This window comes from Neobacillus vireti, from assembly GCF_036962465.1.
Lineage (GTDB): Bacteria > Bacillota > Bacilli > Bacillales > Cytobacillaceae > Neobacillus > Neobacillus vireti_B.
Genome location: NZ_JBALNF010000031.1, coordinates 47,306 through 90,461, shown reverse-complemented (window position 1 = coordinate 90,461; position 43,156 = coordinate 47,306). Strand labels below are relative to the sequence as shown.

The 43,156-nt window shown below is 40.2% G+C and carries 36 protein-coding genes; 11 read left to right on the top strand and 25 right to left on the bottom strand.

Going from position 1 to position 43,156, the window contains the following annotated elements; genetic code table 11:
• Positions 1 to 317: 317 nt before the first annotated feature.
• Complete coding sequence (ybaK, locus tag V7077_RS14190; protein WP_335502702.1) at positions 318 to 794, bottom strand: Cys-tRNA(Pro) deacylase; 477 nt, start codon at positions 792 to 794, stop codon at positions 318 to 320.
• 288 nt (positions 795 to 1,082) lie between these two features.
• On the opposite strand from ybaK, the gene V7077_RS14185 reads away from it, so the two are divergent.
• Entirely contained in the window at positions 1,083 to 2,891 is a 1,809-nt protein-coding gene (locus V7077_RS14185) for a TIGR04190 family B12-binding domain/radical SAM domain protein (protein ID WP_335502699.1), read from the top strand.
• Between the two features lie 50 nt (positions 2,892 to 2,941).
• On the opposite strand, the gene V7077_RS14180 is transcribed toward V7077_RS14185, so the two are convergent.
• The 11 genes from V7077_RS14180 to V7077_RS14130 form a co-directional block, all read right to left on the bottom strand.
• The gene (locus V7077_RS14180; RefSeq protein ID WP_335502695.1) at positions 2,942 to 3,649 is read right to left on the bottom strand and encodes an ABC transporter ATP-binding protein; all 708 of its coding nucleotides are present in this window, start codon (positions 3,647 to 3,649) and stop codon (positions 2,942 to 2,944) included.
• Positions 3,649 to 4,428 carry an ABC transporter ATP-binding protein gene (locus V7077_RS14175; RefSeq protein WP_335502691.1) on the bottom strand — a complete coding sequence of 260 codons (780 nt, stop codon included), beginning with the start codon at positions 4,426 to 4,428 and terminating at the stop codon, positions 3,649 to 3,651. The genes V7077_RS14180 and V7077_RS14175 overlap by 1 nt, the downstream gene beginning before the upstream one ends.
• Entirely contained in the window at positions 4,403 to 5,377 is a 975-nt protein-coding gene (locus V7077_RS14170; RefSeq protein ID WP_335502688.1) for a branched-chain amino acid ABC transporter permease, read from the bottom strand. Before V7077_RS14170 ends, V7077_RS14175 begins: the two co-directional genes overlap by 26 nt.
• 15 nt (positions 5,378 to 5,392) lie before the next feature.
• Positions 5,393 to 6,271, bottom strand: coding sequence for a branched-chain amino acid ABC transporter permease (locus tag V7077_RS14165; RefSeq protein ID WP_335502685.1), 879 nt, complete (start codon positions 6,269 to 6,271; stop codon positions 5,393 to 5,395).
• 225 nt (positions 6,272 to 6,496) lie between these two features.
• On the bottom strand, positions 6,497 to 7,669 hold the full coding sequence (locus V7077_RS14160) for an ABC transporter substrate-binding protein (protein ID WP_335502683.1): 1,173 nt from the start codon (positions 7,667 to 7,669) through the stop codon (positions 6,497 to 6,499).
• A gap of 317 nt (positions 7,670 to 7,986) precedes the next feature.
• Positions 7,987 to 9,192: an MFS transporter gene (locus tag V7077_RS14155; RefSeq protein WP_335502680.1), complete on the bottom strand. Its 1,206-nt coding sequence runs from the start codon at positions 9,190 to 9,192 to the stop codon at positions 7,987 to 7,989.
• A gap of 184 nt (positions 9,193 to 9,376) precedes the next feature.
• Positions 9,377 to 11,224 carry an ABC transporter ATP-binding protein gene (locus V7077_RS14150; RefSeq protein WP_335502676.1) on the bottom strand — a complete coding sequence of 616 codons (1,848 nt, stop codon included), beginning with the start codon at positions 11,222 to 11,224 and terminating at the stop codon, positions 9,377 to 9,379.
• A complete protein-coding gene (locus V7077_RS14145; RefSeq protein WP_335502673.1) occupies positions 11,225 to 12,958 on the bottom strand; it encodes an ABC transporter ATP-binding protein in 1,734 nt (577 codons plus the stop codon).
• A gap of 129 nt (positions 12,959 to 13,087) precedes the next feature.
• Positions 13,088 to 13,438 carry an ASCH domain-containing protein gene (locus V7077_RS14140; protein ID WP_335502670.1) on the bottom strand — a complete coding sequence of 117 codons (351 nt, stop codon included), beginning with the start codon at positions 13,436 to 13,438 and terminating at the stop codon, positions 13,088 to 13,090.
• 71 nt (positions 13,439 to 13,509) lie between these two features.
• Positions 13,510 to 15,225: a GMC family oxidoreductase gene (locus V7077_RS14135; RefSeq protein WP_335502667.1), complete on the bottom strand. Its 1,716-nt coding sequence runs from the start codon at positions 15,223 to 15,225 to the stop codon at positions 13,510 to 13,512.
• A 46-nt stretch (positions 15,226 to 15,271) separates the two neighbouring features.
• The gene (locus V7077_RS14130; protein ID WP_335502664.1) at positions 15,272 to 16,018 is read right to left on the bottom strand and encodes a gluconate 2-dehydrogenase subunit 3 family protein; all 747 of its coding nucleotides are present in this window, start codon (positions 16,016 to 16,018) and stop codon (positions 15,272 to 15,274) included.
• A 142-nt stretch (positions 16,019 to 16,160) separates the two neighbouring features.
• Here V7077_RS14130 and V7077_RS14125 point away from each other — a divergent pair, with 142 nt between their 5' ends.
• Positions 16,161 to 16,856 (top strand): hypothetical protein, encoded by a 696-nt coding sequence (locus V7077_RS14125; RefSeq protein ID WP_335502661.1) that lies wholly within the window; start codon positions 16,161 to 16,163, stop codon positions 16,854 to 16,856.
• A gap of 73 nt (positions 16,857 to 16,929) precedes the next feature.
• Here V7077_RS14125 and V7077_RS14120 read toward each other — a convergent pair whose 3' ends face one another.
• The 4 genes from V7077_RS14120 to V7077_RS14105 are packed head-to-tail and all read right to left on the bottom strand — an operon-like array spanning position 16,930 to position 20,065.
• Entirely contained in the window at positions 16,930 to 17,727 is a 798-nt protein-coding gene (locus V7077_RS14120) for an ABC transporter permease subunit (protein WP_335502657.1), read from the bottom strand.
• Between the two features lie 12 nt (positions 17,728 to 17,739).
• Positions 17,740 to 18,537, bottom strand: a complete 798-nt coding sequence (locus V7077_RS14115; protein ID WP_335502655.1) for an ABC transporter permease subunit — start codon at positions 18,535 to 18,537, stop codon at positions 17,740 to 17,742.
• A 4-nt stretch (positions 18,538 to 18,541) separates the two neighbouring features.
• The gene (locus tag V7077_RS14110) at positions 18,542 to 19,426 is read right to left on the bottom strand and encodes an ABC transporter ATP-binding protein (protein WP_335502651.1); all 885 of its coding nucleotides are present in this window, start codon (positions 19,424 to 19,426) and stop codon (positions 18,542 to 18,544) included.
• Between the two features lie 15 nt (positions 19,427 to 19,441).
• Positions 19,442 to 20,065: a TetR/AcrR family transcriptional regulator gene (locus V7077_RS14105; protein WP_335502648.1), complete on the bottom strand. Its 624-nt coding sequence runs from the start codon at positions 20,063 to 20,065 to the stop codon at positions 19,442 to 19,444.
• A gap of 271 nt (positions 20,066 to 20,336) precedes the next feature.
• On the opposite strand from V7077_RS14105, the gene pepT reads away from it, so the two are divergent.
• Complete coding sequence (gene pepT, locus V7077_RS14100) at positions 20,337 to 21,569, top strand: peptidase T (protein WP_335502645.1); 1,233 nt, start codon at positions 20,337 to 20,339, stop codon at positions 21,567 to 21,569.
• Between the two features lie 27 nt (positions 21,570 to 21,596).
• Here the strand turns inward: pepT and V7077_RS14095 are convergent, their stop codons facing one another.
• Positions 21,597 to 22,541 (bottom strand): phosphotransferase family protein, encoded by a 945-nt coding sequence (locus V7077_RS14095; RefSeq protein ID WP_335502642.1) that lies wholly within the window; start codon positions 22,539 to 22,541, stop codon positions 21,597 to 21,599.
• A gap of 228 nt (positions 22,542 to 22,769) precedes the next feature.
• Between V7077_RS14095 and V7077_RS14090 the strand changes: the two genes are divergently transcribed.
• Positions 22,770 to 22,895, top strand: a complete 126-nt coding sequence (locus V7077_RS14090; RefSeq protein WP_335502641.1) for a DUF4023 domain-containing protein — start codon at positions 22,770 to 22,772, stop codon at positions 22,893 to 22,895.
• 68 nt (positions 22,896 to 22,963) lie between these two features.
• Here the strand turns inward: V7077_RS14090 and V7077_RS14085 are convergent, their stop codons facing one another.
• The 4 genes from V7077_RS14085 to V7077_RS14070 form a co-directional block, all read right to left on the bottom strand.
• Positions 22,964 to 23,569, bottom strand: coding sequence for a hypothetical protein (locus V7077_RS14085; RefSeq protein ID WP_335502638.1), 606 nt, complete (start codon positions 23,567 to 23,569; stop codon positions 22,964 to 22,966).
• A gap of 8 nt (positions 23,570 to 23,577) precedes the next feature.
• On the bottom strand, positions 23,578 to 24,735 hold the full coding sequence (locus V7077_RS14080; RefSeq protein ID WP_215045394.1) for a ParM/StbA family protein: 1,158 nt from the start codon (positions 24,733 to 24,735) through the stop codon (positions 23,578 to 23,580).
• A 407-nt stretch (positions 24,736 to 25,142) separates the two neighbouring features.
• Entirely contained in the window at positions 25,143 to 26,720 is a 1,578-nt protein-coding gene (locus V7077_RS14075) for a L,D-transpeptidase family protein (RefSeq protein ID WP_335502631.1), read from the bottom strand.
• 128 nt (positions 26,721 to 26,848) lie between these two features.
• Complete coding sequence (locus V7077_RS14070) at positions 26,849 to 28,750, bottom strand: APC family permease (RefSeq protein ID WP_335502628.1); 1,902 nt, start codon at positions 28,748 to 28,750, stop codon at positions 26,849 to 26,851.
• A gap of 260 nt (positions 28,751 to 29,010) precedes the next feature.
• Between V7077_RS14070 and rluF the strand changes: the two genes are divergently transcribed.
• Positions 29,011 to 29,718 carry a 23S rRNA pseudouridine(2604) synthase RluF gene (rluF, locus tag V7077_RS14065; protein ID WP_420489651.1) on the top strand — a complete coding sequence of 236 codons (708 nt, stop codon included), beginning with the start codon at positions 29,011 to 29,013 and terminating at the stop codon, positions 29,716 to 29,718.
• 30 nt (positions 29,719 to 29,748) lie between these two features.
• On the opposite strand, the gene V7077_RS14060 is transcribed toward rluF, so the two are convergent.
• From V7077_RS14060 to V7077_RS14045, 4 genes are all read right to left on the bottom strand, one after another.
• Entirely contained in the window at positions 29,749 to 31,158 is a 1,410-nt protein-coding gene (locus V7077_RS14060) for a sigma-54 interaction domain-containing protein (protein ID WP_335502625.1), read from the bottom strand.
• A gap of 144 nt (positions 31,159 to 31,302) precedes the next feature.
• Complete coding sequence (locus tag V7077_RS14055) at positions 31,303 to 32,268, bottom strand: DUF561 domain-containing protein (protein WP_335502624.1); 966 nt, start codon at positions 32,266 to 32,268, stop codon at positions 31,303 to 31,305.
• Between the two features lie 35 nt (positions 32,269 to 32,303).
• Positions 32,304 to 33,539, bottom strand: coding sequence for an L-lactate MFS transporter (locus V7077_RS14050; RefSeq protein WP_335502621.1), 1,236 nt, complete (start codon positions 33,537 to 33,539; stop codon positions 32,304 to 32,306).
• A gap of 75 nt (positions 33,540 to 33,614) precedes the next feature.
• Positions 33,615 to 35,216 carry an acyl CoA:acetate/3-ketoacid CoA transferase gene (locus V7077_RS14045; RefSeq protein ID WP_335502618.1) on the bottom strand — a complete coding sequence of 534 codons (1,602 nt, stop codon included), beginning with the start codon at positions 35,214 to 35,216 and terminating at the stop codon, positions 33,615 to 33,617.
• A gap of 829 nt (positions 35,217 to 36,045) precedes the next feature.
• Between V7077_RS14045 and V7077_RS14040 the strand changes: the two genes are divergently transcribed.
• The 6 genes from V7077_RS14040 to nspC all read left to right on the top strand — a co-directional run bounded on the left by V7077_RS14040 (position 36,046) and on the right by nspC (position 43,120).
• Positions 36,046 to 37,389 carry an amino acid permease gene (locus tag V7077_RS14040; RefSeq protein ID WP_335502615.1) on the top strand — a complete coding sequence of 448 codons (1,344 nt, stop codon included), beginning with the start codon at positions 36,046 to 36,048 and terminating at the stop codon, positions 37,387 to 37,389.
• A 136-nt stretch (positions 37,390 to 37,525) separates the two neighbouring features.
• The gene (locus V7077_RS14035; RefSeq protein ID WP_335502612.1) at positions 37,526 to 38,539 is read left to right on the top strand and encodes an SIS domain-containing protein; all 1,014 of its coding nucleotides are present in this window, start codon (positions 37,526 to 37,528) and stop codon (positions 38,537 to 38,539) included.
• A 68-nt stretch (positions 38,540 to 38,607) separates the two neighbouring features.
• Entirely contained in the window at positions 38,608 to 39,390 is a 783-nt protein-coding gene (frlD, locus tag V7077_RS14030; protein ID WP_335502609.1) for a fructoselysine 6-kinase, read from the top strand.
• A gap of 66 nt (positions 39,391 to 39,456) precedes the next feature.
• Positions 39,457 to 40,185 carry a GntR family transcriptional regulator gene (locus V7077_RS14025; RefSeq protein WP_335502607.1) on the top strand — a complete coding sequence of 243 codons (729 nt, stop codon included), beginning with the start codon at positions 39,457 to 39,459 and terminating at the stop codon, positions 40,183 to 40,185.
• Positions 40,186 to 40,752: 567 nt separating this feature from the next.
• Positions 40,753 to 41,991, top strand: a complete 1,239-nt coding sequence (locus tag V7077_RS14020; RefSeq protein ID WP_335502604.1) for a saccharopine dehydrogenase family protein — start codon at positions 40,753 to 40,755, stop codon at positions 41,989 to 41,991.
• 1 nt (position 41,992) lies between these two features.
• Entirely contained in the window at positions 41,993 to 43,120 is a 1,128-nt protein-coding gene (nspC, locus tag V7077_RS14015; RefSeq protein ID WP_335502601.1) for a carboxynorspermidine decarboxylase, read from the top strand.
• The last annotated feature ends 36 nt before the right edge of the window (positions 43,121 to 43,156 follow it).

Sequence of the window (43,156 nt, the reverse complement as noted above, 5' to 3'; positions counted from 1 at the left end):
GAGCCTCCTCGGCGCACTTGCGCCTGTGGGGTCTCCCCTGGCCCATACTCCCGCAGGACCTTGAATTTGCATCCTCGAATCCGCCCACGCACGAAGGAAATGCGATAGCATTTTCGAGAAGTCTTCGCCGCCTTCCGCTCCAATCAACTTGCTAAAAATCATCATTAGCCTTTAACACAGCCATAAGTAAAGTCTCATTCACCCCATTTTCAGGTGATTCACTTTCACGTTATCTTATGCTTTTGTTGTTTTTTAGGTGAGTGCCTATGAAAAATTTATCTTACATCCATTTACCTATCAGATTGTCAGTCCTGCTGTTATTTTGTTACTGGGACCCATTCACCCCTTGTTACTTCTTGTAATTTAATGGGGGAGACCACAATCTGAACACCTATTTTTCCTGCGCTGACGACCATTTTTTCCAGTTGTCTGCTGCTTTCATCGAGGAACGTCCTATATTCCTTTTTCATTCCAATCGGAGAACAGCCGCCGCGGATATAGCCTGTCCATTTTTGAATGTCCTTCATTGGCAGCATCTCAATTGCTTTTTCTCCTGCAGCCTTGGCTGCCTTTTTTAAATCCAGTTCCTCCGCAACAGGAATAACAAACACAAGAATATTTTTACTGGCGCCTTGGGCAACTAACGTCTTATAAACGCTCTTAGGATCTTTGCCAATCTTCTCCGCTACCGATATCCCGTCAATTTTTCCATCTTTATTATCGTATGTAAGCACGTCATACTCGACCTTCTTTGCATCAAGTATCCGCATCGCGTTTGTTTTTGTTTGTGCCATCACCATCATCCTTTAAACGATTTATAGTAGGATTATATCATCTGCCATTTTGATTTGAAAAACCTTGATATACACAAAATCACCCACAATCTGTCACCCGATTGTCACTCTATTAAACCATTATTATAGTAAACTAAATTTAGATTCTAACAAAACTACACTGGGAAAGGGCAGATCGCCAGCTAACCAGTCATACAACTTTGTGAAAACCCTCACATATCCGACTGCCTTCACACAAACTACTTTTATAGAAAAGTATTCCCCATAAATTGACCTGAGGTGAAAATAATGAAATACGATTTAGTTTTATTACACGCACCAAGCGTATATGACTTTAGAAAAAACTCGTTACTTGCCGGTCCAATCAGTGACGTAGTCCCATCATCACCTGTGTTTGAAATGTACCCGATTGGGCTGACAAGTATTGCTGATTATCTAGAGCGGTACGGCCTTAGGGTAAAAATTATTAATATTGCTAACCGGATGCTGATGAGTGATAAATTTGATGTGGAAGCAAAGCTCCGAAAAATTAAGACGAAGGCATTCGGGATCGACCTTCATTGGCTGCCACACGCCCACGGAAGTATTGAACTCGCTAAAATTGTTAAAAGCCTTCACCCTGAGACCCCGATTATCTTTGGTGGATTATCCGCTACTTACTATCATAAGGAGCTAATTGAATATCCTTACATTGATTTTGTTATGCGCGGTGACTCAACTGAAAAACTGATGCTTTTACTTATGAATAAAATTGAAGCAGGCAATACCCATTATGCTGATATTCCTAACCTTACCTGGAAAAAAGGAACGGAGTACGGTTACAATCCTATTACCTACGTTCCAAAAGATCTCGATGATATTGACGTTCCAGGCTATCGTTATACCATCCGCTCCGTGTTTAAATACCGGAACTTCCTGGACCCGCTTCCCTACAACGGCTGGCTCCAATATCCAAACACAGCTTTGTTAACAGCAAGAGGGTGTACCCAAAACTGCTTGATTTGCGGCGGATCGAGAGAAGCTTATGACCAAAATTGCAATCGGAACTCTTTAGCTTTACGCTCCCCGAAGAAGTTAGTAGAGGATATCCAATTTATTTCCCGCTTTAGCCGGGCACCTATTTTTATCTTGCATGACTTGCGTCAAGGGGGACGTGAATATGTACAGGAATTTTTCAGCCGTTTAAAAGAACTTCATTTAAAAAATGAAATCGTGTTTGAATTGTTCCAATATGCGGATGAGGAATTCTTTAAAATGATGAATGACAGCGTTCCAAAATACAGTATTGAAATCACGCTTGAGACACATGATGAAAAGATTAGACGCTATAATGGCAAATTCAGCTGTACCAACCAAAAGGTGATCGATACGCTTAATTTTGCGTTAAAAAATGGCTGTAAAAAGATTGACCTGTTCTTTATGGTAGGCATTCCAGGACAGACATACGTGAGTGCGGTTGAAAATATTGATTTCTGTGAAACCATTCATCTGGCCTGTAACAAAGACCCTAGAATCTTTTACTTTGTCGCACCACTGGCACCATTCTTAGACCCTGCCAGCCCGGCCTTTGAACATCCGGATATTCATGGCTATAAGAAGTATTGTCACACACTTGAGGATCACCGTAAGGCCATCACGCAGCCTTCCTGGAAGCATATGCTAAGCTATGAAACAAAGGATATGACACGTGATGACATTGTCAATTCCACCTATGAAGCAGCCGAACGCCTTAATGACTTTAAATTAGAGTACCAGCTGATTAGTAAAGAGGATTACTTTGATATCAAAGAGAAGATTGAGAAATCAAAGGAATATATTAAAATGATTGACCATGTACTTTCTCTTCCCATCGAGGAGCAGGCCATTGAATTAGCTAAGATTCAAGAAGAAATACAGGAGTTAAATAAGTATAGTATCTGCGGGAAAAATGAATTGAAGTGGGAAGTACCGAAGAATTATGCCAATTTCTTTTCACTCGCCTTAGTCGGTATGGAACAATTATATGAAGATTATGTAAACAAACTAAGACATCTCCTAAGTCCGAAACGCCGCCAGCAATTTAAACTTGATCCGGAATATCGGAAAATAAAAGGCTAAAATAGTAAAAGGTATCGGATTCTCTTCCGATACCTTTTTTATTTCTTCAATTAATGCCCACCTAGATAAGCTGCTCTGATTTGATCGCTTTGGCTGAGTTCTTCAGCTGTTCCGGAAGCGACTATTTTTCCTGTTTCAATAACATAGGCACGATCGGCGATGGATAGAGCCATATTGGCGTTTTGTTCAACAAGAAGGATCGTGGTCCCAGTTTGGTTAATTTCTTCAATAATACGAAAGATGGTTTTAACCAAAAGTGGCGCAAGACCCATAGAAGGCTCGTCTAACAGTAATAGGCGCGGTCTGGCCATTAAGGCCCGGCCCATCGCAAGCATTTGCTGCTCTCCTCCTGAAAGCGTACCGGACAGCTGTTTGCGGCGCTCTTCCAGGCGGGGGAATAACTGATAAATTTTATCAAAATCTTCCTTGATTCCTTTTTTATCTTTTCGTAAGTAAGCACCTAATTCCAGATTTTCCTCCACCGACATGTTAGCGAAGACACGGCGTCCTTCCGGAACATGTGAAATCCCTCTCTTTACGATGGACTGGGCTACCTTACCGGCTACATGCTCATTTTCAAATACTATTTCCCCGCTTTTTGGTTTAAGTAAGCCGGAAATCGTTTTTAACAATGTACTTTTCCCCGCTCCATTGGCTCCGATTAAGGTCACAATTTCACCCTGATTAATCTCGAGGGAAACTCCCTTCAATGCTTGAATATTACCATAATAAACGTTCATATCATTAATTTTAAGCATTAAGAGACCTCCTCGCCAAGATACGCTTCGATGACTTTTGGATTATTTTTGATTTGCTCTGGTGTACCTTCGGCAATTAATTGACCATGGTCGAGTACATAAATCCGCTCACATACGCCCATTACTAGAAGCATATCATGTTCAATTAATAGAATGGTAAGATCAAATTTTTCTCGAATCAACGCTATTAAATTCATTAATTCCTCAGTTTCCTGTGGATTCATCCCTGCTGCTGGTTCATCGAGCAGCAATAACTTAGGATTAGCCGCTAATGCCCGGGCAATCTCTAAGCGGCGCTGCTGACCGTACGGCAAATTTTTCGCCTGTTCATGCAGGACATTATCAAGCTTAAAGATTTTCAAAAACTCTATCGCTTTTTCTTCCATTTCCTTTTCACCCGCAAAGTGAGAAGGAAGACGGAAGATTGAGCTTAAAATTGAATGCTTCGCAAGTGCATGATAGGCTACCTTAACATTGTCAAGTACGGATAGCTCATTGAATAGCCGGATATTCTGAAATGTCCTGCTGATTCCTTTTTTCGTTATTTTAAAAGGGGCTAACCCGTTAAGTTTTTCTCCATCGAGCGAAATACTTCCTTCTGTTGGAACATAAACTCCCGTTAATAGGTTGAAAAAGGTCGTTTTACCGGCACCATTTGGACCGATTAAGCCAATAAGTTCGCCCTTCCTTAATTCCAAATTCACATCAGAAACAGCCTTTAAGCCGCCAAATCGGATACCGGCATTTTCTACTTTAAGCAACTGTGTTTTTGCTGTCATGCTGTATTCCTCCTTTAGGCGATTTACCAACTTTAAAGAATGAGGTAATTTCCTTTGTCCCCAATAACCCTTGTGGACGATAAAGCATCATTATAATCAGTACTAAGCTATAGATCACCATCCGCAGCTCTGGATAGCTTTGCAGGTAGGTGGAAATTATCGTTAATAGGATGGCTGCAATAACAGCGCCAGACAAACTGCCTAAACCACCAAGCACCACATAAATTAAGATATCAAATGATTTCAAAAAGCCAAAGTTGGTTGGTTGAATAATATAAAAGTTGTGGGCATATAATGCACCGGCAATACCGGCAAAAAAAGCACCAAGTGTAAAGGCGGCGACTTTATAATAAGTCGTGTTAATCCCCATCGCATCAGCGGCTATTTCATTTTCCCGAATCGAAATACAAGCTCTGCCATGAGTTGAATTTGTAAAGTTCACAATAACGAGAACGGTTAATAATACGCAGCCGATCAGCCAAGGCCATGTCGTTAAATGAGAGACCGTCATACCGCTTGCTCCGCCAACGTAATCAATGTTTAAAAATACAATTCTAACAATTTCTCCAAAACCAAGTGTCGCAATCGCAAGATAGTCCCCTCTAAGCCGTAATGTAGGGATCCCAATAATAAGACCTGCCACTGCTGCTGCTAATCCGCCGACTAGTAAACCTACTGGAAAAGGCAGGCTTAATTTCATGGTCATAATCGCGGAGGCATAGGCACCAACTGCAAGGAAACCAGCATGTCCAATCGAAAACTGTCCGGTAATTCCAATAATTAAATGCAGGCTGACTGCAAGGATAATATTAATACCCATAAAGAACAAGGTATTTACATAGAATTGATTTAATGTTCCACCGGTAATTAAAAATTGCATAACGACTGCAAAAATAACGGCTAAAACGATTGATGTCCAGAAAAACTTTGCTTGTTTTAAAATATTCATCGTAGAAGCCTCCCCCTAAACCTTTTCTCTGACATTTTTGCCAAATAGTCCTGCTGGACGGAAAATTAGAATTAAAATAAGAACAATAAACGCAACGCCATCACGCCATAAAGAGTATCCTGCCGCACTAACAAGTGCTTCAATAACACCCAATAATAATCCGCCGGTCATCGCACCCGGAATAATTCCAATTCCACCTAAAACGGCAGCAACGAAGGCTTTTAGGCCCGGGATAATTCCCATCAACGGTTCAATCTTTGTATAATACATCCCGAAGATTACACCTGCTGCACCCGCTAAAGCAGAACCAATTGCAAAGGTTGCAGAGATCGTGTTATTCACGTTAATTCCCATTAATCGAGCCGCATCCATATCATGTGAGACGGCACGCATTGCTTTTCCAATTTTTGTTTTATGGACAATAAATTGTAAAAGAATCATTAAAACAATCGATGTTAACAAAATTAAAATGGACTGGCCACTGATTTTTACACCTAAGATATCCATGTCTTTTAAAGGCACTAAATTACTTGGGTATGCCTCAGGCTGTGCCCCGCGGGCATAAATCGTCCCATATTCGATAAACAGGGATACCCCAATAGCTGTAATAAGTGCTGCAATTCTAGTGGCATTCCTTAACGGCTTATAAGCAATCCGCTCAATTAACACTCCAAAAATCGCACATACGACCATTGCAATAAGCAGGGATGGGAAAAACCCTAAATGAAGAATAGTAATTGAATAAAAACCAATAAATGCACCTACCATGAAGACATCTCCATGGGCAAAATTAATTAATTTAACAATACCGTAGACCATTGTATATCCCAGTGCAATTAATGCATAAATACTGCCTAAGGATATTCCATTCACGAGCTGCTGTATTAACTCCATATGTTTACACTCCTTCTGATGAACTCCTGCATTTCTTTTTCTAAATACTAGTTTTTAAATTTAGCACGCTAGTTACCTTATTATTCTTTTATAAACTAGAATAGGGAGACATCAGCGCTCCCTATTCCTTGGCAAACTATGAGATTTGTCAAATGTAGCACATGTTCAAAGCTTCCACTTTTCTAATTGTCTAGCTCCAGCGCCTAGGCGCTTCAGCTTTTCGAATTACGGGTTAACCTTTGTCTTATATTGTTGTTGGCCGTTTACGTACTCTAGAATAACTGCGGCTTTAATTGGATCATGATGGTCGTCAAGTTTCACTTTTCCTGATACAAGCTGTAGACCATCTGTTTCTTCCAGTGCCTTCTGAATCTTCTTTGGATCACTGCTTCCAGCACGTTTAATGGCATCTGCAAGGAAGTAGACCGTATCATAACCTAGTGCTCCAAAAGCATCCGGGGATTTACCGCCATACTTTGCTTTGAAGGCTGAAACAAACTCTTGAACCTTCTTGTCACTATCACCTGAAGAATAGTGGTTCGTAATATATGTGTTCTTAAGCGGATCCGCACCAGCAATATCCACTAGTTTAGGAGAATCCCAGCCGTCGCCGCCCATAAATGGAACAGTAAGACCAACTTCACGAGCTTGTTTTACAATCAAACCGACTTCTTCATAGAAACCAGGAAGGAAGACATAATCTGGTTTTGCGGCTTTGATTCTTGTTAGGGTAGCATGGAAATCTGTATCTTTTGCCACGTATGCTTCTTCAGCGACAATCTTTCCACCATTAGCCTTAAAGGCCTTTTTAAAGGCATCTGCAAGACCTTTAGAGTAATCGCTTGAGCTGTCAATTAAAACAGCTGCATTTTTCACTTTTAAGTCATTGGTAGCAAAGTTTGCTGCCACTGTGCCCTGGAAGGGGTCAATGAAGCAGGTACGGAAGACAAAGTCATTTAATTTTCCATCTTTATAGGTAATGGTTGCGTTTGTGGCAGTTGGTGTAATTAATGGAATTTTATTATCCTGGGCAATTTGTACTTGGGCTAGGGTGTTTGTACTAGTTGCTGCACCAATCATTGCTGCCACTTTATCTTGTGTAGCCAGTTTAAGGGCTCCGCTTGTAGCTTCTGCTGCATCAGACTTATTATCGACCGTTACTAATTCGAGTTTTTTACCGTCAATGCCTTTTTTATTAATCTCCTCAATCGCTAATTCAATACCTTCCTTAGCAGATTGGCCATAGGAGGCTACTCCGCCTGAGAGTTCTAAGTTGGCACCAATTTTGATTGTGCCGCCTTTTTCTCCATCACTACTTGCACTTGAATTACATCCTGCCATTACTCCTGCTGCTACCATAAAGGACATACAAATTCCAGCTAATTTCCTCTTTCTCATCCAACTACCCCCTATTTTTTAAAAAATGCCCAAGACCTTTGTCCTACTGCTTCAAAAAATCTATAATATTCTGAAAACATTGTACATTACTATTTAGGGGTTCGTCTAGTCCTATTATACAGTTATTTTAAAATAATTAAAAGAATAAGAAAATTAAAACGTTTTCTCAGTATAAAACGCTTTATTGCAATAAAGTAATGCTGAATAACTTTTTTAACCAAAAAACAATCTATTTTTAATATTTTGGTTAAATATAATCAAGTGTTCGTTACAAAGAAAAAGGGATTCTTTTTTCCAGAACCCCTTCTCAATAATTATTATACTAATTCTTTATTTTTCGTTTCTTTTCCTAAAATAAAGACTGCTAATGCACCAATTAGAATCGAAATACAGAAGATCATAAAGATTGTTGAAATCGCTACATGCTGAGCAACCAGATTTCCTACTAATAACGGACCCAATACTCCGCCAATCCGCCCTATAGCGGCCGCAAAGCCTGTTCCTGTTCCGCGAATAATAGTTGGATACTGCTCTGGCGAATAAGCATACAAACCGCCCCAGGCCCCGAGGTTAAAGAATGATAACAGAATTCCAGAGGTCATTAACATGGCTGTAGTGTCTGCGTTGCCAAAGAAATAGGCGCTGATTGCAGTCCCAATTAAGTAAACCACTAAAACAAATTTCCTGCCAATTTTTTCAATAAACCAGGCTGCTGTAAAATAACCCGGAAGCTGGGCTATGGTCATAATCAGTACATATTGAAAGCTCTTAATGAGACTGAATCCTTTCATGACCATGACACTAGGCAGCCATAAAAACATTCCATAGTAGGAAAAAACGACACAAAACCAAACAATCCAAAGCATTGCCGTCTGCCGTCCATATTCCTTCGAGAATAATTTCTGCAAACTTTGACCCAATGTTGTCTTCTGCTTATCTATTACTGCCGTAAACCGAGGTGAATCTGGAAGCCCCATTCGCAGGTATAGGGCATATAGGGCTGGAATTGCACTAATAAGCAGGGCAACCTGCCAGCCAAACTTCGGGATAATAAAATACGAAATGACCGCAGCCACTAACCAGCCGCCTGCCCAAAAACTTTCGAGCTGCACAACGATCCTGCCGCGCTTTTCAGCAGAGACGCTTTCTGAGACCAAAGTAGAGGCAACGGGAAGCTCACCGCCCAAACCTGCCCCAATAAAGAATCTTAAGACGAGAAAGGCCGCTAGTGAGGTCGTAAATGCAGACACGCCGCTCCCTACTGAAAATAGTAGTAAGGTAATGATAAAAACATTTTTCCGGCCGATTCGATCAGCCATTAATCCAAAAATAAGGGCTCCTACTGCCATCCCAATAGAATTGATACTGCCAATCCAGCCCATTTCTCCTGGTGTTAAATCCCATTCTACTTTCAAGGCTGCAATGATGAAGCTAAGCATCCCTACATCCAGGGCATCAAACATCCAGCCCATGCCGGCAATTCCGAGCAGTCTCCGGGTGGATATTTCCTTCTTATTTTTCATGATAATCCCCCTATATAACAAGTAATTACATTATTCCCCAAAATCCTCTAATCTAAGTAAAACAATAGTGGACATAAGGTATTCTACCAGTTGTCTTGACATCTGTCATTATCTTGCGCAAAAAAAGAGAATGCACAACTGCCAGCGCATTCCCTTTACCTTAGATCAACCAAATTCACTTTTCCTAATCAAGTGCTCCTTCGACATTTTTAAATTGGTTAAAAAACATCTGACCATACCGGCCTTTAGCTTCCATTAATTCCTGATGGCTGCCTTTTTCAATAATTTGACCATTGTCGATCACCATAATCATATCAGCATCACGAATCGTATTTAAACGGTGAGCAATGATAAAGCTAGTCCGGTCCTCCATTAATTTAAGCAATGCCTCCTGAATATGAAGCTCTGTTCTTGTATCAATACTGCTGGTAGCCTCATCTAAAATGAGCAAGGCAGGTCTTGCCAGTATCACCCTGGCAATCGCTAACAGTTGTCGCTGGCCCTGGCTAAGATTTCCGCCATTCTCAGATAAAACTGTTTCATATTTATTTGGCAGGCGTCTGATAAAAACATCTGCATTCGCCATTCGGGCTGCCTGTTCCACCTCTTCATCCGTGGCATCAGGTTTACCATATTTAATGTTCTCTTTAATCGTTCCAGAAAATAGATACGTATCTTGCAGGACAAACCCAAAACATCTCCGCAAACTATCCCTTGTGTAATCACGGATATCACGGCCGTCCAGCAGAATTCTGCCCTCTGTAACATCGTAGAATCTTGTCAGCAGGTTTACGATGGTTGTTTTTCCAGCACCTGTAGGACCAACAAGGGCCGTGCTGCTGCCGACCCGGGCCTCAAAGCTGACGTTCTTAATAATCGGGACGTCAGGGCGGTAGCCGAAACTAACATTTTCAAAGACGACATGGCCTTTTGGATTCATTAGTTCCACTGCATGGGGTGGATCAACTACTTCCTCGGGCTCATCAATGATCTCAAAAACTCTTTCTGCCCCTGCCACACCTGACTGGAGGATATTGAAAATATTGGCAAGGTCATTTAGCGGCCGGACAAATTGACGTGAATAGGTGATAAAGCTTGCAATGGCCCCAACCGTAACCAGACTTTTCACTGCCAAAATCCCACCAATAACGGCGACAATCGCAAAGCCAAGATTATTAATGACATTCATAATCGGCATTAAAAAACCCGACCAGATTTGCGCCTTAAGGCCGACATCACGAAGCTTTGTGTTTACCAATTCAAACTCTTTAATCACTTGATCTTCATGATTAAATGCCTTGACGACTTCAATCCCTGAGATGGATTCTTCAATATGACCATTTAATTTACCGAGCTCTACCTGTTGATTCTTAAATAAGACACTCGTTCGCTTCGCAATGGTCTTGGTCAATAAAAAAACAAGCGGCACTGTAATTAAGCTGGCTATGGTTAATAATGGGCTTAGGATAATCATCATGATTAAGGAGCCGGTAATCACAATCAGGCCAGACATAAGTTGTGTCGTGGATTGGGAGATGGTGTTACTGACATTATCCACATCATTTGATAACCGGCTCATTAGTTCCCCGTGCGTCCGGGTATCAAAAAAGGAGATAGGCAGCTTTTGCAGCTTCCGAAAGATCGCCTCGCGGAGCCGCTTCACTACCCTTTGTGCCACCCCCGCCATCAGCCAGCCTTGTAAAAAAGTCAGGGCAGCATCTGCTATGTATGAACAGGTCAGCACAATAATCATGATCTCTAATAGATTGAAATCAACCTTACCCTGTTTAAGGCTCATCGCATCAACTGCTCTTCCGATTAAATAGGGAGCAAGGAGCATCAGAACGGCATCCATGATAATAAAGAAAAAGATTAAACTCAGCATTTTTCGCTCGTTGCCAAAATATTGCCATAGTCGTTTTAACGTTCCCTTTAAATTCTTTGGTTTGACAACAGGGCCGCGAAGGCGCTGGGCACCGCCCGGTCTTAGCGGAGGAGGTGTATGGACAGTCTGTTCATTTCCTTTTGACATTTACAAAGCCTCCTTGCCCATCTGCGATTGATAGATTTCTTGGTAAACTTGGCAATTCGAAAGCAACTCGCGGTGGGTCCCGACTCCAACAAGTTCACCATGATCCAAAACGACAATTTTATCCGCATCGATAATCGAGGTAATCCGCTGGGCAATCAAAATACAGGTAAGTCCTTTAGCGTACTTTTTCAAGGCCGCCTTAATTTTCGCTTCAGTAGCAACGTCAACTGCACTCGTACTATCATCCAATATTAATATGTTCGGTTTTTTCACTAGGGCCCGCGCAATAGAAATCCGCTGTTTCTGCCCGCCGGAGAAGTTAACACCGCCCTGGCCGATTTTCGTTTCATATCCCTCCGGCGAGGCGGCAATAAAGTCATCGGCACCGGCAATCACGGCCGCCATCCTTACTTCTTCATCGGTGGCTTCTTCTTTTCCCCAGCGGATATTATCTGTAATCGTGCCGGTAAATAAGATATTTTTTTGTGGTACAATCGCGATTTGATCCCTTAGCAGCTGCGGATTAAGCTGTGAAATATCTTGGCCATCCACCTTAATTGTACCGCTTGTCACATCATAAAAACGGGGAATTAACCCAACGAGGCTACTTTTTCCTGAACCAGTTGAGCCAATTATGCCTACCGTTTCTCCTGGAAGGATGGTTAAATCAATATGTTTTAAGATTGGCTCACCACTAGTTCCTTCATAAGAAAAAGTGACATCTTCAAAGTCAATTCTGCCTGTTTCCTGACCATGATGCGGCAATGCAGTCTGCTTTTCTTCTATGGTACCATTCTCTTGTAAAAACACTTCATTGATTCTGCCCGCAGATGCCTTAGCCCTGACAAACATATTAAAGACCATCGAAATCATCATCAGGGAGAAAAGAATTTGTGTCATATAGTTAGTAAAAGCAATGATATGGCCTACTTGAATGTTGCCTGATTCCACTCCTAGTCCGCCCATCCAAAGGACGGCGACAATGCCAAGATTCACCGTCAGCATGATGGCCGGGCTGAAAGTGGCCATCAGTCGCCCTGCGGCGATGGATTGATCCTTAAATTGGTCATTTGCGGTGGAAAATTTATCAATTTCAACATCAAAGCGGTTAAAGGCCTTGACGACACGAACCCCTGATAAGTATTCTCTCATCACTGAATTCACACGGTCTAAGGCCTGCTGAACCTTAGAAAAAAGCGGAAAACCGAGGCGCAGGTTCAGGACAATTAATAAGGCAACAATCGGAACAACCACGGCCAAGACAATAGATAAGTGCAAGTTTAGCCGTGTGGCCATCACAAGGCCCCCGATTGCAAGCAGAGGAGACTTAACAAAGATCCTCATCAGTCCATTCACAAACACCTGCACTTGTGTGACGTCATTTGTTAAACGGGTAATCAACGAGGCGCGGTTAAACCGGTCAAGATTTGTAAACGAAAGCGTTTGAACTTTTTTAAATAAATCGGAGCGCAATTCGGTGCCAAAGTTTTGCGAGACAATGCTGGCAATTACGCTGCGTGAAGAGGCACTGATGGCACCGAGGGCCGTAATCAACAGCATCACACTGCCCATCTTTAACACATAATGAATGTCTCTGTTCACTACACCTTCATCGATGATTTTTGCCATAATCGTTGGCTGCATCAAATCACTTATCGCCTCAAAGGTGAGAAATAGGACGGCGATGCTAAAAGACTTCCAATATTTCTTTATGTATTTTGATAAAAATTTCATCCTCTCACCTAACCCTTTGGCGACATTAATATAGCTATTATAATTTCGTTTACCGGAATAAAACAATTTTTAAGCATTGAAAAATAAAATAGCCCATTCCAGAGAATGGACTATTTCTGTTTAACATGATTAATCTTGAACCGGGCTGAATTCATGGACCCAGACACGCATCTGTGGCAGCCACGGCATACCTGGATGATAGGCAAGGATTGACTGTTTATATTCCTCAACCGTGCTGAAGCCCTCGCGGCGGGCATCATCATCCGTCAACTCGCCCAAGCTCTGTGAATAGACCTTATCGACGACGAACTGTCGGCCTTCAAGTGTCATGATTTCGCCTGGGTCGGCATAGCGGCCATTCCGGCGTGTAGCTGTTTTTTCACCTGCCAAAACCTTCTCGACATCGGCTTTTACGGTAATTAATTTTTCAACGGAACAGGTTTTTGGTGGCAGTGCAGCGTTTTCATTTTGGTTTGTCATTTGATTCTCTCCCTTTGTTTTATTTATTCATATTAACACTTTATCTATAGTTAAATCCATTAAGAGCTCGGTTAGACTACCTGTCCGCCTTTATCACGGTATTTCAAAATTCCTTCAGCTGCCCGGTAAGCTAAGGCTCCGACGGTATCGGTCGGATTATAGCCGGAATTATGCGGGAATGCCGATGCACCAATAACAAATAGGTTATCTACGTCCCACATTTGCAAATAATTATTTACAGCAGAGGTTGCCGGGTCCGCCCCCATGATGACACCACCCGTATTATGGGTGGATTGATAGGTTGTTATATCATATGGGCCCAAATCTTTCATTGCATCAATATGATCCGCACCCATCTCCTTTAAGATTGCTTCACATTTACCTGCAAGGAATTTGGACATTTGGCGGTCTTGTTCTTCAAAGTCAAAGGTAATGCGAATAAGCGGATCGCCGTAAGCATCCTTATAGGTTGGGTCAAGGTCAAGATAGTGACGCTTAAATGGCATTGAAGAACCTTGAGAGGCGACGGATAAAAAGCGATTTGCATATTTGACCGAGTTTGCCTTAAATTCTTTCCCCCAGGTTGGTTTTCCACCTGGAACAGGATTGTTTTGAATGGGTCTTAAACCTGTTTGTGCAAGTGAAATCATTCCGCCATGAATGAAATTAACATTACTATGGTCAAAATTGTCACCATTATAATCATCGACCACCATTCCCAGCGACCCTGCACCGGCAAAGGTATTAAATTCTTTATTATCAAAAAATCCAATCGCATTTCCTTTTATGACTTGGTAGGCATAATTTTTCCCAATCACGCCTGTTCCGGTATTAGGATCATATGGTTTCCCAACCCCAGACATTAAGAGAAGACGAATATTATTAAAAACATAGCTAGTCAGCACGACAATATCCGCCGGCTGCTCAATTTCCTCACCTGTGGTCACGTCTGTATATAAAACACCTGTTACATTGTTGCCCGTTTTTAATATTCTTCTCACATTGGAATGGGTTCTGATTTCAAAATTACCTGTTTTGTTAGCAACGGGGATGACCGTTACTACAGGATCTGCTTTTGCACCGTATTCACAGCCAAAACGCTCACAATAACCGCAATATTGACAAGCCGCCCTCTGGATCCCATCTGGATTTTTATAGGATTCCGACAGGTTCGCCGATGGCATCATATATGGATGTAATTTCATATTTTTCACTGCCTTCTCGAACATCTGAATGGCAGGTGTCTTTTTCATTGGCGGGGTCGGATACTTATCGGACCTTTTCCCAGCGAGTGGATTTTCCTCTCCGGAGATGCCTGCTGTTTTCTCAAAACGATCGTAATACGGCTCCAATTGATCGTATGTAATTCCCCAATCCTGGAGATTCATGTCGGCCGGAATTTTCTTTTTCCCATACCGTTCAACTGTTTTACTATAGATTTCAAAATCATAAGGCAAAAACCGGAATGTTTGCCCATTCCAATGGACTCCAGAACCGCCTAATCCATCACCAAGTAAAAACGAACCATATTGACGCATCGGAAGGGCTCGTATCTTTTCATTTCCTCTGAATGTAATGGTTTCTCTAGATAGGTCCTGCATAAGCTCATAGCGAAGGGCGTAGCGTAATTCATCATGGACCATAAAGTAATCTTCAGTTTTTCGCTCTTTTCCTCTTTCCAATCCAACAACTTTTAATCCTTTTTTGGTTAGTTCTGATGCAATAATCCCACCTGCCCAACCAACACCGACAATTACTACATCTACTTTTGGCAGTTTTCTCGCCATACTTCCACCTTCTTTTTTATAAAAATACTTTCATCTCTGCATTTATTTAGTGATTCATATGGCTCTTCAAGCTTTGCGGTGCTATCTTCTTAAAATCTTTATCAATAATATCTGAGTAAGCCATTTGACTGCCTGGGTAATTCTTCATCTTCCAGCCATCCATATTTAAATTTCCTCCGTATAATGGATCGCTATAGGCTCCTTCTAAGGTGACACTTCTCAGCATTTGAAAGAAACCGCTCGGAGAGATGGTTGTGATATTCACTTTATCTCCTTCAAAATCTTTAAGGATGGAATCTTGCTCATCTTCTTTAAGTTCAGTGAAATCCTTCTTATAGACAGCCATACTGTGGTTTTGCATTTCGCGAATCGCTATGTCGAAAATTTCCCTGCGCTTTAACCGGCCTTGAAATCCCTGTACTTTCTCACCTGGGTAAAAAGGCGCCTGCATATATTCACGACCATTAAAGCCCCAGCTTCCGGCTAATTGATGGTCGATAAAATAGGCAACCCCGAGGGACTTTGCACCTGGTCCATGCTCATCCTCTGGAAAAATCCGCTCTGTTGCTGCATTAATGACCTGGAATTGTTCAGGCGTAAAATACATAAGTGCTTGATTAAAGTCTTCCGTTTTTGTCTTCGTCCCTTTTGTATCCGTTTGATTCTTATCGTTTCTGGGAATCAGACTGCCGATAATCCCACCAACAGCTAATCCACCCACTGTAAAACCGGCGTTTCGGAGAAAATTCCTCCTCGATACCGACTCTGGATTTTCTTTGTTTTCTTCCACCATGTTGTGCACCTCCAGATTATTCTTTTGATATCAATCCAAAAATTACATCAATATCCTTGCTTTGACATTATTATGTTCCAAAATAAACCATTCATACTTATAAAAGGAAGGGAGAAAATGATAAAAAAAGGAGGGCAAAAACATGAAAAGAATTTGGAATATTTGCGGTGGACCAATGATGGTTGTTTTTCTCCTGCTTGCTGGATGCTCTGCACAGCAAGGGGAACATCAGGTGGATGCAGCAAATCTACATGACAAATCATTAAACACGAAAGGAAATGGCCATGTTCATGGGTCAACTAACAATCCAAATGTGATTCCCAGTGTAGATCGAGCAAAGAAAAGAACGACAAATGCGAATCGTCAAACGACGAATGGACTGGGGACAAACGTGTATAGCCTAATTGGCAGTTCCAGCCTGCATGATGGAGGTATTTCCTCACACCTTGAATCAAGACTTTCTGGGGCAGGTATCCCAGGAATAAAAGTATTCGTTCTTGACGACACCGTTATCCTGGCAAGAGCAGCGGCACAAACAACTTCGACACGCTATGACGAAATGCAGCAAAAAGTGTTAACCAACACTTCTGGTTCATCTGGAAAAGGGAACCTCGATGGAGTCGACCTATCAAAACAAAATACAGATGATAACTTGGATCAGGCCAAAGAGCTAATGACCAAGGCCTTCGACGGTCATGTACAAATTTTAACGGTTACCAATGCCAAAGCCATGCCATTAATTGATGGAATAAAAGCAAATATTAAAGCAGACAAGACAAACTATACAAAGCTGGCAAGTGATATAAACACACTGATTAAAATGGCCCGTGAAAAATAAAAAAGCATTCCCTCCACAGACTGGAACTGGGCTCAACTTAATGTAGAAAAGACCGGTGGAAATCCTCCGGTCTTTAACTATTTAAATCTCTTTTTTTATAAAAAATATAGGTTACACTTGTAAAGACCGCGATTAAAAAGAGGGAAATAACAACATAGAGGGGATCCAACCCGCCTCCGTACATCACATTTTTCGCCTCAAAATATTTAAACGGGCTCAAGTACTTAAGATTTTTCATACTTTCATTTAAATCAATTGCAACAGATAAAAGGAAAGTCAGTACCAGTACACCTGCCGATAGGGAAGCTGCCTTCTTCGATTTCCTTTTTACAGATGAAATTGCACTGCCCATCACTATAAATAACAGCTGCAAGATGAACATCCCCGCCATCAAGAGGATTATATCCCGATTTACATTTTCACCCTTACTGTATTTAGCCATCAGGGCAATCGAGGAAGCCAGTGTTACTAAATTAAAAACAATTAGATTGAACAGGGCTGCCAGCAATTTTGCCGTAATAACCCTTGGTCTGGAAACGGGCTTCACGAATAGGAACTCGGATGTTTTGTCCCGTTCCTCTTTCGCAATGATCCCGGCGCCAAGCATGGCTGCATGTATCGTTGCCATCAATAGCAAATAAATAAACAGCATGCCATAATAACCGCTCGCCTTTGATAAATCTAAGCTTCCAGCTCCCATTACCACCTGCAGCGATTTAGGCATATCTTTCATTACGTCATTCATTGACTGCTGTGATGAATACAAATTAGCATACTTATTCATGCCGGATAACACCATCAAAAACACACCAATACTCCAAAAGAGGAGTGATTTACGATGAGATTTTAATTCTTTTAAAAATATATTCATCTTCGGATCCCCCTAAACGGCATGAATATCCTTTTTAGTATAGATTAAATAACTTGCCGCGATGGCTGTAATGACAATCACTGCGCCTGCAACAAGAAAAGATCCTTCGAAGCCAGCGTGTTTGATAATATAGGTGTGATCAAAGTATTTAAATGGCGAGATGTATCGTTTCACATCATCACCGGAAGTCTCACTAAAGACGCCGAGAAAGTAAAACGTAAAGACCGTTGCTAATGAGACCGTAAGGACCGACTTAATTTTTGGAACGATGACCGAGAGGAAGATGCCTATCGCTAGGAAGATTATTTGAATAAACAACATCGTCAAAGACAGCAATACGAACTTTTTAACACTGAAATCTTCCGTTTTAACCTGCAATGCAATCAAATTGGCCGCAATTAGATAGACAACATTGGTAATCAATAGGGATGTGAATGCCGCCAATAGTTTACTAGTTAGAATCTGGGGGCGGGTAACCGGCTTGGTTAACAGGAAATCAGCCGTTTTTTCGCGAACTTCTTTGCTGATAATTCCGGTACCAAGATTCATTGCCTGAATGGCCGCACAAAGAGTTGTGAACGTCAAAGCATAGCTGTAGAATCCCAAAATCGTAAATATATTTTCCAAATTGAGTCCGATCGCCTTCCTCATCGCCAAAGGGTAGCCAGCTAATAATTTTTTGAACTCATCCGCATCTTTCGCAAATGAGGGAAACATCGACAGGAATAGCAATGCCACCATGATTAACGAAAAGGTCCATATCATCGTGGATTTCCGGTACGCCTTTAACTCATGAAAAAATATATTCATAGACTTAGGCCTCCTTTTCGTAATAATGCATAAAGATCTCCTCAAGATCTGGCTCTTCAATCCATAAATTGTTGATCTCAATTTCGGCAATCTTCCTCAGCACCGAATTGATATTTCCCTTAAATAAAAAGCTCGTCATATTCCCTTTTACATCCAAATTATTAACCCCATCCATAATGAAATAATTTGGATCTAAGGCCGTTTGAGTCTCCACTTTAAACTTTTTATAATTATTTTCCTGCAAGGTACTTATCTTTTCTACCGTAACAATTTTGCCCTCTTTAATGATTGCCACTCGATTGCATAGTCTTTGAACCTCACTCAAAATGTGTGACGAAAAAAGAATCGTAGCACCCTTTTGATTTTCCTCCTCCAGCAATTCAAAGAATTTTTGCTGCATTAAGGGATCCAGCCCGCTTGTCGGTTCATCGAGAATAATCAGCTTTGGTTCATGCAGCAGGCCCTGTACAATGCCAACCTTCTTTTTATTTCCCAGAGAGAGATCATCAATCTTTTTATTTAAATCAAGATCCATCCATTCCGCTAACTCTATGATTCTCTTACTGCAGTCCTTCTTATAGAAGCTGGCGGAGTATTTTAAAAGATCCTTCACTTTCATATTGTCATAGTAAAAAACTTCCGAAGGCAGATAACCAATTTCCTTCTTAATTTCCGGTGCAAACTGAATGCAGTCTTTTCCAAAGATTTTGGCGCTGCCGCTCGTTGGATAAATGAGGGAAAGGAGTGTCCGGATGGTCGTCGATTTACCGGCTCCGTTTGGTCCAATGAATCCAAAAATCTCACCTTGTTCAACATCGAAGCTGATATCGGTAATCCCTCTGGACTTGCCGTACGTCTTTGTCAGGTTGTTAATTTCGATTACATTCATGGTTTCTGCCCCCTTTTACTTATAAAAAACTCTAGTTAATACTTCGAAGTATTGCTCTGCTTCAAGCTGAATGGCTGAGTAGTCAAGTTCGTGATTTGATGTTAATTTTGCTTTGTTAAGTTCTTCTTCACTCAATTTTTCAAACGTCCACGTGATAATCTTTAAGATTTTTCCGATGTCGATATCGTCTCGAAACTTTGATAGGTCAATGCCCTCGTAGATCTTCCCGAAGTTAATCTGATTTAAGGCTTTAACCTTTTTACTAATTTCCGTTCTAATGTCGGCCGCATCGTCCATATAGGCTTCTTCAATAAATTTAAAGATATCTGGATATTTGGCGAGGAGGTCCATTTTTATTAAGACTGCATTCCGGATTCGTTTGAAAAAATCAGTCTCTGTAAAGTCGACTTTTTTGTAGAAGTCATCGGTAATAATTTGGATGCAATGGTCAAATAAGAATAAGAACAACTGCTTCTTGTTTTTAAAATAATGAAAAAGTAATCCCTTTGAGATTTCAGCTTCTTTAACGATTTCGTTGGTTGAGGCTTTATCGTATCCTTTCTGGGCAAATTCCTTTACGGCAGCATTTATGATTCGGTCTTGTTTTTCCGTTTCTAAGTTGAAAAATTTTGAGAACACTGGTGCAGACCTCCTGTTTTTAGCGTTGACCACATCAGTCAATGGAGTCATTATAATCCCGTTGACTACCTTGGTCAATAGGTGGATGAGCTAATTTTTACAAAAATATGAAACCTTGTACAAGTTGGAGTGCTTTATCCGCAAGTTCCCGGTAATCTATCCCCAACCTGCCCCACCTCTTGCCATTAACTTTTTTCAAAACGTGTAACCGCTCACTCAAAGTGATATGATATTCATGATTAAAAACTCAAAAAAAGGGAGTGCAGCAAAGTTGAAAAACGAACTAATTGAAAGATTTACTTCCTATGTAAAAGTAGATACACAATCAAATGAAAACAACGAAACATGTCCATCCACAGAAGGGCAGTGGACCTTGCTCCACATGCTGGAGGATGAACTAAAACAGATTGGCATGGAAGAAGTCACACTTGATGAAAACGGCTACCTCATGGCAACCCTGCCAGCCAACACCGACAAAGACGTCCCAACCATCGGCTTCCTCGCCCACGTTGACACCGCCACCGACTTCACTGGCAAAAATGTCAACCCGCAACTCGTCGAAAACTACGACGGCGGCGAGATCATATTAAACGAAGCCCTAAATGTCATCCTGTCACCGAAGGACTTTCCAAGTCTGCCAGAATACAAAGGACACACCTTAATCACCACAGACGGCACCACCCTGCTAGGCGCGGACAACAAGGCTGGTGTTACGGAAATCATGACCGCAATGGCTTACCTTATTCAGCACCCTGAAATCAAACACGGCAAGGTCCGCATTGCATTCACGCCGGATGAAGAAATTGGCAGAGGTCCACATAAGTTCGACGTTGCGGCCTTCAATGCAAAATATGCTTACACCGTTGATGGCGGTCCGCTCGGTGAGTTGGAATACGAAAGCTTTAACGCCGCAGGAGCGAAAATTACGATTAAAGGCAGCAACATCCATCCAGGGTCAGCCAAAAACAAAATGGTCAACTCTATCAAAATTGGCATGGAATTACATAGCAAGCTCCCGGCACAAGAAGCACCAGAACATACCGAAGGATACGAAGGCTTCTACCATTTGCTAGCCTTCAACGGTGATGTGGAGCAAACCAATCTTCACTACATTATCCGTGACCATGACCGAGAAAAGTTTAATGACCGCAAGGCCGCCTTACAAGCCATCGTTAGCGAGCTCCAGGCCAAATATGGCACCGACAGAATCGTACTCGAACTGAATGACCAATACTACAACATGAAGGAAAAAATTGAACCAGTTATGGAAATTGTCGACATTGCTCATGAAGCGATGGTTAGCTTAGACATCAAACCAATTACCAAACCAATCCGCGGCGGCACAGATGGCTCACAGCTTTCCTATATGGGTCTGCCAACACCGAACATTTTTACCGGCGGTGAAAATTTCCACGGGAAATTCGAATTTATTTCCGTTGAAAATATGGTGAAAGCAACGCAAACCATTATTGAAATCATTAAATTAACCGAGCAAAAAGCATAATGCACAAAAAAGCTAACCCAAAAGTGGTTAGCTTTTTTCAAGTGCATCCGCACATTGCTTGAGACTTATAATGGTTTCTTGCATCTGTCTATTCAATTGTTCTTCAGGCCATTTCAGCACTATTGCTTGGAGATCTTTCTCGATCAGCCCAATCATCCAGATCGAGAAAACTGCGGAAAACAAATAATATTCTTTCATAAACAAGTCGCGTTCCAATTCAAAATCTACTTGATTGAGGTATATCTCCAAGATTTGCTGGCGCAGTTCTGATGTGACCTGTTTCGGAAAAAGAGGATGGGACATATCAATTAAATGGTATAAATCCCAATAGGGTGAATTCAAATGGGTATGTTCCCAGTCCAATATCTTTAGCTGATGGTCAACTAACGAAAAGTTGCCTAAATGTAAATCCCCGTGTGATAAAACCAGTCGAGTAGAGAAATTCGTTTTTCCTAGCAATGAATACACATATTCAATAGGCTGCCGCTCTAAGCCTAGTGACGACAGCCGTTGTAAAAACTCATCCTTACCGCAGCCAACTTCAGTTGTGATTGTATCCATTTGCGGTTTCAAATCCGGAATCGGTACTTCATTTATTTTTTCAATCGGCAGTGAATGCCACCAGGCCACCCACTTACTAACCTCTAAAGCACTTGTTGCACTAAAATCGTGGTCCAGTGAGCCAAGGTCCTCTAATATCATCCAATTCAATTCAGGCTGTTCACTTATTTTGTAGGAAATAATTTTAGGATATATAGCAGGAAACTGTGGGAGTATATGTTGGTGGATCCATACTTCTCTACCTAACTGACCATTGTTGGTTAATGGTTTAAAAATAAAGCTTAATGCAGGAGAAAGAAAAAAACGCTCAACAAATCGCCCATTCATTCCTTTATAGAGGACTTCTCTTTTTAAAATGAAGGCATCATTAAGAGCACCGCTCTCTAAAACAATATCAGCAGGCAACTCCATCGGCCCACCACCTATTCATATAGTAGTATTTTCCTAATTTTCTAATTATAATAAAAAGATCGATTTAGGACAAGAAAAGGAAACCATAGATCTCCTAGTCAAAAAGGCCTTCACTAATATGTATGAATAAATCTCGAGTTTATATCTGGGCACCAATATGCAGCTACATATTTTTATAGGAGCTGGGCAGAATAACTATGGTTCATTTTTAAAAGGAGGCATGCCTTAATGGAAGACAATACTACACATGAATTTGTTGAAAAACTGCAGGAAAGACAAGAAAAGGACAAGGACAACAAGGAACGTCAGAGTAAAGGACATCAAGGTTACAAGTTACCGAATAAACAGCACTAAATCCAAATTGATTGAGCAGCAGATCAAATAGCCCCGCCTTATAAAAGACGGGGCTTGTTTTTTTCGAACTATTTATTCATATTCGCTAAAAAACCGCCAAGAAGATCATCTGCATCTAATTCCTCTTCGCTTCTTTCTTCTTCAGGCTGCGGCTCCGTTTGCTTCACCGTCTCCCAATCAAAATCGTTTAAGTCATCCTCCAGGTCATCAATATCTAAACCTGCCGAAAGTTCCTTAAAAGCGTCTATTTCAACTGGAACATCCTCACTGTGAGCGGGAACAGACGGAATATCCTCCTCCTGCAGATACAAGGCCTCCTCAATATCTAAGGAATTACTGTTCAATGAAGCAAGTAACGACGTAGCCCGGATAGGATCAGAAATCAATTGATAGAGAATACTGCCTAACATGGCTTCCGAATGCTCATGTTTTAACCAGTCCCGCTGTGCCTTGGTTAACTTTTTGGGAAGAGGAATAGTAATGGTCTCCTTCTCACGTGCGAAGGAATGACTTACCCCTTCCATAACAAATTCGGCAATGGTACTTGAGAAATTTCGCCGCTCTGTCTCCTTTAACCTTTGTAAATGCTTGACGATGTGGTCAGGTGTATCTGAAGGAACACGAAAGGATATCGCCTGGCCGCGCTTTATTTCAGATGGGGAATTTTTCTTCATACGATCACCTAGTTCGTTTTGATTGGTTCTTTAGGCTTCTCCGTTTTTCTGACGAAATCCATGATGAGCTTGTAGTAAGCATTGGCCATCATCCAAATGCTTTCCTTATCATCTTCAAAGAATTCAATATTGTAACCATCTAAATTATTATTTAACGTTTTGAGATAATCCTTTAGGACATGTGATCCACCGCCAACAAAGTAGCAGATTTCTGTCTGGGAATTTTTCTGCCAAACATTTCGTAATAAGCGATATTGTTTTTTGGCTAAATCAAGTAAGATACGGTCGGTAATATCGTGAACGCTTGTCCGGCTTCCCTTGACCATAATATGATTGCGATCATTTTTTCTTGTAATAATTTCTACTACATCACGGCGGCTGTCCAGCTCAACACCGTGCTTTTTGCGAATTTCTTCACGGATTGCTTCTAATGACTCTGATACCCCAAGGTTAAAGCCCTGTGCCTTATCATCGTCTACATTTCGGTTTTTAATTACTGCGATATCGGTTGATAACCCGCCAATATCTTGGATCAAGATACGTCTATCGATTAAATCCTTGTTGATGATTTTTAAATTATTATCCATTACTAAATTAATATAAGCCGCAAAGCCTTCTGGATAGACTTTTACTTCGTTAAATTTAATATTAACTTTTAGCCCTTGATATTTCGGAGTGACCAAAAATTCAACCTGATGGACATTTCCAACTAATCTTGAACGATAGCCGGCATCCTTGCCCTCTTTAACCTCACGAAGGGGAAGACCTGTTCCTAATGTATAAGATGCATCTATTACATTCTTCGCACGAGGAAAACTATCTTGATTTACGGCATCTAATGCCAATGTGGCAAAAAGCATGATAAGTGTTTGATCCTCTTCCGATTTACTGCTGCCTGGATCTAATTCCGTCGCATTATCTGTCTTGGTCGCTAAATTACCAACACGATAAATCGCATTATTCTCCTTAAGGGCAGGGGAGTGGACTTTAATATGAATGCCATCGAGCGGATTTTTATTGTCAAGCTCTTCAATACCAATGACAGGGCGGTCTTCTGTATCCCGGGCGATAATGTTTGGAATATTCAACTCATATTCCAGTTCTCCGAAAATAGCTTTAATGGAGTCATTCCCTACATCTATTGCTGCAACTCTAGATTTAGTCATAAATATCATTCCTTTTCATTAATTAGTTTTTTATGTAATCAATTTCTCTCTATTATAAGGCTATAGGAGATTGATAGATTCTTCAAGGGGAACAAATAGAAAAGAAATAAAAGTGTAAAACAGTAAACAATTTGTAAACTTTACAATATTGTAAACAGATTCGTAAACAATCTATACAAATCTGTATACATCGCGTCATATCTGATCGTGTACTTGTTTGTATACATGTAAACATCTTTGTAAACTTCCTGTTTACGAATTGTATACAAGTAAACAAACTTGTAAACACATTGTATACTTTCTGTTTACAAGTACACACCAATTGTAAACTTAAAGCTTAGAGTTATATTTTCTTCTTAAATAAAAAAATTAGGCACCCGGTAAGGGGAACCTAATAATCAATTAAACTATTTAATTACTTTCCAAAACTCACCAGCAACCACTTGATAACCTAAAAGACTTAAGTGAATGCTTTGCGGATTTGGCAGGTAATTTGCGAAATTAGCTACGTTAATCACTTGTGCGGTCGGTACAAACGTATCACCATGCTGAAGAGCCTTTGCCTGGATCAGACCGTTAAAACCGGGCAGTAACTGGTCTAACTGTGCCTTCTGTAGTGCATCATATGGGAATGGGTTATAATAGCCCATTACATATACCTTTACCTTTGGATTCAACTGATCAATTTTACTTAAAATAGTGTTAATGTTCGCAGCAGTTGCACCAATTGCAGCTTGAACTTTAGTAGGATCCTTAGGATCCAGTTGAAGAACAGGAAGTATATCGTTGGCACCAATATCAATTGTAACGTGTGTTGCCTCTTTAATTTCCTTTTGAACATCTGGTTTATTTAATTGAGCAATGACATCTGCCGTTTTATAGCCTGATACACCAAAGTTATCAAAATCAACTACATCATATTCCGTTTTGAGGGATTCAGCAAGGTAGTTAGGATAGCCCCAATCTAAATCTACTCCGTTAACTGGAATTCGATCTACACCAAGTGGAGTCATACCAGCTGCTAGAGAATCTCCTAACGCCACGTATTGAACTTGCTGCCATGCACCATCAGGTCCTATTTTACGGCCATTAATGACGGTATTAGCTGCCATGATTCCGTTAGGGTAAGGATAAAAGTAGTACGATTTTCCGTCTATTCGTACCCAGCCCGTTTTCATGGCTCCAGTTTGCTCAAGGAAATATTTTTTTCCATCGATTACTAGCCACCCTGTTCTCATTGCTCCCGTTGGATCCAAGTAATATTTCTTTCCTCCGGTTACTAACCAGCCTGTTCTCATTACTCCCGTTGGATCCAAGTAGTATTTCTTTCCTCCAGTTACTAGCCACCCTGTTCTCATCACTCCTGTATGATCAAAGAAGTATTTTTTTCCTCCGATTGTTAACCAGCCATATTTAAGTGTTCCATTTACATAATAATAACAGTGTCCATTCTTTTGAACCCAGCCATTTGTAACATTAACTTTGACTCCGTTTGCTTTAGCAATGGCATCAAAGCTGCTACTAGAGTATGTGATGACAACCGGTGTATACTTTTGAACTCGGCTGTAAAGCCAGCGAATCTCCTGATTGTGCATCCGTACACAGCCATGGCTTACATATTTACCAATTGAGCTTTCATTTGCATTTCCATGTATTCCATACGTTGTTCCATATGTACCTCTTGCCTCTAATCCCATCCATCTGTCTCCCAATGGATTACGTGGATCGCCGCCAGGAATATGACCCTTATAATATGGACGGTTTACCATTTTGATAACAATTCTAAATTTACCCTCCGGGGTTAAATTTCTTGTTTTACCAGTAGCCACTTTAAAGGTTTTTACTAACTTTCCACCATCATAGAAAGCAAGAGTATTAACCTTTTTGTTAATAATAATCAATTGGGAACTGCCAGCTGCATCTGTTGGTGTAGTAAAGACCAAGATACTAAAAAGCAAAACAAAAATAACCAATAACTTCTTCATTTGCATCTCCCCATATATCTATGTATTTTACATTACAATAACATTTCGAATGAAAGATTTTTGTCATAATATGGTGAAAATGTTGTAATAGTTTATCATTCTATTAAAAATTCATTCGACATAAATGTTTATTTTTTTAAATGATAGGGGACAGTCGTAATTGCAATATCTTTATGATAGAGAAACCAAATTCTTAATAATAATGCACTTTGATTATGTAATAAATTGTGCCACCATTTTACCGGGATAAACTGGGGAATAAGGACATGAATCAGCTTGTCTTCATGCTTTTCTTCTATCACTTTGATTAATCTGGATAAAGGTTCAATTAGAGAGCGATATTTGCTTTTTAGACAAATTAATCGGCATGGAGTTCCCCAATCAGCCCATTTTTCCTTCATTTGATGAATCGCTTCATCATCATATCCTATATAAACTGCAATCACTTCATCATTTAAACTTTTAGCAAAGGTTAAAGTATTATTCACGATTCTATGAACACCAGAGACCAGAACAATCGAGATGACCTCCTTTGTTACAGGAAATGTTCTAAGGTCCAATTCTAATTCCAACATGATTGCTTCATAATGGCGGTGGATGGCTAAAGAAAACAGGATAAAAATAGGTAAAACAATAAGCACAATCCAAGCCCCGCCGCTGAATTTTGTCACGGAAAAGATGATTGCTACAATCGTTGTAATAATGGCCCCTACAATATTAACGGCAAACTTCAATTGCCAATAAGGTCCTTTTACCTTTAACCATCTGCGGATCAAACCAATTTGCGCAATACTAAAAGAGAGGAATACTCCTATGGCATATAAAGGGATTAAGGAATTTGTATGGGCTTGAAAACAGATAATAAGCAAGGCTGCAAACGATGCTAGAACAATAATCCCATTAGAATACCCCAGCCGGTCTCCCCTATTCAATAAAGCTCTAGGTAAAAATCCATCACCGGCCACAATCGCTCCAAGTTGTGAAAAGCCATTAAAGGTAGAATTTGCGGCCAATATTAATACAATAAAGGTAAACCAAATAATCAATTGATAGATGATTCCACTGCCAAAATAGATACTAGTTAATTGTGATAGCATAGTATTATTGGGATTAACAGAAATTCCATTAACATATAAGTGAAAAGAAAATCCGACTATCGTAACAGACGTAATAGTGCCTAATTCAATATACGCTTTAATGGCATTTTTTTGCTGCGGTTCACGAAAAACAGGAACAGAATTGGAAATGGTCTCGATTCCTGTTAAAGCGGAACAGGCTGAACTAAATGCCTTTAAGAGTATAAGGAGTGACAAACCCTCAGGTATTTTGCCAATTCTTGGTGTAGATTCTTTTATAAAACCGTGCTGAAATCCATCGATAAATCCCACGGTAATAATTACAAGCATACAAACCATAAAGCAGATGGTAGGCCAAGCTAGTATTCTAGCAGATTCCGCCACCCCTCTTAAATTAAAAATAACTAAGAGAAGCACACAAACAATCGCCAGAACCGTTTTATACGGTACTAATATAGGATAGGCTGAAACTAATGCCTCCATTGCAGCGGATATAGACACAGCTACAGTAAGAATATAATCTATTAATAGGGAACTCGAAGCAACTAAAGCAATCCATTTGGACTTAAAATTGTCCTTTGCAATTGCATATGCTCCCCCGCCGTTTGGATAGGCTAAAATGCCCATGATATAAGATAAGATTAGTATCCCCAGAAGCAGAACGGCAGCAATTGTTATCGGAATGAGTAACCATTTTGCCGCTTCTCCAAAGGGTGCAAGTTCTGACAGGCCTGCTTCGGGTCCGTATGCTACCGATGAATACAAATCGGCTGCAAGAATTGGAAGGGCAATAAACCAAAATAACTTAGTATGCTGACTATACAGTTCCGCCGTTCGCAATGGACGCCCCACCAAGATTTTTTTTACACTTTTGAAATTATGAATAGAATACCAAATAGAACCTACAGCCATAATTCCTAAAACCCAATCAAGCAACCTTACCCAATGGGTCATACTAAAGACTCCTTCCGTACTGAACGCACCTAAAGGAATTTAACTACTTACATCAAAATAATTATAGTTCTATCAGCCAAAAAAACAACCCAACTTCTTCCAATATTTATGAATTATTTATTAACTTAAATTTCTGTTTAAAGCAGCATTATTAGTATGCAAATAGATGTAATGGTGACAGGCACCACTTGAACTGCTTGAAAAGAATAATAAAAGTAGGGTATTCTTAAGTGACAATTCCACTTAAGGTTGTGGTTATTATGAGGATTAATAAATTTATTAGTGAGTCGGGTAAGTCTTCTAGGCGAGGAGCAGATAAGTTAATTAGCGAGGGCAGGGTCACGATTAATGGCCAGGTTGCTCAAATGGGCAGCCAGGTAGAGCCCGGTGATTTGGTTCGGATTGATGGGAATCCTATTAAAGTGAAGAAAGAATATGTTTATATTGCCTTAAATAAACCAGTCGGAATTACAAGTACGACTGAAAGGCATATAAAAGGGAATATCGTTGACTTTGTAAATCACCCCATGCGGATTTTTCATATTGGCAGGCTGGATAAGGACTCAGACGGCCTCATCCTCCTAACAAATGACGGAGATATTGTAAATGAAATTCTCCGCGCTGAAAATAAACATGAAAAAGAATATATTGTTACCGTAAATAAGCCGATTACACCGGAATTTGTAAAGAAAATGGCCAGCGGGGTGGAAATCCTAAATACCAAAACACTTCCATGTAAAGTCACACAGCTTTCAAAATATGTCTTTCAAATTATTCTAACCCAAGGACTTAACCGGCAAATCCGCCGCATGTGTGCCGCTTTAGGCTATGAGGTGGCCAGATTGCAGCGGACCAGGATCATGAATATTCATTTGGGAAAACTGCCAATTGGCCAGTGGCGGGATTTAACCAAAAAGGAAAAAGAGCAATTGTTTGACGATCTTAACTATCGGCCTCGAGAATGGTAAATAAAAAAGGATGAATCAATAAAAATTGGTTCATCCCTTTATTTCACTTCGTTCTGCTTCCAGAACATTCTCCATCTTCTTCAGCTTTCGATAAATAACCGAGCGGTCAATTCCTATTTTTTTGGCAGCTTCTGTTGCATTCCCATTAAATGTTTCAAGTATATGGGTAATATATCTTCCCTCGACGATGGCAGTAAAATCTTTTAATGTATACTGTTTATCTATATTGCTTTTGATAAAGTGGTCAAGTGCAAACCAATCTGTGATGAGTTCCTCATCTGATGGTTTGATGCTTTGTTGTTCTGTAATCACCAAGCGTTCTACATAATTCCTTAGTTCCCTGGCATTCCCAGGCCAATCTAATTTAAGCATTTTTTGAAATTCGTCCGCACTAAGGACGAGCTGTTCCTGATACTTCTCATTAAATTCTGCTAAGAAATAGGATATTAAACCGACAACGTCTAATTTTCGATTTCTCAGTGGCGGGATATGAATTGGAATGACGTTAATCCGATAATATAAATCCTCACGGAACATACCCTTTTTAACCATCTTCCATAAGTCACGATTCGTCGCGGCAATGATCCGGCAATTGATGGAGACATTCTGTACACCGCCGACACGCCTTACTTCATTATTATCCATCACTCTCAACAATTTGGCCTGCAGGTCGAGCGGCATTTCAGCAATTTCATCCAAAAACAACACCCCATCATGAGCCAACTCAATAATACCTTTCTTCATCGCATCTGCCCCAGCAAAGGCACCTTTCTCATAACCAAACAGTTCTTGTTCAAAAATGTGAGGTGGAATGGCTGCACAGTTAATCGTGACAAATGGACCTTGAGAACGGTCACTTTTACGATGGATATAGCGGGCCACAACTTCCTTTCCAGTTCCTGATTCGCCATAGATTAAGACTTTGCTGTCATAGGAGGCAATTTGATTGCAGACCTTGACAATTTGTTTCATCGATAAGCTCTCAGCGACAAAACCAATTTCAGCACCTGTGTCCATTTTATCTTCTTTACTTTTATTATTAATAGTTAAGATAGTAGGGTCGACATTGAAGATCGGGAATTTTCCGTTATATTCATTGGAAGTTGTTACAACAAGCTGAACCTCTCCATCCTTTTGTAGAATAGGAATGGATGTCGACTTAATATGGAATCCCCGGTTCGTATCAACCGTCCTGGATACCCTTTGCTTTGTTTCAATTGCCTCCATGGTAATAGAACGTTTGTAATAACCCGCTTTCACCAAATCCTGCACGTTCATTTTTAACAATTCATCCAGTGATATACCAATTGTCAATGCGGTAAACTCATTCGAAATTAATATATTTCCTTTCCCGTCCGTAACAAATAAAGTGGAAGGTAAATCGTTGATATCCTGAACCTTAAAGTTATTTTTAGCTTTTTCAATCGACTTTTTCTTCATCTAGATCAACACCCTCCTACCATCTTTGATTCTTTCATTATAATGAAAAAGCACTATCAAGACAGTGGATATATTATGACAATTCCAGTAAAACAGTAAAAAAACAGCACCTAGAACGTAAGGTGCTGTTCAACTAGTATAGTTTTAAGCTAACACTAACTCTTTTTCTTCTTCCACCACTGTTATTTTGCCTAATCTGTTTAACACTTCTTGAGCTTCTGCAAACATGCTGGTAATCATTTCTTCAACCGTTGTAATTTCATTGATTAAGCCGCAAATCTGTCCAGCCATAACCGATCCACGATCTGTGTCTCCTTCAAACACAGCTTTACGTAAAGACCCTAAAGAAATCTTTTCTAGTTCATCACGGGAAGCATTTTTATTTTCAAGCTCCAGGAATTCCGCAATCATGCTGTTTTTAATACTGCGTACTGGTCCGCCAAGGCTGCGGCCTGTAACCGTTGTGCTCGTATCATCTGCGTTAATAACCGCCAGTTTGAAGTTTTCGTGTGTCGGGCATTCAACCGTTGCTAAGAAACGTGTTCCGACTTGAACACCTTGCGCACCTAAGGCAAAGGCTGCTGCGATGCCGCGTCCATCGGCAATACCGCCTGCTCCCACGACAGGTATTGAAACCGCACTGGCTACTTGCGGCAAGAGCGCCATGGTTGTTGTTTCACCAACATGGCCGCCTGCCTCTGTACCTTCTGCGACAATCGCATCCACACCTAACGCTTCCATTTTCTTGGCAATCTTTACAGAAGGAACAACTGGAATAACTTTAATCCCATGCTCTTTAAAAGTAGGCATATATGGCGCTGGTGTTCCTGCACCAGTTGTGACAATTTTTACACCCTCTTCGATCACAACTTCAATAAGTTCAGGGATGTTTTTCATCATTAGCATTAAATTAACAGCGAATGGCTTATTTGTAATTTCTTTTGTTTTTCTAATCTCTTCACGGAGGCGATCAGCGGTAAGTCCGCCAGAACCGATAATTCCTAATCCACCGGCATTTGATACAGCTCCTGCAAGTGGAGCAAGCGCAATTTGTGCCATACCGCCTTGAAAAATGGGATATTTAATTCCTAATAATGTTGTAATACTCATGTCAACTTCCTCCTATTATTCTATTTGATTTATGATTAAGCCACTTTTGACTTAGTTGGGCTAGTTAGTTGTTTCTTTTCCATGGATTTAAAAATAAAGGTTAACGCGAAACCAACAAGTGAAATCACTAATGCAATATAAAAAGCATTTGTAAACTGTCCACCGTTTGCCGCTGCAACTGAATTGGCTATTCTAGGACCAAAGAAGGCTGCGCCAGAGTAGCCAATAAAGGTCACTCCATAGTTGATGCCATAATATTTCATTCCGAACTTCTCACCTACAATAGAAGGGAAAATTCCCATTGTACCGCCAAAGCATAGGCCAATACCGATAATGGCAACCGCAAAGCCAGCCACAGAAGTAGATAAGGCAATCGTTAACATCATTGCTGCAATGACAATATAGATAACCATTAGACATTTTGTCCGGCCGATTTTATCAGAAATCGCACCCCAGAAGACACGTCCAGAACAGTTACTTAATGAATATAAACTTACAAATAATGCTGCAGTTGCAGGTGTTAATCCAAACATCGTTTGTCCAATAACAGAAGCATTTGAAGTAACCATCATTCCGGAAAGAGCGCCGATTAAGAACAAACTTGCAATCACGTAAAAGATTGGCTTTTTAATCATTTCAGTCCAAGGAATGTTGATACCAGCCTTATTTGCACCGCTAACTACAGGCGGTGTCCATCCTTCTGGAATAAACCCTGCTGGACATGCTTTTACGAATAAGCCTCCCCCTAAAATCACCACTAAAAATGAAATTCCTAGCGTAATAAGAGCAGATTGGACACCATTGCTGGTAATTAGAGCATTGGCAATCGGTGCTATTACGATCGTTCCACCGCCATAGCCTGCTGTGACAATCCCTGCAGCAAGACCTCTTTTATCTGGGAACAGTTTAACGGAGTTACCAATAGTAGCTGAGTAAACAATACCTTGTCCAATTCCTGTAATAACGCCATAGGTAATGTACAGCATCCATGGTGCAGTTGCTAAGCCTGATAAAATAAAGCCCAAGCCAAACATCGAACCACCAAGGAAGATGGCTGTTCTTGCACCGCCTTTATCAACCAATTTCCCCCCCAAAATCATCGGAATTGGCGAAATGGCACCATTAATGGTAAAAGCCATCATGATTTCCGGCATGGTGACATGGAAAACGTTTGTTAACGGCATTGCAAAAATACTAAAAGCGTAGATGGCACCCACACATATGTTAATGATGGTTGATGCGATAAGAATGGTCCAACGATTAAGTTTCATCTTATAAAATCCTTCCCTTTTTGGATTTGCCAGCAACCTGGTACATTCGCCATGCCGCCAGCGGTTATTTATCAATTACCTAGTGGAAACTAATTCAGGTTCATTTCTAGCTGCACTTTTCTCTTCAATAATAGCGCTCAATTTTCCCCAATTTTCTTGGAACATGGCTGCATCCATTTCTCTTAGATCTGCTGAAATAACCGGGATAAATTCCATTTGTTCTAAGATATCCTTTTGTAAATCGACACCCGGAGCGATTTCTGTTAAGGTGACTCTACCATCTAACAGTTCAAAAACAGCACGCTCGGTTACATAAACGACCGGCTGATTAATTTGTGAAGCATATGAACCACTGAACGTAATTTGCTGTACCTTTTTAATAAATTTCTTTGCTTTTCCTTCTTGTAAGATTTGCAGTTTGCCGTCTTCGACTTTTACTTGAAGACCACCGGCTGTGAACGTTCCAGCAAAGACTAGTTTTTTAGCGGATTGAGAGATATTAATGAATCCGCCGCAGCCAGCTACACGGGTACCAAATTTGCTGACATTTACGTTGCCGAATTCGTCAGTCTGTGCCAATCCAAGAACGGACAAATCAATGCCGCCTCCATCATAAAAATCAAATTGGGCATCATGGTCGACAATTGCTTCAGAGTTATAGGCATGACCGAAATCTTTCAAACCAGCTGGAACACCGCCAATTGAACCTGCTTCGGTTGTAAGCATTAATTGATCGCTTACACCTTCTTCTGCTGCAACCGTACCAACACAAACGGGTATTCCTACACCAAGATTTAAGATGGTATTAGGCTTTAGTTCAGCAGCGGAACGGCGAGCAATGACTTTCCTTTCGTCAAGAGGAAGGGCTTCAATTCCTTCAACCGGAATTTTGACCTGTCCAGAAAAGGCCGGATTATAATAAGTGTTTTCGGTTTGGTAATGATTTTCTGGCTTTGCTACCACAATATAGTCCACTAAAATTCCCGGAACTTTAATATCCTTTGGATTCAGTGTGCCATTTTTCGCGACTGTCTCGACCTGTGCTATGACGATTCCACCAGAATTATGGACTGCTTGTGCTACCGGCAGAACCTCCATGTGCAATCCTTCTTTTTCAAGCGTTAAGTTGCCATTCTCATCTGCAACTGTTCCACGGATTAACCCTACCTGAATTGGAAATGACTTATAGAATAGCCACTCGTCTCCTTCTATCTCAATAACCTTGACGATATCCTCTTTAGTAGACGGTGACATCTTTCCCCCTTCTACACGCGGGTCCACAAATGTTCCCATTCCAACTTTTGTAATTACACCTGGCCGTTTTGCTGCGATTTCCCGGTATAACTGGGTGATAACACCTTGGGGCAGGTTGTAAGCTTCACATTTGTCTTCTTCAATTAATTTCGCCATACCTGGAGAGGCGATCGCAATTCCGCCAATCCAGCGTTTTACAAGTCCCTCATAGCCAAGATGACTCATTCCTTTATCACGACGGTTACCCACTGCACTCGAATGCATAATCGTTAAATTCTTAGGGTGACCTGATTGTAAAAAACGTTCTTCAATAGAAATTCCCATCTCTTCTGCCCAGCAAGATAATCCGAAGCCTGTTGCGGCAACTGTATCTCCATCCTTGATTAGCTCGGCAGCTTTAACAGCTGAAATAACTTTTGACATGTCTACTCACTCCTTAATATTACTTGTGAATATTTTCACAAATCGAGGTATAAATAAATACCAAGATGTTGATAGGTATAAATTATTTGTGAATCGTTTCACAATATTACCGAAAAAATTTTTGACTAGAAACAGGGGTTTGTAATTGTCTTGTGAACCATTTCACATTTACATCCTATGATAAAAAAAATCGACGGTCAAGCAGGTAAAAAGGGCCCAAAAATCACTTTTAGACTGTGGCTTTTTTGCGACTTTTGAGATTAGCTGCCCCTCCTTGCAAATGGTTTAGGTACGAAGAAAAAACAGTCACAGTAATAAATTGCTTAACCTAAAATTCAATCCTTATAAAGGACTTTTATCCATTTTGTAAAAAAGCTACATAATTAACCTAAATTTTATTTATCCTATCTTTTTTAAACTTATTCCAAGAGTTCATATGAAGGAACAATCGTCAGAAAAACTTAAAAAAATTTTTTCCTGCCTTCATTCTATTAAAAATCGCATTAATACAACAACCTAATTAACCGGAAGATAGACTATTTTAAATGACGAAACTATTTATTTGAATATATTTAAAATTTCCTATTGAAAATAATGTAATGTTTAATTATAATACAAGACATAACAAATAAAGCGTTTCCAAGCAAGCAAAAAGGAGGTGATATAGGGGAAATTATCTTAAAAGTCTTCAACAATAGGATTACAAAGGCGTTAGCACCTTAGAAATTATGGGAACAAAATTATCAAAATCCGCAAAATGCATTCATTAAAATCATTTGAAAGAATAAGGAAATGGAAATCTTAAAATCTGCATTTGGAGGAACTCTTTATGAGTAATGGCACTCTTACACGAAAACTGGGTTTTTGGTCAGCTCTAGCGATTGCGGTTGGAACTACTGTTGGATCAGGTATCTTTGTTTCATCCGGTGATGTTGCAAAAGCAGCAGGAACACCTTCTATTTCAATTTTAGCCTGGATTATCGGCGGCCTTATCGCAATACCGCAGGTAATGGTATTAGCAGAATTATCGACTGCTTACCCTGAAAATGGAAGCGGTTACGTATATCTGAATAAAGCCGGTTGGAGACCTCTTGCCTTTCTATATGGATGGGCGACGTTCTGGGCGTTAGATCCCCCTTCTATCTCTATTATGGCTTTAGCAATTGTTTCTTACCTTGCTACCTTTTTTCCTTTCTTTTCTGGAATAGCTGGTAAGTTGTTGGGGGTTGCGATTATCTTAGTCATTACCGCCATCCATTATCGAAGTGTAAAAGAAGGGGGACTATTCCAAGTTATTATCACTGCTGTTAAGATCATTCCTTTCATTATTGTCATTGCTTTAGGGTTGATGTATATGAAAGCTGGTAATTTTTCATATGTGCCTGCGCATGGAGCTGTAAAAACAAGTTTAATCGGAGGCGTATCGGCAACAACATGGGCCTATACAGGGATGGCAGCGATTTGTTTTATGGCTGGCGAATTTAAAAATCCCGGAAAAATACTCCCACGTGCACTCATTAGCTCGGTATTTATTGTACTAGCTTTGTACACATTGCTTGCCATTTGTGTTATCGGCTTAATGCCATTTGATAAATTAATCCATTCAAATGCTGCTGTTTCAGAGGCAGTAAGTTATATCCCAGGTCTTTCTCATATTGCTTCTTCTTTTGTCGCAACTACTGCCATTATTGTTATTCTTGGATCCTTAAGCTCCTGTATTATGTTTCAGCCTCGTTTGGAGTATGCGATGGCGAAAGATGGCCTATTTTTCCAACGTTTTGCCAGGGTCCATCCTAAATATGAAACTCCTAGTTTTTCCATTATTATTCAGGTTACGTATGCTTGTATTCTCGTGTTTATGAGTAATTTAACAGCCTTACTTGGGTACTTCACCCTTATTCAGCTCGTCATTAATATTTTGGACTTTGCAGCTGTATATAAATGCCGTAAACGGGATGATTATAACCCAATCTACCGAATGCCACTGTGGAAATTAACCACTATTTTAGCCATCCTTGGTGCCTCATGGCTTGCCTGGGGAACCTTCACTTGGGCCCCTTGGCAAGGTATGATTGCAGCATTTATTGTCATTGCAACCGGACTTCCTGTTTACTTTTACTGGAATAAACGGTATGGGTCCGCAAGTAAAAAGGACAATGATGTAGTGGCATGATCTGATTAATAGGAAGTTAGCTCCACTGTACTAACTTCCTATTTTTTAAATACTCATTGCATTATTTGTTATATTTAATTATAATACAAGACATAACAAATAGATTTATGCACCATATAAAAGGAGGATCAAGTCCATGTTGAAATTTGATGAAGAATTATTCCTTACGCTTGTTGAAAAAGAGGGCCTTGCATTTAGAGGGGAAATTGAAGGTTTTGTCGATGAAATCTGCCAAAAAGGCTACAAGAACATTTTCCTTATCGGTGCAGGCGGCACCATTGCCATGATGTATCCCTATGAGTATATTCTAAAATCAAACTCTACGATTGACGTTCATGCAGAAATTGCAGCGGAGTTTATGGTTATGAACCATAAGCATTTCAGTAAAGATTCAGTTTGTATCTTTACCTCTGTTTCCGGAACAACGAAAGAAACCCTTGAAGCTGCCGAGTACTGTAAAGAAAAAGGAGCCACAACCATTGCATTAGTCGCAGAGCCGAATACACCATTAACAAAAATGGTCGACTATTGTATAACTACAGGTTCAGAAAAACATTCTTTTGATACTTTTTATCTGCTTCTCTACATGGTTATCTTCCGATTTATGTATAACCATGATGAATTTCCTCAATATGAACAATTTACGAAGGAAGTTACTTTACTCCCACGTGCGATTCTGAATGCTGTTAAATCTTTTGATCAAAAAGCTGAGCAATTTGCGATTAAACATAAAGATACAGATTATCACATGATGGTTGGTTCTGGTAATTTATGGGGAAATACTTATTGCTATGCGATGTGTGTTTTAGAGGAAATGCAATGGATCCATGCTAAATCCATTCATGCTGCTGAGTTTTTCCACGGTACGCTTGAACTTGTCGTCGAAGATACAAGTGTGATTTTACTAAAAGGCGAAGATGAAACAAGGCCTCTTATGGAGCGTGTAGAAAGATTTGTTGAGAATATAACAAAAAATGTAACGATTATTGATACAAAAGATTTTGAGATGGAAGGGATCAGTGAAGAATTTAGAAAACACTTTGCTGTTAGCATTAATTGGTCCGTGTTAAGCAGAATCAGTGTCTATCTTGAGCGTGAACGGAACCATTCGTTGGAACTTAGAAGATACTATCGCCAAATGGAATATTAGAAAGTGATGAATGAGCACTACTCGTAGTGCTCGTTTCTTCTTAAAAAAGGAAAAGCGGGGATAAAACTATGAAAATAGCTGCTGTCGGAGATAACTGTATGGATGTTTATCAAGCAAACGGGAAGGCCTATCCTGGAGGAAATCCGGTCAATGTCGCTGTCTATTTAAAAGGTTTGGGTGCTGAATCATCCTATGTTGGCTGGGTTGGGGCTGATTCATACGGTGAGGATATGATTCGCGCTATCGAAAACAAGGGCGTAGATACCACTCATCTTTCTCAAAAGGAAGGAAAAACGGCTATTACCTATGTTGAATTAGTTGGAAATGATCGCAAATTTGGAGAATACAATGAAGGTGTAATGGCTGACTTCACCTTAACGCCGGAGGAAATTACTTTTATCGGAACACACAATTGCGTACATGCTGGAATTTGGGGACATGTGGAGCAATATTATCCAGCATTTAAAGAAATGGGGCTGCTTACCTCATTTGATTTTTCAAACCAATTAAATGACCCCCTTGTCAAAACATTACCACCGTTTGTCGATTATGCCTTTTTTTCCTATACACAAGATGATGCCTATATACGTCAGTATTTAAAGGAAGTTAAAAACCTTGGCTCAAAGGTTGCTGTGGCAACATTAGGCGAAAACGGTTCTCTTGCCTATGATGGCCAGCAATTTCACCAATTAGGTGTAATAGAAGAGAATGTAGTCGATACAATGGGGGCAGGCGATTCCTTTATTTCAGGTTTTATTTATGGAATAATGAAAGGCTGTACCATTAACGAATGTTTACAGTTAGGTACAGAAACAGCTGCGAAAACGATTCAATATTTCGGTGCATGGTGACTAGGACTGGACTCTCGATGTATAATAGATACTATAATTTATTGACGGATAAGGATGAAGCAAGTAATGAATTTAAATCCTTCTACTCCCCAGCCACTCTATATGCAAATAAGGCAAATGTTGAAAAATGATATCCAGCAAGGTAAATATAAACCCGATGAACAAATACCAACTGAAGCCGAACTTTGTGAAATTTATAACGTAAGTCGGATTACCATCCGAAAAGCAATTGAAGAGTTGGTAAAGGACGGAACATTAACACGAATTCCACGGAGAGGAACGTATGTTACCTCAAAAAAGTTTCATAACGAGTTGATATCTGTAAGCGGGTTCTCAGAGTTCAGCCACCAGCTGGGCATGACCCCTAATTCTCGAATCTTAAAAAGCGAGGTCATACTTGCAACTGAGGAGATCGCAGAATATCTTAAGGTTGAGGAAGGAAGCCCAATTTTGGAACTTGAGCGGCTTATGTATGTAAATGATCGTCCTCTTTTTTATGATTTTGCCCATTTCTCTTTAATTCGATTCCCTGATCTCGAAAAGAAAATTGTTGGAAATGAATCAACGTATAAAATTCTTTTGAACGATTACCAAACCGAAATTGTCAGTAATGATAAAATTATTGATGTTATTGGTGCCACAAAAGACTATGCTAAATGGCTGGAGTGCGATATTGGGGCTAATCTCTTTAAAATTTTAAAGATTTCATTTAATTTAGCGGATGAACCTGTCCACCTCTCTACCTTTATGTGTGAAACAAACAAGGTTAAACTTACGGTTCATCGAGCAAAATAGATCATATAAGTTTGGTGCCACCTTTTTTATATATTTTTTTAAAATTTCCTCTTGCATTTATGTTTATATACTGCTAACATGAAGTAGCATGATTTTGGAAAGCAAAAATATTTAAATATATCTGGATCTTTCCAAGCAGATAACATTGACCACTTCTTTGGAAGTTAAGGCCATACGGACAGCCGGGTCAACTGCCGATTGGCAACTTTGGTTGCCTTATTGATTGAGTTAAAAGCTCAAATTTTATAAGTTGGTTACTTTACAACCAGTGCACATGCACACAACTTGTGAAACGGTCAATAAGAGTGGTAAAAGTGATTATTTGCTATATAGACTCTGATCCTAAATGATATATGTTAAATATTAAAAAGCTTTCTGCCAAAATGTTTGATGACTTGGTAGAGTATAGATATGACCTTTTGTCATGGATATACTTGATTTTTAATATTGAATATATCAAAGCAAGTGTTGTGCGCAATTAATTCCTGCGTTTTGCACTTGCTTTTTTTGTTGTTTCGGAATTCCGTTTTGCTTTTTAAAAAATCTACTACGTTAGGAGATATGAAAATGGGAAAAGCGCTAATTATCGGGGCTGGCGGCGTAGCATCTGTTGCTGTCCATAAATGTGTTCAAAACAGTGAAGTATTTGAAGAAATCTGTATTGCAAGCCGTACAAAATCAAAATGTGATGAATTAAAAGCAAAGCTTGATGGCGGCAAGACTAAAATTACTACTGCCCAAGTGGATGCGGATAATGTAGAAGAGTTAATCGCATTAATTAATGAAGTAAAACCGGATATCGTAATGAACTTAGCATTACCATACCAGGATTTAACGATTATGGATGCATGTCTTGCAACAAAGACACACTATATGGATACTGCAAACTATGAGCCAGAAGATACAGCTAAATTCGAATATAAATGGCAGTGGGAATACAAAGAGCGCTTTGAAAAAGCCGGTATTACAGCCCTTTTAGGCAGCGGCTTTGACCCAGGTGTAACAGGCGTATTCTCCGCTTATGCATTAAAACATTATTTTGACGAAATCGAATATATCGACATTCTTGACTGTAACGGCGGCGACCATGGCTATCCTTTCGCAACAAATTTCAACCCTGAAATTAATATCCGCGAAGTTTCTGCTAACGGACGTTACTGGGAAAATGGCGAATGGATCGAAACAGAGCCAATGGAAATCAAGCGCGAATACGACTTTGCTGAAGTTGGCAAAAAAGATATGTACTTGTTATATCATGAAGAGCTTGAGTCTCTAGCTCAAAACATCCCTGGACTTAAGCGTATCCGTTTCTTCATGACATTTGGCCCAAGCTATCTGATGCACTTGAAGGCCCTTGAAAATGTAGGAATGACTTCTATTGAGCCAATTGAATTTGAAGGTAAACAAATTATTCCTCTTCAATTCTTGAAGGCTGTATTACCAGATCCAGCCTCCCTTGGACCTCGTACAGTTGGTAAAACAAACATCGGCTGTATTTTCAGAGGGAAAAAGGATGGAAAAGACAAAACATATTATGTCTACAATGTATGTGACCACCAAGAGTGCTATAAAGAAGTAGGCTCTCAAGCCATTTCTTATACGACAGGTGTTCCTGCAATGATCGGTGCTGCAATGATCCTAACTGGCAAATGGAATAAAGCTGGTGTCTTCAATATTGAAGAATTTGATCCAGATCCATTCATGGAAGAGTTAAACAAATGGGGACTTCCATGGGTAGAAGACTTTAATCCAGTTCTAGTTGATGATGAGCCTGCTGAGAAAAAAGCAACGGAGCTTGTAAAATAAGATGCGGTTTGAAGAACTACCAACACCGTGTTATGTCATCGATGAAGGTCTCGTCGAACGAAATCTAAAAATCCTAAACGGTGTTATGCAGCGTACAGGAGCAAAGATTGTTTTGGCACAAAAGGCATTTTCTATGACAACAATGTATCCCCTCATTGGAAAATATTTAAGTGGAACGACAGCAAGTGGATTATTTGAAGCACGTTTAGGCTATGAGGAAATGGGCAAAGAAAATCACGTCTTTGCCCCCGCCTACCGTGAAGATGAAATAGATGAAATTATCTCGATTTGTGATCATATTATCTTTAATTCGTTCTCACAGTTGGAGAAGTTTAAAGATAAAGCTCTAGAAGCCGGCAAAAAAGTGGGCTTGCGCATTAATCCTGAATGCTCTACACAAATAGGACATGCAATCTATGACCCGTGTTCACCAGGTTCAAGATTTGGTGTCATTAAAGAGCATTTCCGTCCCGATTTACTGGATGGCGTTTCAGGACTGCATTTCCATACGCTTTGTCAGCAAAACTCTGATGACTTAGAAACCACTTTAAATGCGGTGGAAGAAAAGTTCGGCGAGTGGCTTCCGCAAATGCAGTGGATCAACTTTGGCGGCGGTCATCATATTACAAGAGAAGATTATGATATTCCTAGATTAGAAGCTTGTATTAAGAGAATGCAGGAGAAATACGGTTTAGAAGTGTATCTAGAGCCGGGTGAAGCGGTAGCTCTTAACGCGGGCTATCTAGTTACAACCGTACTTGATACCCATCAAAATAAAATGGATCTTGCCATTCTTGACACATCTGCATCCTGCCATATGCCGGATGTATTAGAAATGCCTTATCGTCCTCCTCTTTTTGGCTCAGGAGAAGCAGGAGAAAAACCTTATACTTATCGACTAGGCGGACAAACTTGCCTGACAGGCGATATCATCGGGGATTACTCCTTTGATGAGCCGCTAAAGAGCGGTGACCGTTTAGTATTTGGCGATATGGCCATCTATACAATGGTCAAAAACACCACATTCAACGGCATGCCATTACCAGCCATCGCGGTCCAAAAAGCAGATGGCGACTGTGAAGTTGTACGCGAATTTGGCTACCAAGACTTTAAAATGAGATTAGCTTAAAATACGCAGAGATATACGCAGAGGGACGGTTCTCAT

Bases quoted from the DNA above. Each gene is read 5' to 3' on its own strand.
- ybaK (WP_335502702.1), bottom strand. From the start codon at position 794: ATGGCACAAACAAAAACAAACGCGATGCGGATACTTGATGCAAAGAAG.
- V7077_RS14185 (WP_335502699.1), top strand. From the start codon at position 1,083: ATGAAATACGATTTAGTTTTATTACACGCACCAAGCGTATATGACTTT.
- V7077_RS14180 (WP_335502695.1), bottom strand. From the start codon at position 3,649: ATGCTTAAAATTAATGATATGAACGTTTATTATGGTAATATTCAAGCA.
- V7077_RS14175 (WP_335502691.1), bottom strand. From the start codon at position 4,428: ATGACAGCAAAAACACAGTTGCTTAAAGTAGAAAATGCCGGTATCCGA.
- V7077_RS14170 (WP_335502688.1), bottom strand. From the start codon at position 5,377: ATGAATATTTTAAAACAAGCAAAGTTTTTCTGGACATCAATCGTTTTA.
- V7077_RS14165 (WP_335502685.1), bottom strand. From the start codon at position 6,271: ATGGAGTTAATACAGCAGCTCGTGAATGGAATATCCTTAGGCAGTATT.
- V7077_RS14160 (WP_335502683.1), bottom strand. From the start codon at position 7,669: ATGAGAAAGAGGAAATTAGCTGGAATTTGTATGTCCTTTATGGTAGCA.
- V7077_RS14155 (WP_335502680.1), bottom strand. From the start codon at position 9,192: ATGAAAAATAAGAAGGAAATATCCACCCGGAGACTGCTCGGAATTGCC.
- V7077_RS14150 (WP_335502676.1), bottom strand. From the start codon at position 11,224: ATGTCAAAAGGAAATGAACAGACTGTCCATACACCTCCTCCGCTAAGA.
- V7077_RS14145 (WP_335502673.1), bottom strand. From the start codon at position 12,958: ATGAAATTTTTATCAAAATACATAAAGAAATATTGGAAGTCTTTTAGC.
- V7077_RS14140 (WP_335502670.1), bottom strand. From the start codon at position 13,438: ATGACAAACCAAAATGAAAACGCTGCACTGCCACCAAAAACCTGTTCC.
- V7077_RS14135 (WP_335502667.1), bottom strand. From the start codon at position 15,225: ATGGCGAGAAAACTGCCAAAAGTAGATGTAGTAATTGTCGGTGTTGGT.
- V7077_RS14130 (WP_335502664.1), bottom strand. From the start codon at position 16,018: ATGGTGGAAGAAAACAAAGAAAATCCAGAGTCGGTATCGAGGAGGAAT.
- V7077_RS14125 (WP_335502661.1), top strand. From the start codon at position 16,161: ATGAAAAGAATTTGGAATATTTGCGGTGGACCAATGATGGTTGTTTTT.
- V7077_RS14120 (WP_335502657.1), bottom strand. From the start codon at position 17,727: ATGAATATATTTTTAAAAGAATTAAAATCTCATCGTAAATCACTCCTC.
- V7077_RS14115 (WP_335502655.1), bottom strand. From the start codon at position 18,537: ATGAATATATTTTTTCATGAGTTAAAGGCGTACCGGAAATCCACGATG.
- V7077_RS14110 (WP_335502651.1), bottom strand. From the start codon at position 19,426: ATGAATGTAATCGAAATTAACAACCTGACAAAGACGTACGGCAAGTCC.
- V7077_RS14095 (WP_335502642.1), bottom strand. From the start codon at position 22,541: ATGGAGTTGCCTGCTGATATTGTTTTAGAGAGCGGTGCTCTTAATGAT.
- V7077_RS14090 (WP_335502641.1), top strand. From the start codon at position 22,770: ATGGAAGACAATACTACACATGAATTTGTTGAAAAACTGCAGGAAAGA.
- V7077_RS14085 (WP_335502638.1), bottom strand. From the start codon at position 23,569: ATGAAGAAAAATTCCCCATCTGAAATAAAGCGCGGCCAGGCGATATCC.
- V7077_RS14080 (WP_215045394.1), bottom strand. From the start codon at position 24,735: ATGACTAAATCTAGAGTTGCAGCAATAGATGTAGGGAATGACTCCATT.
- V7077_RS14075 (WP_335502631.1), bottom strand. From the start codon at position 26,720: ATGAAGAAGTTATTGGTTATTTTTGTTTTGCTTTTTAGTATCTTGGTC.
- V7077_RS14070 (WP_335502628.1), bottom strand. From the start codon at position 28,750: ATGACCCATTGGGTAAGGTTGCTTGATTGGGTTTTAGGAATTATGGCT.
- rluF (WP_420489651.1), top strand. From the start codon at position 29,011: ATGAGGATTAATAAATTTATTAGTGAGTCGGGTAAGTCTTCTAGGCGA.
- V7077_RS14060 (WP_335502625.1), bottom strand. From the start codon at position 31,158: ATGAAGAAAAAGTCGATTGAAAAAGCTAAAAATAACTTTAAGGTTCAG.
- V7077_RS14055 (WP_335502624.1), bottom strand. From the start codon at position 32,268: ATGAGTATTACAACATTATTAGGAATTAAATATCCCATTTTTCAAGGC.
- V7077_RS14050 (WP_335502621.1), bottom strand. From the start codon at position 33,539: ATGAAACTTAATCGTTGGACCATTCTTATCGCATCAACCATCATTAAC.
- V7077_RS14045 (WP_335502618.1), bottom strand. From the start codon at position 35,216: ATGTCAAAAGTTATTTCAGCTGTTAAAGCTGCCGAGCTAATCAAGGAT.
- V7077_RS14040 (WP_335502615.1), top strand. From the start codon at position 36,046: ATGAGTAATGGCACTCTTACACGAAAACTGGGTTTTTGGTCAGCTCTA.
- V7077_RS14035 (WP_335502612.1), top strand. From the start codon at position 37,526: ATGTTGAAATTTGATGAAGAATTATTCCTTACGCTTGTTGAAAAAGAG.
- frlD (WP_335502609.1), top strand. From the start codon at position 38,608: ATGAAAATAGCTGCTGTCGGAGATAACTGTATGGATGTTTATCAAGCA.
- V7077_RS14025 (WP_335502607.1), top strand. From the start codon at position 39,457: ATGAATTTAAATCCTTCTACTCCCCAGCCACTCTATATGCAAATAAGG.
- V7077_RS14020 (WP_335502604.1), top strand. From the start codon at position 40,753: ATGGGAAAAGCGCTAATTATCGGGGCTGGCGGCGTAGCATCTGTTGCT.
- nspC (WP_335502601.1), top strand. From the start codon at position 41,993: ATGCGGTTTGAAGAACTACCAACACCGTGTTATGTCATCGATGAAGGT.